This window comes from Paraburkholderia elongata (genome assembly GCF_013177735.1).
Taxonomy (GTDB): domain Bacteria; phylum Pseudomonadota; class Gammaproteobacteria; order Burkholderiales; family Burkholderiaceae; genus Paraburkholderia; species Paraburkholderia elongata.
This window is the reverse complement of sequence record NZ_WOEZ01000192.1, coordinates 57,672-98,842: the sequence shown is the minus strand read 5'-3', so window position 1 is coordinate 98,842 and position 41,171 is coordinate 57,672. Positions and strand designations below refer to the sequence as shown.

The following is a 41,171-nucleotide window of genomic DNA, read 5'->3' as shown; positions in this document are numbered from 1 at the left end:
GATCTCCACGCCGCTCAGGTAGCCCATGCCGAGCGCCTCAGCGGCGTGGAGATCTCGGTGACATGGGCTTCGCGCACGGTGCACATCGTCGGGCTCGGCATTGATCCAACGAGCGCGACGCTGATCGACGGCCTTGCGCGCACCCGCAACGGCCGCGCAGCGCGCGCCGAGGCAATTGGCGAACAGTTGGCCACGCTCGGTATTCCCGACGCCTATCAAGGCGCGCTCAAATACGTCTCGAACCCGGACATGATTTCGCGCACGCACTTCGCGCGCTTCATGGTCGAAAACGGCTACGCCAGCTCGACGCAGGACGTCTTCAACCGCTATCTCGGCGACGGCAAGCCCGGCTACGTGTCGCATCGCTGGGCGAAACTGGCGGACGCAGTCGGCTGGATTCAGGCTGCGGGCGGCGAGGCGATCATCGCGCACCCGGGTCGCTATGCGTACTCGCCGGTCGAATTCGATGCGTTTTTCGCTGAATTTATCGACCTCGGCGGCAAGGCGATCGAAGTGGTGACGGGTAGCCACACGCCGGATCAGTATCGCGAATACGCGGACGTCGCGCGCCGCTTCGGCTTCGAAGCCTCGCGTGGTTCCGACTTCCATGCACCCGGCGAGGGCCGCGTCGATCTCGGCACGCTGCCGCCGCTACCTTCCGATCTCAAGCCCGTCTGGGAACGCTGGTTGTGATCGCGCGCCGTGCCACGGCGGCACGATATGCGCGAACGTCCTTGTCCGAGAGGCTAGCGTTCGCGCGATCTTCCGCCCGACTTTCCATCTGGGTTTTCGTGCACCATCACCCGTAGCCACCGTTAGTCAAAATGTCCCAATACTTTCGGCTTCATCCGGATAACCCGCAGCCGCGCCTCGTCAAACAGGCTGTGCAGATCATCAAAGATGGCGGCGTCGTCGCGTTGCCGACGGATTCCAGCTACGCGCTCGCCTGTCATCTCGACGACAAGGACGCGGTCGAGCGCTTGCGGCGAATTCGCGGGCTCGACGAGAAGGCACTGCTGTCGCTGCTGGTGCGCGATCTGTCGGAGCTGGCGAACTTCGCGATGGTCGATAACCGGCAGTACCGTCTGATCAAGTCGGTCACGCCGGGCCCTTACGTTTTTGTATTGCAGGCGACCAAGGAGGTGCCACGGCGCCTGTCGCACCCGTCGCGCAAGACCATCGGCCTGCGGGTGCCGGAGCACGCCATCACGCTGGCGATTCTCGAAGAACTCGGCCAGCCGCTGCTCGGCTCCACGCTGATCATGCCGGGCGAAACCCAGCCGCTGAACGATCCGGAAGAAATCCGCGAGCGCCTCGAGAAGCAGCTGGATCTGGTGATCGACAGTGGCCCGTGCGTGTGCGAACCGTCCACCGTGATCGATTTGACCGGCGCCGAGCCGGTGCTGGTGCGGGCAGGGCGCGGTTCTCTCGCGCCATTCGGTCTCGAAGAGACGGCATGATCGAAAGCGGACAGACGCACGCAATCGCGTTGTTACAATAGCGAGTTATGGATTCTTCCTTGATACAGACCATTGCGGTTTACGCGTTGCCGGTGATTTTCGCCATCACGCTGCATGAAGCCGCGCATGGCTACGTCGCGCGCTGGCTCGGCGACAATACCGCGTACGTGCTGGGCCGCGTCTCCCTCAATCCGATGCGGCATATCGATCCGCTCGGCACGATCGCGATTCCCTTGCTGTTGTACTTCGCCACCAGTGGCGCGTTCATGTTCGGTTACGCGAAGCCCGTGCCGGTCGCCTTCGGCAATCTGCGCAATCCGCGTTGGGGTAGCCTGTGGGTCGCGGCCGCCGGGCCGGGCTGCAATTTCGTGCAGGCGCTGGTGTGGGGCCTGATCGGTGTCGCACTTGCCGTGGGGGGTGTTGACGAACCTTTCTTCACGCGCATGGCGGCAGCCGGCGTCGGCGTGAACCTCGTGCTCGGCGTGCTCAACCTGTTTCCGCTGCCCCCGCTCGACGGCGGCCGCGTGCTGATGGCGCTGTTGCCGCCGCGGCAATCGATTGCGCTGTCGCGCCTCGAGCCGTACGGTTTTTTCATCGTGATGGCGCTGGTCATGACGGGTACGCTCACGCGTTATTGGCTCAGCCCGCTCGTGACGCTCGGCTACGGTGCGATTACCGCAATTCTGACTCCACTTGTTTCGCTTTTCTAAATAATCATGTTCCCAGACCGTATCTTCTCCGGCATGCGGCCCACCGGGTCGCTGCACCTCGGCCACTATCACGGTGTGCTGAAAAACTGGGTGCGGCTGCAGTCCGAATACCCGTGTTTCTTCTGTGTGGTCGACTGGCACGCGCTGACGACGCACTACGAAACGCCCGAAGTGATCGAAAAGAACGTGTGGGACGTGCTGATCGACTGGCTCGCCTCGGGCATCGATCCGGCGCAGGCTACGCTCTTCATCCAGAGCAAGGTGCCCGAGCATGCGGAAATGGCGTTGCTGCTGGGCATGAGCACGCCGCTCGGCTGGCTCGAACGCGTGCCGACCTACAAGGAGCAGCAGGAGAAGCTGAAGGACAAGGACCTGTCCACCTACGGCTTCCTCGGCTATCCGGTGCTGATGGCGGCAGACATTCTGCTGTACCGCGGCTCGCTCGTGCCGGTCGGCGAAGACCAGGTGCCGCACGTTGAAATGACGCGTGAAATCGCGCGCCGCTTCAACTACCTGTACGGCCGCGAACCGGGCTTCGAAGAGAAGGCCAACGAAGCCGCGAAGAAGCTGGGCGGCAAGCGCGCCAAGCTTTATCACGAGCTGCGCAACGCCTATCAGCAGGAAGGCGACGACGAAGCGCTCGAGCAGGCGCGGGCGATGTTGCAGGAATCGCAGAGCCTGTCGATGAGCGATCGCGAGCGTCTGTTCGGCTACCTCGAAGGTTCGCGCAAGATCATTCTGGTCGAACCGCAGGCCATGCTGACCGAAGCGTCGCGCATGCCGGGTCTGGACGGCCAGAAGATGTCGAAGTCGTACGGCAACACGATCGGCCTGCGCGAAGACGCGGAAACGATTACGAAGAAGGTCCGCACCATGCCGACCGATCCGGCACGCGTGCGCCGCACCGATCCGGGCGATCCGGACAAGTGCCCGGTGTGGCAGCTGCACCAAGTCTACACGGACGAAGCCACGCATGAGTGGGTGCAGAAGGGCTGCCGAACCGCGGGAATCGGCTGCCTCGAGTGCAAGCAGCCGGTGATCGAAGGCATTCTGCGCGAGCAGCAGCCGATGCTCGAGCGCGCGCAGAAGTACATGGACGATCCGTCGCTGTTGCGCGCGATCGTCGCCGACGGCTGCGACAAGGCCCGCAAGTACGCCACGGAAACGATGCGTGACGTGCGCGAGGCGATGGGCCTCTCGTACAACTGATCGCGGCGCTGAGGTGATGAGCACTCCCGTTGCCATGCCGGACGGTCCCTTGCACGGAAACGGCGAGCCGTCGCGCTGGGTGTGCCACTGGGCGCATCTGGTCGCGGCGGGCGGCGCGGTGCTCGACGTCGCGTCGGGGGCAGGGCGGCATGCGCGGTTCTTTGCGTCGCTGGGCCATCCGGTGACCGCGCTCGACCGCAACGCGGCTGCGTTGGACGCCATGCGCGACGAGCCGCTCATTACCACGCTCGCGGCCGACATCGAAGGCGCCGCATGGCCCTTGCCCGCCGAAGCGAAATTTGCCGCGATCGTGGTCACGAACTACCTGCACCGGCCGCTGTTTCCTCAGTTGTTACGCTCGCTCGCGCCCGGCGGCGTACTGGTTTACGAGACCTTTGCGCGAGGCAACGAAAGCGTCGGCAAGCCGTCTAACCCGGCGTTTTTGCTCGCGCCCGGCGAGTTGCTCGACGTGGTGCGAGGCCACCTCCGTGTGGTCGCATTTCAAGACGGATTTCTCGCGCAGCCGCGCCCGGCTTACGTCCAGCGGATATGCGCAATTATGGAGGCGGATCGCTCAGCCGAGCGCGCAGAGGCGGCACCCCCGCCTTGTTACGAGTTGGCTGGCTAATCCGCTACAATCGCGGTTTACCTGATCAAATTCATGGCGTTTCATGACTAACGGACATCAAAGCAGCACTGGCGGCGTTCAGATTCGCGGCAGCATTCCTGCCATCATTACTCCGATGCTCGAAGACGGCAGCCTCGATCTGCCGGCGTTTCGCAAACTGATCGACTGGCACATCGCAGAGGGCACAAACGCACTGGTCGTGGTTGGCACGAGCGGCGAATCGGCCACGCTGTCGGTCGAAGAACACGTGTTGATGGTCAAAACCGCAGTCGAGCACACGGCGGGCCGGATTCCGGTGATCGCGGGCTCGGGCGGCAATTCCACCACTGAAGCCATCGAGCTCACGCAGCAGGCTAAGGAAGTCGGCGCGGACGCCACGCTGCAGGTCGTGCCGTACTACAACAAGCCGACCCAGGAAGGCATCTATCGCCACTTCGCGAAGATCGCCGAAACCGTCGATCTGCCTGTGATCCTGTACAACGTGCCGGGCCGTACGGTCGCGGACATGAGCAACGAAACGATTCTGCGTTGCGCGCAGGTGCCGGGCATCATCGGTGTGAAGGAAGCGACGGGCAACATCGATCGCGCCGCGCACCTGATCAAGTCGGCGCCCGCACATTTCGGCATTTACAGCGGTGACGATCCCACGGCGATCGCGCTGATGCTGCTTGGCGGCCACGGTAATATTTCGGTCACCGCGAACGTCGCGCCGCGCGCAATGAGCGATCTGTGCAAAGCTGCGCTTGCCGCGGACGCGAAGACCGCCCGCGAGATTCATCTGAAACTCCTGTCGCTGCATAAGAACCTGTTCATCGAGTCGAATCCGATTCCGGCGAAATGGGCGTTGCAGCAACTGGGTCGTGTGCAGGGCGGAATCCGCCTGCCGCTCACGCCGCTCGACGCGCAATACCACGAGGTGGTGCGCGGCGCGCTGCGCGAAGCGGGTCTGCTGGGCTAAGCGGGCTCGACCCCGCACCCCCAGCGCTCAAGAAAGCCTGCCACCGGCATTCCCTTAACCGACGTCGATCCAGCCCACGTTCCCGGCACACAGAACCAGGCACCGCGTTCCAGCATCACGAAGGACCTCATGAAACGTTCCGCACTTTCCCTCCACGCAACCCGCATGGCGGCGCTGGCGCTTGCCCTGGTAACGCTCGCCGGCTGTGACACGCTGAACGACTGGTTCGCCTCCGACCGCGTCAACTACAAGGGCGCGGGCAGCGCACCGCCGCTCGCCGTTCCGGGCGATCTGAGCACCACGCCGACTGATCAGCGCTACGTGGCGCCGCCGGCCAATCTGGCGCTGGGCGGCTCGCAGCAACGCGCGGTCACGGCAGCGGGCAATTCCACCGAAGGCCAACCGAATGCGCAGGACCCGCTGGGCATGCACATCGAGCGTGACGGCGATCGTCGCTGGCTGGTAGTCGACGGCCGCACGCCGGAACAACTGTGGCCGCAGTTGCAGGAGTTCTGGCAGGAGAACGGCTTCGTACTGAAAACCGATGCGCCCGCCACCGGCATCATGAACACCGACTGGGCTGAAAACCGCGCCAATATTCCGGATGACTGGTTCCGTCGCACGGTCGGCAAGGTGATCGACTTCGCCTACTCGTCTGGCACCCGTGACAGCTTCCGCACACTCGTGTCGCGCGGCCCGGCTAACACCACGGACATCTCGATCACGCATAGCGCGATGGAAGAAATGCTGACCGGCCAGGACAAGACGTCGTCGCGCTGGGAAGAGCGTCCGCGCGATCCGGCACTGGAAGCACTGTTCCTGACCAAGCTGATGCAGAAGTTCGGTCTGACCGAAACGCAGTCAAAGCAACTCCTGACCGATGCCCGCTCGGCCACCGCGCCGGCCACGATCGACCAGAGCGCGGGTGCATCGACGCTCGACCTGCAGGAATCGTTCGACCGCGCGTGGCTGCGCGTGGGCCTCGCGCTCGACCGCACCAACTTTACCGTCGACAACCGCGATCGCTCGAAAGGCATCTACTACGTGCGTTACGCGGACTCGATGCAGGAACTGAAGAAGGAAGGGCTCTTCGGCAAGCTGTTCTACAGCGGCAATTCGTCGAAGAAGCCGGGTCAGGAATTCCTCATCAATGTGCGCTCGAAGGGCGATACCGTGACGCAGGTGGCGGTGGTGGACGCGAACGGGCAGGTGGATAACTCGTCCGACGCGCAGCGCATCGTGACGTTGCTGCACGCGCAACTGAACTAAGCGGGCTGTGCGCTTCGCCAGTCTCGGCAGCGGCAGTGAAGGCAATGCCTTGCTGGTGGAAACGCAAAGCGGCGCGACCACCACGCGCGTTCTGCTTGATTGCGGCTTTTCGGCCAAGGAAGTCGAGCGGCGTCTGACGCGGCTCGGCGCGAGCGTCGAAGGTCTCGACGCCATTCTGATTACACATGAACACAGCGACCACATTGGCAGCGCGCTGACGCTGGCGCGCAAGTGGTCGATTCCGTTATACATGAGCTGGGGCACCGCCCGCGCGGTGGGTGCCGCCGACGCCGACGTCGACCTGCAGGTGCTGTGGGGCGACGAGGCGGTGGCGATCGGCGACCTCAGCATCCTCCCTTACACCGTTCCTCACGACGCGCGCGAGCCGCTGCAATACGTGCTCTCGAATGGCGCGAGCCGGCTTGGCGTGCTGACCGACGTCGGCACCTCCACGCCACACATCAGCGCGGTGCTGAGCGGCTGCGATGCGCTGGTGCTCGAATGCAATCACGATGTGCGGATGCTGGCGGGCAGCCGGTATCCCCAATCGCTGAAGGCGCGCATTGGCGGCAATCATGGGCATCTGAACAACGAAGCGGCGGCTGAAATCCTGGCCTCGCTCGACCGCTCGCGCTTGCGTCATCTGGTGGCCGCGCATCTTAGCAAGCAGAACAACTCGCCGGAGCTGGCGCAGGCTGCCATGGCGGGTGTGCTGGGTGCCGCGCCGACCGAAGTGGTGGTCGCTTCTCAGGATGAAGGCTTCGCCTGGCTGAGTTTGTGATCCGTCTCTGATGACCTGGCATCGCCATGCTCAGCGATTCACCGCTGACGCGCCGGCAGTGCAATGAAAAAAGCCCATGACGATTGCTCGCCATGGGCTTTTTCTTCAAGGCTGGCGTTTCGGGCGCCGGCCTTGCGTCAGATCACATCAGACTTAGTTGCGGTTGCCGCCGAAGATGCCGAGCAGCGCGAGCAGGTTGACGAACACGTTATACAGGTCCAGATAGATCGCGAGCGTGGCGGTGATGTAATTCGTTTCGCCGCCGTTCACGACGCGCTGGACGTCGAACAGCATGTAGGCCGAGAAGATCACGATCGCCATCACCGACACTGTCAGCATCAACGCCGGCAGGTGCAGGAACACGTTCGCGACCGAAGCCAGCAGCAGCACGACCACGCCCATGAACAGCCACTTGCCGAGACCCGAGAAGTCACGCTTGCTGACCGTGGCGATCGTTGCCATGGACGCGAAGATCACACCAGTGCCACCAAAGGCGAGCATGATCAACGACGGGCCGTTCGAAAAACCGAGCACGAAGCTCAGGATGCGCGACAGCATCAGGCCCATGAAGAACGTGAAGCCGAGCAGCACGACGACGCCGATGGCGCTGTCTTTGGTTTTCTGGATGGCAAACATGAAGCCGAAGGCGATCGCGAAGAACGCCAGCATGCTCATGCCGGGGCTGGTGGCGGCGAACAGCGAGAAACCGGTTGCCACGCCCACCCAAGCGCCGAGCACTGTCGGGATCATGGACAGCGCTAGCAGCCAGTAGGTGTTCCGTAGTACGCGGTTACGCGTTTCGACCGTGCTGACCGCGCCATTGCGGCCAAAGCTATACGGATGATCGTTCATGGTCTCTCCTTACCTCAGAAGCGTGTTGCGTAATGGTTGTGTAGCGGGTTGCGCACTGGGTTTTACTGCGCGCCGGTCGGAATTTTTGCCGCCAGTCGCAGAGTGCTCATCCCTAAGATTGGCGCGGTGGCCGGGAGTTTCAATGCCCAGAAAATGTTCGCACGGCCTACGCTACCAGCATTCAGAAACTCCCGCTTGGAGTCTTTCAATGCTGTAAGGGTTCAATCGCAATCATACACGGGAACATGCTACAATAGCGGATTCATTTGAATCTGTAACCTCTTAATTTTTTGGAGTTTTTATGGCGATCGAACGCACCCTGTCGATTATCAAGCCGGACGCAGTGGCCAAGAACGTGATCGGTCAGATCTACAGCCGTTTCGAAAACGCTGGCCTGAAGATCATTGCATCGCGCATGGTTCACCTGTCGCGTGCTGACGCAGAGAAGTTCTACGCCGTGCACGCCGCACGTCCGTTCTTCAAGGATCTGGTCGAATTCATGATCTCGGGCCCGGTGGTCGTTCAAGCGCTGGAAGGCGAAAACGCGATCCTGAAGCACCGCGACCTGATGGGCGCAACGGATCCGAAGAAGGCAGAAAAGGGCACGATCCGCGCCGACTTCGCCGACAGCATCGACGCTAACGCGGTGCACGGTTCGGACGCCGCTGAAACGGCTGCAGTTGAAATCGCGTTCTTCTTCCCGCAAGTGAACGTTTACTCGCGTTAAGCGGGTTTGAGTAGTCAGTGCTATCCGTGCGTAGCCGTTGGATTTGTCGCACGAATCCGCACGAACAGCCCGGCAAAGTAGTAAGGTAAAGCAGCAGGAATGGGCGCGAACGGCATGGCGTTCATGCAGCTTGTTGCATGAACGTAGTCTCGCACTGAAATGGCAGGATTCGATATGACGAGCAGTTCCACCGTCAACCTTCTCGACCTCGACGCCCAAGGGCTTGTCGCCTACTGCGACAGCCTGGGCGAGAAGCCGTTTCGCGCCAAGCAATTGCAGCGCTGGATCCATCAGTACAACGCTGCCGACTTCGACGGCATGACTGATCTGGCGAAGTCCTTGCGCGAAAAGCTCAAAGGGCGCGCAACGATCACGATGCCCGGCATCGTCAGCGACAATATTTCGACCGACGGCACACGCAAGTGGCTGATCGACGTCGGCAACAGCAACGCGGTTGAAACCGTTTATATCCCCGAAGAAACGCGTGGCACGCTGTGCGTGTCGTCGCAGGCCGGGTGTGCGGTCAACTGCCGTTTCTGTTCGACCGGCAAACAGGGTTTCTCCCGTAATCTCACCACTGGCGAAATCATCGGCCAGCTGCGCATGGCCGAGTTCGCGCTGCGTGCGACGCGCGGCACAGACGGCGGGCGCGCCACGGGTGGTGACGGAAAAGGCGAGCGTGTCGTCACGAACGTGGTGATGATGGGCATGGGCGAGCCGCTGCTCAATTACGACGCGGTGGTGCCCGCCATGCGCCTGATGCTGGACGACAACGCGTACGGCCTGTCGCGCCGGCGCGTCACGTTGTCCACTTCGGGCGTGGTGCCGATGATGGACCGGCTCGGCGCCGATCTTCCGGTGGCGCTCGCGGTATCGTTGCATGCGCCGAGCGACCCGCTGCGCGACATGCTGGTGCCGCTGAACAAGAAGTATCCGCTGCGCGAATTGATGGCCGCTTGTCAGCGCTATCTGAAGGTTGCGCCGCGCGATTTCATTACGTTCGAATATTGCATGCTCGACGGCGTGAACGACAGCGAAGCGCAAGCGCGCGAATTGCTGGCCGTTACGCGCGACGTACCGTGCAAGTTCAACCTGATTCCGTTTAATCCGTTCCCCGAGTCGGGCCTCATCCGCTCGAAGCCGGAACAGATCAAGCGGTTTGCACAGGTGTTGATGGACGCGGGCGTCGTCACCACAGTGCGTAAAACACGCGGCGATGATATCGACGCTGCCTGCGGTCAGTTGGCCGGTGCGGTGAAAGACCGCACGCGCCTTGCTGAGCGCACCGGGAAGGCGGCGAAGGTGATCGAGGTTCGCGCCGTGTAATCGCGTGCGGCGGCAGGGCGCGGCGTTCGGAGGAAAGCTATCCGGGCGCGCAAAAACCCTCCACGCCATCCGCGATTGAAAAGAAAGTTTGCAGAAGCGATCGGAAGCGGCACACAAGGCCGCGCATTTTGTTATAAACGGTCTGCGATTCGGGCGTGAGGCTTTGGCCCGTCCGGGTTGCACAAGTGAAAAAGAATCGACGCGAAAGGATTTGGGATGAGTGAGCCGCAGCACCCGCAGCCGCAGCCGCAGGACGGAGACGCAAACGAAGGCCATCCGGCGCCAGTCGCCCGGGCGGTGGTGCAGCCTGTTGTGCAGCCGGGCTCGGCGGGCCTGGCGGGTTTGGATTCCCTGGCAGCGGTTGGCGCGCGCCTGACCCAATTGCGTGAATCGAAGGGCTGGACGATCGAAGACGTGTCGGCGCGCCTGAAGGTATCCGTCACCAAGTTGCGTGCGCTCGAATCGGGTGACATCAGCCATTTGCCGGACACGACCTTCGCGCTCGGCGTGGTGCGCAGCTACGCGAAGATGCTCGGCGCCGATCCCGCGCCGTTCACGCAGGCTTTGCGTCGCGAGAAGGGCGTGCCCGCGCCGGATCTATCGATGCCGGCTTCGTCCGGCAAGGATTTGCCGCGCGGGCGCGTATCGTTGTCGCTTGGCGGCAGCGGGCAAAAGAGCCGCTCGTGGCTGTGGGGCATTGCGGCGGTGATCGTCGCGGTGATCGCGCTCGGCATGTGGCATACCAACGGCGGTGATTCGTCGGCGTGGCTCGCACGGTTGAAGGCGAGCGCTAACGGCGCCGCGGGTGGCGCGACCGGAGCATCGGGCGCAGTGGCGCAGGGTCAGGCAGCAGGTTCCGAGGCAACGGCGGAAGACGCTGCTTCAGCGCCGGAAACGCAGGCCGCGGCGGATAACGCAGCGTCGGCTATACCGATGCCCGCGCCGCTGGCGACCGGTACGGCGCCGTCTTCCGCGCCGGCTGTCACAGCAGCAGCGGTTGCGCCGAAGGCCGGTTCGCAGGTCCAGGCTGCGGCGCAAGGCGCAAGCGCGCCGGTGGTCGCCGCGATAGGCGCATCGGCCGCGGCGGATATGGCAACTACGGCAACGGCGCCACCGCCAGCGGGTGAGGCGATCATCGCATTGCGTGTAACGCAAGACAGTTGGTTCAGTGTGCGTGGCAAAGATGGCAAGGAGGTGTTCTCCGGCCTCGTACACGCGGGCGATACGAAGGAAGTGACGGGCGCAGCGCCGTTCAAGGTCACGATCGGCAACAAGGCGGGTCTCGAGTCTCTTACGCTCGATGGCCAGCCAGTCGATCCGTCGAAATATTCGGCAGCCAAGGGTAATGTGGCGCGCTTCGCGTTGCCTTGATAGATACGGTATGCGTCGCGGCCAACCGGGTCGCGACGCTTTTTCAATTCAGGCGCCACGTCTTTTGTGTGGCGCATGCGGCGTAAATGGGTTTTTCGATGCAATCCGAAGCTCAATCCCAATCCAGTAGCAAGATCGTTTCAAACGAGCCGGTGTTTGGCGGCCACGCTGCGCGGCGCAAGTCGCACGCGGTCGATGTCCGTTGGGGCGGCCAGCTCGTCACCATCGGTGGCGACGCGCCCGTGCGCGTCCAGTCGATGACCAACACCGACACCGCGGACGCGATCGGCACGGCGATCCAGATCAAGGAACTTGCGCAAGCCGGTTCGGAACTGGTGCGTATCACGGTCAACACGCCGGAAGCGGCGGCGGCCGTGCCGGCTGTTCGCGAGCAGCTCGACCGCATGGGCGTGTCGGTGCCGTTGGTCGGTGATTTTCATTACAACGGCCATTTGCTGCTGCGCGATTACCCCGCGTGCGCGGAGTCGTTGTCGAAGTACCGGATCAATCCGGGCAATGTCGGCCATGGCGCGAAGCGCGACACGCAGTTCGCGCAAATGATCGAAGCGGCGGTGAAGTACGACAAGCCGGTGCGGATCGGCGTCAACTGGGGCAGCCTCGACCAGGATCTGCTCGCGAAGATGATGGACGAAAACGCCGCGCGTTCCACGCCGTGGGAAGCGCAGAGCGTGATGTACGAAGCGCTGATCCAGTCGGCGATCGGCTCGGCGGAGCGCGCGGTCGAAATCGGCCTCCCGCGCAACAAGATCATTCTGTCGTGCAAGGTCAGCGGCGTGCAGGATCTGATCGCGGTGTATCGTGAACTCGCGCGCCGTTGCGAATTCGCGTTGCATCTGGGTCTGACTGAAGCGGGCATGGGGTCGAAGGGCATCGTGGCGTCGACCGCTGCGCTGTCGGTATTGCTGCAGCAAGGCATCGGCGACACGATCCGTATCTCGCTGACGCCGGAACCGGGTGGCCCGCGTACCGGCGAAGTGATCGTCGGTCAGGAAATTCTGCAGACCATGGGTCTGCGCTCGTTCACGCCGATGGTGATCGCATGCCCGGGTTGCGGCCGCACCACCAGCACGCTGTTCCAGGAACTGGCGTCGCAAATCCAGACCTATCTGCGTACGCAGATGCCGGTGTGGCGCGATCAATTTCCTGGCGTCGAGAAGATGCACGTGGCGGTGATGGGCTGTATCGTCAACGGTCCGGGCGAATCGAAGCAGGCGAATATCGGCATCAGCTTGCCGGGTTCAGGCGAAAATCCGGCTGCGCCGGTGTTCGTCGACGGTGAGAAGGTTAAGACGCTGCGTGGCGATAACATCGCGCAAGAATTCCAGCAAATCGTGAGTGACTACGTCGAGCGCCGCTATGGCCGCGCCTAAGCCGGCCGCGCCGAAGCACTTAACTAAATACCGTCAATCGAAGACAGATGACTGAACAGAAGACTGAACAGAAGAAAAAGCTCGAAAAGTTGTCCGGCGTGAAGGGGATGAACGACATCCTTCCGCAGGAAGCCGGGCTGTGGGAATTTTTTGAGGTGACCGTCAAGTCGATGCTGCGTTCGTACGGATACCAGAATATTCGTACGCCGATCGTCGAGCATACGCAGTTGTTCAAGCGCGGTATCGGTGAGGTGACCGATATCGTCGAGAAAGAAATGTACAGCTTCACCGACGCGTTGAACGGCGAAAACCTGACGATGCGCCCGGAAAACACGGCGGCTGTCGTGCGTGCGGCGATTGAGCACAACATGCTGTACGACGGTCCGAAGCGTCTGTGGTACATCGGCCCGATGTTCCGTCACGAGCGTCCGCAGCGCGGCCGTTATCGGCAGTTTCATCAGGTTGGCGTGGAAGCATTGGGCTTCGCCGGCCCGGACGCCGACGCTGAAATCATCATGATGTGCCAGCGTCTGTGGGACGACCTCGGCTTGATGGGTATCAAGCTCGAACTCAATTCGCTGGGTCTCGTGGAAGAGCGCGCGGCACATCGCGTCGAGTTGATCGCGTACCTCGAAAAGCACATGGACGTGCTCGACGAAGAGGCGAAGCGCCGTCTTTACACGAACCCGCTGCGCGTGCTCGACACGAAAAATCCGGCGATGCAGGAAGTCGCGCAGAACGCGCCCAAGCTGATCGATTTTCTCGGCGAAGAATCGCGCGCGCACTTCGAAGGCCTGCAACGCATCCTGAAGGCGAACAACATTCCGTTCACGATCAATCCGCGTCTCGTGCGCGGTCTCGATTATTACAATCTGACCGTGTTCGAATGGGTGACCGACAAGCTTGGCGCGCAAGGCACTGTCGCGGCTGGCGGCCGTTACGATCCGCTGATCGAACAGCTTGGCGGCAAGCCGACGGGCGCGTGCGGCTGGGCAATGGGTGTCGAACGTATCCTCGAGTTGCTGAAAGAAGATCAGCTCGTGCCGGAAGACGAAGGTTGCGACGTGTACGTGGTCCATCAGGGCGACGCGGCACGTGAACAGGCCTTTATCATCGCCGAGCGTTTGCGCGATACGGGCCTCGACGTGATCCTGCATTGCAGCGCGGACGGTCAGACGGCGAGCTTCAAGTCGCAGATGAAGCGTGCTGACGCGAGCGGCGCGGCATTCGCGGTGGTGCTCGGCGAAGACGAGATTGCGAACGGCACGGTCGGCGTCAAACCGCTCCGTGATACAAGTTCTAACGGCGGTAAAAACGAGCAACATAACGTGCCCGCCGAAGACTTGACCGAATTTCTAATCAATGCGATGGTTGCAACCGCCGAAGACGGCGACGACTGATCGCGATGTCGTCGAGCCCCTTGGCTCGACACGCACACGTATCAAGAAAGAGGAAATCGCCGGGCGATGAGTTACCACGACGAACAAGAATCGATTGAAAGTCTGAAGGCATGGTGGACGCAGTGGGGCAATGCAGCCACATGGATCGTGCTGGTGGCATTGGTCGCCGCCGCCAGCTGGAACGGCTGGAACTTCTGGCAGCGGCGCCAGGCGGCGGAAGCCGCGGTGCTGTATGACCAGGTGCAGCAAGCCGTTGCATCGGGCGACAAGGCGAAGATCACGCGCGTCGCCACCGATATGGAAGACAAGTTCAGCCGCACCGCGTATGCGCAGATGACCGCGCTGGGCGCGGCCAAGGCGCTGTACGCCACGGGTGACGAAGCTGCCGCGAAGACCCAGTTGCAATGGACCATCGATCACGCAAAAGACGACGAGTTCAAGCAGATCGCCAAGCTGCGTCTGGCTTCGCTGCTGCTCGACGACAAAGCTTACGACCAGGGTCTCGCACTGCTCTCCGAACCGCAGTCCGATGCGTTCAAGGGCGTTGTGGCGAACGGCCGCGGTGACCTGCTCGCTGCTCAAGGCAAACGTGACGATGCGCGCGCGGCTTACAAGCTCGCGCTCGACTCGCTGTCGAAAAACGATAGCTCGGCTCGCCAATTGATTCAGTTCAAGCTGGACGCGCTGGGCGGCTAATCGCCGCATGCAGCGCGCCGCATGTAACGACCAACCGGTCTCCTTTAATTAATTTCCTGAATGCTTCGTCCACCGATGAATCTGCTGAAACGTTACGCTGTGCCCGTTGCCTGTGCGATGACCGTGCTCACCATGGCGGCTTGCTCATCCACGAAAGACGAGCGCCGCGTGCCGACGCCGCTCACCGAGTTCAAACCCGTGCTCGACGTGCAGCAGGCGTGGAAGACTAGCGTGGGCAAGGCGGGTCGTTACCTGTTCTCGCCGGTTGCGGTCGGCAACGCGGTGTACGCGGCTGGCGCGAATGGCTCGGTTGCGAAGATCGACGCGCAAACCGGCAAGGACATCTGGCGCGTCAAGTTGCATGACGATCTGTCGGCGGGTGTCGGCAGCGACGGCACGCTCGCGGCGGGCGGCGGTCTGAAGGGCGACGTCTACGTGCTCGGCGCGGACGGCAAGCAATTGTGGACCGCCAAGGCGCCTGGCGAAATCATCTCGCCGCCGCTGGTCGGCAACGGCCTCGTGGTGGTACGCACGGTCGACGGTCAGATCGTTGCGTTCAATGCGCAAACCGGCGAGCAGAAGTGGAACTACCGCAACCGCGCGGTGCCGCTCAATCTGCGTGTCTCGTCGGGCATGACGTTCGCGGGTGACGCGGCTGTGCTGGCAGGCTTCCCGGGTGGCGCGTTTGCCGCGATCAACCTGCAGACCGGCGACAACTACTGGCAGACGCCGGTGTCGTATCCGAAGGGCGTGACGGAGGTGGAGCGCATCAATGACGTGACGGGTCCGCCCACGCTGATCGGTTCGGAAACCTGCGCGGTGACGTTCCAGGGCCAGATTGGCTGCTTCGATGCGAACTCGGGCCGCGCGCTGTGGGAAAAGGCGTTCTCGAGCACGAGCGGCCTGGCGCAGGACGACCGCGCCGTGGTGGCGGCCGACGACTGGTCCGTGGTGTCGGCGTTCGATGTCAGCAACGGCGCGCCGCTCTGGAAGAGCGACAAACTGAAGAACCGCGAGCTCAGCGTCCCCTTCATCCTGGGTCACGCTGCCGTGCTGGGCGACTATCAGGGTTACGTGCACTTCCTGTCGCGCGAAGACGGCACGCTCGTGGCCCGTGTGAAAACCGACGGCAGCCCGATTACCGCGGCGCCGGTGCTGGCCGGCGAAACGCTGGTCGTGCAGACGCACGACGGCGACCTGTACGGCTACCGCCCGCGCTAATCGCGCAGACGATGGGTAGTCAGGCGTGCAGGCCGGCTTCGCCGGCCGCACGCATTTTTGTTGTGCAGCAGAGCAACTAGAAAAATTCTGCCGGACTGGCTGGTCTGGCAAGTCGGATCAGAAACGGCCCATGTGGCCACCGGTGGCTGCTTGCGGCGCCACCTTCGACGCCGTCCTGGTAGATACGTAGAGAATCGTACCGAACTGGGCTGCGAGCCGTTGAACAAGAAAGACTGAACCTGGCGGCCCATTGGCGCCGCCCCATACAGCCAAACTCTCGTCCGCCCGGGTGCGCATATTGACAGCACATCCGGGGCTGGCCGAATTCGTGATAATTTTCGTCAAACGCTGCCGTGTAGCGGCCGCATGGCGTCGCTACGCGGGCGGTCGATTTCGATCCCGCGTTTCACCGTGAACAACATCTGATGAAACCCGTTATTGCCCTGGTTGGGCGCCCCAATGTGGGGAAATCCACGCTATTCAACCGTCTTACGCGCACGCGTGATGCGCTGGTTGCCGACCTGCCCGGTCTCACCCGCGATCGCCATTACGGCGAGGGGCGCGCCGGCGACCGGCCGTATCTGGTCGTCGATACCGGCGGCTTCGAGCCGGTCGCGAAAGACGGCATCATGCACGAAATGGCGCGTCAAACCCGCCAGGCGGTCGAGGAATCGGACGTCGTCGTGTTCATCGTCGACGGCCGCAACGGTCTCGCGCCGCAGGACAAGACGATTGCCGACTACCTGCGCAAGACCGGCCGGCCGATCTTCCTCGTCGTCAACAAGGCGGAGGGGATGAAATACACCACGGTGGCCGCCGACTTCTACGAACTCGGTCTCGGCGACCCGCGCGCAATTTCGGCGGCACACGGCGACGGTGTCACCGAAATGATCAATGAGGCGCTTGGTGTCGCGTACGCCGGGCAGCCGGAAGAGAGCGACGAAGAAAAACAGGCGCACGGCGTGAAGATCGCGATCGTCGGCCGGCCGAACGTCGGCAAGTCGACCTTGATCAATGCGCTGGTGGGCGAAGAGCGCGTGATTGCGTTCGACATGCCCGGCACCACGCGCGATTCGATCTACGTCGACTTCGAGCGTCAGGGCAAGCCATACACACTGATCGACACGGCCGGTTTGCGCCGCCGCGGCAAGGTGTTCGAAGCGATCGAGAAGTTCTCGGTGGTGAAGACACTGCAGTCGATTTCGGACGCAAACGTCGTGATCCTGCTGCTTGACGCACAACAGGATATTTCCGAACAGGACGCGCATATTGCCGGTTTCGTGGTGGAGCAGGGCCGCGCGCTGGTAGTGGGCGTGAACAAGTGGGACGGGCTCGATTCGCATGTGCGCGAGCGCACTAAGGCAGACATCGAGCGCAAATTAAAATTTCTCGATTTCGCCAAATTTCACTTCATTTCCGCTGCGGAAAAAACCGGAATCGGCCCGCTGATGCGCTCGGTCGACGACGCCTACGCCGCCGCGATGGCCAAGCTGCCGACGCCGAAGTTGACGCGCGCGCTGATCGAGGCGGTGGAATTCCAGCAGCCGCGCCGGCGCGGTCCGGTGCGCCCGAAACTGCGTTACGCGCACCAGGGCGGACAGAATCCGCCGATCATCGTGATTCACGGAAATGCGCTTGATGCGATCACCGAAACGTACAAACGCTACCTCGAAAACCGCTTCAGGGAAACTTTCAAGCTGACTGGGACTCCATTGCGCATAGAGTTCAGATCGTCGACGAACCCTTACGCGGACAAAGGCTGAAATCCAGGCTGAAACCCGCGTGTGTGCTGGGTTTGGCCGCCAGGCCAGGCCTCTCGCGCAAAAATGAAAATCGGCTATAGTGTAGCGGTTGGCGGCGGATCTCTTTTTCCTTCGTCGTCAATTCAGTCAACCTGCAAAAAAATACGGAGTTTGCTATGAGCAACAAAGGGCAATTGTTACAAGACCCGTTTTTGAACGCACTGCGTAAAGAGCATGTGCCGGTGTCGATCTACTTGGTCAACGGCATCAAGCTTCAAGGGAACATCGAATCGTTCGACCAGTACGTCGTGTTGCTCAGGAATACGGTCACCCAGATGGTCTACAAGCACGCAATTTCGACTGTCGTGCCTGCCCGTCCGGTGAATTTCCACCCGGATTCCGAACAGTCCTAACCCCCGTCGCGGCCGGCGTAGCGTCGCCCGTTGGCGATTACTCCCGGCCGCCTCATTTTGATACCCTCCAATTTGATCAATGCAGCGCTTGTCGGCATCGACTTCGGTAAAATCGATTTCGAAGCCAGTCTAGAAGAACTTAGCCTGCTCGCGCAAAGCGCGGGCGCGAATCCCTTAGTCACCCTCACGGGGCGCCGGTCCAGTCCCGATGCCAAGATGTTCGTCGGCAGCGGCAAGGCCGAAGAACTGCGTCTTGCGTGTGAGGCGAACGACATCGAACTCGTCATTTTCAATCACGCTCTGGCCCCTGCGCAGCAGCGCAATCTGGAGCAGGCGCTTAACCGCCGCGTGATTGATCGCACCAGCCTGATCCTCGATATTTTTGCGCAACGCGCCCGCAGCCACGAAGGCAAGCTGCAGGTGGAGCTCGCGCAGTTGCAGTACCTATCGACACGGCTGATCCGCGCATGGACTCACCTTGAACGCCAGAAAGGCGGTATCGGTTTGCGCGGCCCTGGCGAAACGCAGCTCGAAACCGACCGCCGTTTGATCGGCGAGCGTATCAAGGCGCTCAAAACCCGCCTCGAAAAGCTGCGCCGTCAACACGGCACGCAGCGCCGCGCGCGCAGCCGTAACCAGACCATGTCCGTGTCGCTCGCCGGCTATACGAACGCGGGAAAATCCACGCTTTTCAATGCGCTGACGAAGGCCCAGGCGTACGCCGCCGACCAGCTGTTCGCCACGCTGGATACCACGTCCCGCCGTGTCTATCTCGGCGACGAAGCCGGCCAGGTGGTGGTGTCCGACACAGTCGGGTTCATCCGCGAATTGCCTCACCAACTGGTGGCGGCTTTCCGCGCCACGCTCGAGGAAACCATCCACGCCGACCTGCTGCTGCACGTGGTCGACGCGTCGAGCGCCGTGCGCCTCGATCAGATCGATCAGGTGGACGAGGTGTTGCACGCAATCGGTGCGGACACGATTCGCCAGGTGCTGGTGTTCAACAAGATCGACGCCGTGCCGGAGTTGGCGGCCCGTGGCGACGCGGTCGAGCGGGATGAGTATGGTAATATTTCGCGCGTCTTTTTGAGCGCGCGCACGGGGCAAGGGCTGGATACATTGCGCGCTGCCATCGCTGAAATCGCTACTGCCGAACATCTCTCCGATACGCTGGTCGATCTGTCGGAAGAAGACCGGTCGGCAGCACCACGCGAGGACCGCAAGGTCTCAGAACTCGGGCACTGACCCGCTCCAATTGCACTGACCCGCTGTCTACTCTGGTGAACGAACACAGGTGAACGATTACAACGAGCGGAGTATCTGGCTGCGCATGCGCGCCATGCTTTCACTGAACGATCCGCGCTGGGGCCGGGGCGACGGCAATGGCGATCGCCAACGACCCAACGAACCCAAGCGTCCGCCGACCAAGGACGATGAAGGCCCGCCCGATCTCGACGAGATGTGGCGCGATTTCAACCGCCGTTTGAGCCGGGTGTTCGGCCGCAAGGGCGGCGGTGCGGGTGGTGGCCGTCCGGACAACGGTCGCGGCGCGCGCATCGGCATGGGCATCGTGATCGGCGTGTTGATCGCGATCTATCTCGGCAGCGGCGTGTTCGTCGTGCAAGATGGCCAGGCCGGCGTCGTGATGCAGTTCGGCAAGTATCGCTACACAGCGGGGCAGGGTGTGCATTGGCGCCTGCCGTATCCGTTCGAAGCGCATGAGCTCGTCAATATCGGCCAGATCCGCCAGGTGGAGGTCGGCCGTAATAACGTGGTGCGTCTCGCCAACGTGAAGGACGCGTCGATGCTCACGCACGACGCCGATATCGTCGACGTGCGCTTTGCCGTGCAGTACCAGGTGAGCAAGCCGACTGATTATCTCTTCCGCAGCGTCGATCCCGATCAGAGCGTCATGCAGGCCGCGCAAGCGGCGGTGCGTGGTATCGTCGGCGCGCGCAGCACCAACGACATCCTCTATCAGGATCGCGAAGCAATTCGCCAGCAACTGATGGCGTCGATTCAGCAATCTCTGGATGAATACCAGTCCGGCCTTGCCGTGACCGGTGTAACGATCCAGGGCGTGCAGGTGCCCGACAAGGTGCAAGCCGCTTTCGACGATTCCGCCAAAGTGCGTCAGGACAACGAGCGCGCCAAACGTGAGGCGCAGGCCTATGCCGCTGAGCTGCTGCCGCGCGCGCAAGCCGACGTCACGCGCCAGATCGACGAAGCGAAAACGTATAGCGACAAGACCGTGGCCCAGGCGCAAGGCGACGCCGAGCGCTTCAAGCAGGTCTACGCGCAGTACTCGAAAGCGCCCGCTGTGATTCGCGAGCGCATGTACCTGGAAACCATGCAGCAGATCTATTCGAATACGACCAAGGTGTTTGTGGACAGCAAGAGCGGCAACAACGTGCTGTATCTGCCGCTCGACAAGCTGGTCGAGCAGACGCGCCAGCGCGTTGCTGACGCTGCTGCGGCCGCTTCCGGCGCTGCCGTTGCGTCGGGTGCTGCCGTGCCGCAAGCCGCTTCCGGCGCTGCCGCAACGTCTGGCGCTGCGCCTTCTGCCGCTGCTTCCGCACCCGCCGCGGTCTCGACGCCTGCCAGCCAGGCTGCAGCCAGCAGCGACGCACTCCGTTCACGCGACTCCTTCCGCAGCCGTATGCGTGAAGACGAAGTTCAATAAGGAGCGCACATCATGAACAAGATCATTGCGCTCGTCGTTGCCTTAGTCGTCGTGCTGTTTGCCGCGTCGTCGATGGTATTCGTGGTCGACCAGCGGCATATGGCTGTGCTGTCCTCGCATGGCGACACCGCGCCCGTATTGCTCGGCCCTGGCCTGCACGTGAAGCTGCCGCCGCCGTTGCAAACGGTCACGCTGGTCGATAACCGCATCCAGTCGCTCGACGCGCCGGATGAAGACCGCTATGTCACATCGGACAAAACCGATCTGCTGGCCAACCCGGTCATCAAATACCGGGTGACCGATCCGCTGAAGCTGCTCGCCGAAACCAAGGGCGACGTGCAAAGCCTGTCGGACCGCCTGGCACTGCTGTCGCGTAGCGCGCTCGGCGACGCGTTCGGCAAGGTCACGTTGACCGACGCGCTTGCGAAGCAACAAGCCGTTGCCGACGAAGCACGTGGCGCGATGGACAAAGCCGCGGCATCGCTGGGCGTTTCGGTGCTCGACGTACAACTCACGCGCGTCGACTTTCCGGCGGCGATGGCCGACTCGGTCTACAAGCGGATGATCGCCGCACGCCAGCAGGCCGCGGCCGACGAACGTGCGAAGGGTACGGCCGAGGCCGACCAGATCAAGGCAGACGCCGTCGGCCAGCAACAGGCGATTCTCGCGGACGGCTATCGTCAGGCACAGACCATCAAGGGCGAGGGCGATGCCAAGGCAGCGGAAATCGCGGCCGCGGCATACGGCAGTGACCCGCAGTTCTACCAGTTTTATCAAAGCATGCAGGCGTACAAGAACACCTTCAAGCCAGGCGACGTGATCGTGGTCGACCCGAGCAGCGAGTTCTTCCGCTTCATGCGTAGCCCGACCGGCGGCGCCGCCCCGGACGCTTCCGCGGCACCGCGCAAACACTGATAACCGGAACGCCGCGGCATCCGCATCGCGGCCCCTTCATTCGCATGGACATAGCCGGCTCGTTACTGCTCGCGATCGCATTGATGCTGATTATCGAAGGGATGTTTCCCTTCGTTTTTCCGAGCGCCTGGAGCGACACGTTCCGTAAAATAGCGGAACGGCCCCCGCATCAGATTCGCGTCGGCGGGCTGGTCGTGATGGTGCTCGGGCTGATTCTGCTGTTTATCGTGACCTGAAGGGGCGCTGCACAGCGCCCGTCGCTGCGCGCCGTTGCGTTGGCGATTTGCGTGGCAACAGCGGCGTGGCAACAGCGGCGTGGCACGAGCGAGCGTTCCGGCACGGGCCAAGGTCGGCTGAGGGACTGTGAAGGGCAGTCCCGACGCCTGCGACAGCCGCCAAAATAAAGCCGTCGCCCGCCATTCACACTCACTTACCGGCGCATCTAGCCGCCGTGTTCAACGTCGTAGGACTGCATCGATGTCGACCTGGTTACTTCCCGAGAATATCGCCGACGTGCTGCCGTCGGAAGCCCGCAAGATCGAAGAGTTGCGGCGCCATTTGCTGGACCGTTTCCGCTCGTACGGCTACGAGATGGTGATGCCGCCGCTGCTCGAGTACCTCGAGTCGCTGCTCAGCGGCGGCGGGCACGATCTGAATCTGCGCACTTTCAAGCTCGTCGATCAGATGTCCGGGCGCACGCTCGGTCTGCGCGCCGACATTACGCCGCAGGTCGCGCGTATCGACGCGCATCTGCTGAATCGTCAGGGTGTGACGCGGCTTTGCTATGCCGGCAATGTGGCGCACACGCGTCCGCGCGGCCTGCACGCCACGCGTGAACAGATCCAGATCGGCGCGGAAATCTACGGTCACGCCGGTCTCGAAGCGGATCTGGAAATCCAGCAGTTGATGCTTGATGCGCTGCGTCTGGCCGGCCTCGCGAAAGTGCGGCTCGATTTGTGTCATGCCGGCGTGCTCGCCGCGCTGATCGAAGCGGAGCCTGCTGCGGCCGACTTGGGTCAATCGCTCTACGACGCATTGGCGGGCAAGGATGTGCCGCGCCTCGTCGAGCTGACCGCCGATCTCACGCCGGTCACGCGCGACGCCTTGCGCTCGCTTCCCACGCTCTACGGCGACGCCTCGGTGCTCGATGAAGCCCGTGCACGCTTGCCGAACGCACCGGCCATCGCACGCGCGCTCGACGACCTCGCGTTCCTAGCGAACCAGGTAGAAGGCGCCGAAGTCATGATCGATCTGGCCGATTTGCGCGGCTACGCGTACCACAGCGGCGTGATGTTCTCGGCGTATGTCGACGGCGTGCCGAATGCGGTTGCGCGCGGCGGCCGTTATGACCACGTCGGCCAGGCCTACGGGCGCGCGCGCGCGGCAACCGGCTTCTCGCTCGATCTGCGCGAGGTCGCTCGCATTTCGCCCGTCGAGGCCCGCAGCAGTGCAATTCTCGCGCCGTGGCGGCACGACGAAGCGTTGCGCGTGAGCGTCGCCGCACTGCGCGATGCGGGCGAAGTCGTGATCCAGGCGCTTCCTGGTCACGAGCACGATCTGGATGAGTTCGCCTGCGACCGCGTGTTGGTCGAGCGCAACGGCGCGTGGGTGGTCGAACCCCGTTCCTGAGCACGAATAGATAGACCGCTCGCGGGGCGACCCGAGGGCATTTCAGAAGGCGTCCAAAGCGTCGCCGGACCCGGCGCGGCCACTCCGCCGCGCTATTTTCGATATACCCACCATAACGTGCACACCGTTGAGCGGAAACGGAAAAATTCGGAAGGTTCCGCGAACATAGGTAGAATACGTTTTTAACCAGCTTACGAAACAACATGTCTGCCAGCGCAGTGAATGTGAACCCCGGGCGTAACGTCGTCGTCGTGGGGACCCAGTGGGGTGATGAAGGCAAGGGCAAGATCGTCGACTGGCTGACGGACCACGCTCAAGGCGTCGTTCGCTTCCAGGGCGGTCACAATGCCGGTCACACGCTTATCATCGGCGGCAAGAAAACCATCTTGCGTCTGATTCCGTCGGGCATCATGCATCCCGGCGTCGCGTGCTACATCGGCAATGGCGTCGTGTTGTCGCCGGAAGCGCTGTTCAAGGAAATTGGCGAGCTCGAAGCCGCCGGGGTCGATGTTCAGAATCGCCTCTTCATTTCCGAAGCCGCCACGCTGATCCTGCCGTACCACATTGCCATCGACCAGGGCCGCGAAGCGCGCCGTGGTGCGAGCAAGATCGGCACCACCGGCCGCGGCATCGGCCCGGCCTACGAAGACAAGGTGGCACGCCGCGGTTTGCGCGTGCAAGACCTGTTCGAGCCGGAAAGCTTCGCCGAACGTCTGCGTGAAAACCTCGACTATCACAACTTCGTGTTGACGCAATACCTGGGTGTCGCCGCGGTCGACTTCCAGCAAACGCTCGACACGATGCTGAGCTATGCCGACCGTCTGAAGCCGATGGTGACCGACGTGTCGCGTCGTCTGTACGACGAAAACGCCGCCGGCAACAACCTGCTGTTCGAAGGTGCGCAAGGCACGCTGCTCGACATCGACCACGGCACCTATCCGTACGTCACGTCGAGCAACTGCGTGGCCGGTGCGGCTACCGCGGGCGCAGGCGTCGGTCCGCAAAAGCTGAATTACATTCTCGGCATCACCAAGGCGTATTGCACGCGTGTCGGTTCGGGCCCGTTCCCGAGCGAACTGTACGACGCGGATAACGCCGCGCGTCAGGAACCGATCGGCCTGGAACTCGCCAAGGTCGGCAAGGAATTCGGCTCGGTCACCGGCCGTCCGCGCCGCACGGGCTGGCTCGACGCCGCCGCGCTGCGCCGCTCGATCCAGATCAACGGTGTGTCGGGCCTGTGCATGACCAAGCTCGACGTGCTTGACGGCCTCGACGAAGTGAAGCTATGCATCGGCTACACGGTGGACGGCAAGCATGTCGACCTGCTGCCGCGTGGCGCATCGGAAGTCGCGCGTTGCGTGCCGGTGTACGAAACCTTCGCGGGCTGGAAGGAAAGCACCGTCGGCATCACGGAATGGGACAAACTGCCGGCCACCGCACGTGCGTATCTGACGCGTGTGCAGGAAGTCGCAGGTATTCCGATCGACATGGTGTCGACCGGTCCGGATCGCGACGAAACGATTCTGCTTCGTCATCCGTTCAAGGTTTAAGCCATGGTGCAAGGTGTACCCATGATTGCGATGAAAGATCCGCGCAACGATGACAAGAACCTGTGGGTCGGCTGGGACGAGTATCACCGGCTGATCGAACTGCTGGCGTTGCAAGTGCATGAGTCGGGCTGGAAGTTCGACAAGATCCTGTGTCTCGCGCGCGGCGGTTTGCGCGTCGGCGATCAGCTCTCGCGTATTTACGATCTGCCGCTGGCGATTCTCGCCACCAGTTCGTACCGCGAAGCGGCCGGCACGGAGCAGGGCGAACTCGACATCGCGCAATACATCACGATGACGCGCGGCGAGCTGCACGGCAACGTGCTGCTGGTCGACGACCTGGTCGATTCCGGTGTGACGCTGGCACGCGTGCAGCAGCATCTGAAGGAGCGCTATCCGGCGATCACCGCGGTGCGTTCGGCGGTGCTCTGGTACAAGGGTTGCTCGAAAGTGAAACCCGACTACCACGTGCAGTATCTGCCTACCAATCCGTGGATTCACCAGCCGTTCGAGGAGTGGGACACGGTTCGTCCGCATAACCTCGGCGCGTGGATCAAGCGCGGTATGCAGCAGGAGTCGTCGGGCACATGATGCGCGCTACGACGCCGTACTTATCGCGTCGTAGCCAGTGCAGTGCCTGCAGAACGGAGTCCGATTGGGCTCCGTTTTTTTATGTGCGCCGTATGCGTTGTTTGTGCATGCTGGGTGCTAAGCGCGTGCTTATTGTGGTTGGTGTGTGCGTCTTAGCACGGGCTGCGAACGGCGCTCCGCAGAATGCGCTTGCCGGCGCCGGCGAAACGCCTGATGCGGCAGACGTGCCCAAATCGCAGTGCTACACTTCGCGGACCATCCACGTGGTGTATCCACAACAAGCCGGGCGGCGCTAGGCGGGCAGTTTAGAATAGCGGTCGTTTTTTCCGCTCAGGGAACGGATTTCCTCGCGTTTATGACAGATAACAATCACGTGCACAAACAGCCTCTGCCTTCCCTTGCGATTGCCGCGATCGGAGTGGTGTTCGGCGATATCGGCACGAGCCCGTTGTACTCGCTGAAAGAGGCCTTCAGCCCGTCACATGGCATTCCGCTGACCGATCAATCGATTCTGGGCGTGATCTCGCTGCTGTTCTGGGCGATCGTGATCGTGGTCAGCGTCAAGTACGTATTGTTCGTGATGCGTGCCGACAACAACGGCGAAGGCGGTGTTCTTGCGCTGATGGCGCTGGCGCTGCGCTCTGTCGACCAGAAGTCGAAAGCGGCCGGCTTGCTGATGATGCTCGGCATCTTCGGTGCGTGCATGTTCTATGGCGACGCGGTGATTACGCCCGCCATTTCGGTGATCTCCGCGGTCGAGGGTCTGGAGATCGCGGCGCCCAATATGTCTCATCTGGTGTTGCCGCTCACCATGGTGATTCTCGTGTTGCTGTTCTGGATTCAGCGGCACGGCACGGCCACCGTCGGCCGCCTGTTCGGTCCGATCATGGTGCTGTGGTTCCTGGTGCTCGCCGCGCTGGGTCTGTGGCACATCATTCAGTCGCCGAACGTGATCCGCGCACTGAACCCGTATTACGCCTACACCTTCATGGCCGCGCATGTGTTGCAGGCCTACGTGGTGCTCGGCTCGGTTGTGCTGGTGCTGACCGGCGCCGAAGCGCTCTACGCCGACATGGGTCACTTCGGCGCCAAACCGATCCGGATGGCGTGGTACTGCCTGGTGATGCCGTCGCTGGTGCTCAACTACTTCGGCCAGGGCGCGCTGCTGATGCATGACCCGAAGGCGATCGAAAACCCGTTCTTCCTGCTCGCGCCGGATTGGGCGTTGCTGCCGCTCGTGGTGCTGTCGACGGTGGCGACCGTGATTGCGTCGCAGGCAGTGATTTCCGGTGCCTATTCGCTGACGAGCCAGGCGATCCAGCTCGGCTACGTGCCGCGCATGAAGATCCTGCACACGTCGGAACTGGCGATCGGTCAGATCTATGTGCCGGTGGTGAACTGGATGCTGCTGTTCATCATTCTGTGCATCGTGATCGCGTTCAAGAGCTCGGATAACCTCGCCGCCGCCTACGGTATCGCGGTGACGGCCACCATGGTGATCACCACGGTCCTCGCCTGCGTCGTGATGGTAAAGGTGTGGAACTGGAACAAGTTCCTCGTGGCGATGATCATCGGTGTGTTCATGGTCGTCGACTTAGGCTTTTTCGGCGCCAATCTGCTCAAGGTTGCGGAAGGCGGCTGGCTGCCGCTCGGCATCGGCGCGCTTCTGTTCTTTTTGCTGATGACCTGGTTCAAGGGCAGGATGATCGTCAAGGAGCGTACGGCGGCTGACGGCATTCCGCTCATGCCGTTCCTGCAGGGCCTGCTCGCGCATCCGCCGCATCGCGTGTCGGGTACCGCGATCTATCTGACGGGCAGCGATTCGCTCGTACCCGTGAGCTTGCTGCACAATCTTAAGCACAACAAGGTGCTGCATGAGCGCACCATTTTCCTGACCTTCGTGACGCGCGATATCCCGTATGTGAAAGACTCGGAACGCGTGACGGTAAAGGATCTCAACGGCGGCTTGTACCTCGTCAAGGCGGTGTACGGTTTCAACGAAACGCCTGACGTGAAGGCGGTGTTGCTCGAGGTCGGTCGCACGCACGACATGACGTTCGAGTTGATGGACACGTCGTTCTTCCTCGCCCGCGAAACGGTGGTGCCGACGCAGTTGCCGGGCATGTCGGTGTGGCGCGAACGTGTGTTCGCATGGATGCATCAGAACGCCGCTAAGCCGACCGATTTCTTCAGCATTCCGGCCAATCGAGTGGTGGAATTGGGGACGAAGATCGAGATCTGAGCGCCGCCTCAGGTTTGTCAGCGCATTGCATGTCGAGGCGCGGCAAGCGACAAGCGATAAAAAAACCCACGCAATTGCGTGGGTTTTTTTTTGCCGCTCAGCTCAGTCTCGTGAACGTCAGCGCGTGATTCAGTCACGCACTGACACTGACGAACCCGCTTACTTCTGCTTGAGCTTGGCGAATGCAGCGGCCATTGCGCCGCCCGCTTCCGGCTCACGCGAGCGCGGTTGCTGCGCGCCGCGTCCCCCGCCGCCGGAGCGGCCGCGATCCTGCTGGGCGCCGCCACCGCTGCGCGGCGCTGCGGCCGCGCCGAACTCGTCGTCCAGACGCATGGTCAGCGCGATACGCTGGCGCTTCACGTCGACTTCCAGCACCTTCACCTTGACGATCTGACCAGCCTTGACCACTTCGTGCGGGTCTTTGATGAACTTCGTCGACATGGCCGACACATGCACGAGACCGTCCTGATGTACGCCGATGTCGATGAACGCACCGAAGGCCGCCACGTTCGTCACGACACCTTCGAGCACCATGCCCGGCGTCAGGTCGCTAACCTTCTCGACGCCTTCGCGGAAGGTCGCGGTCTTGAACTCGGGGCGCGGGTCGCGGCCCGGCTTTTCGAGTTCCAGCAGAATATCGCGCACGGTCGGCAGGCCGAAACGTTCGTCGACGAATTCCGCCGGCGACAGGCCGCGCAGTGCGTCGCGATTGCCGAGCACTGCGCCGACATGCTTGCTGATCTTCGCGAGCATGCGTTCCACGACCGGATAGGCTTCCGGGTGAACCGACGAGCGGTCGAGCGGATTCTCGCCGTTGTTGATGCGCAGGAAACCGGCGGCCTGTTCGAAGGTCTTGTCGCCCAGACGCGGCACCTTGCGCAGATGTTCGCGCGACGGGAACGGGCCGTTTGCATCGCGATAGTCGACAATGTTGCGAGCCAGCGTTGCGTTCAGACCCGACACGCGCGCCAGCAAAGCAACCGACGCCGTATTCGCGTCCACGCCGACCGCGTTCACGCAATCCTCGACCACCGCGTCGAGCGAGCGGGCCAGTTCGCGCTGATTCACGTCGTGCTGATATTGGCCGACGCCGATCGCCTTCGGGTCGATCTTCACCAGTTCCGCGAGGGGATCCTGCAGACGGCGCGCAATCGACACGGCGCCGCGCAGCGACACGTCCATGTCCGGGAATTCCTTCGCCGCGAGTTCGGAGGCCGAGTACACCGACGCACCGGCTTCCGACACGACGATCTTCTGCATCTTGAACTCCGGATGACGCGTGATCAGTTCGCTCGCGAGTTTGTCCGTTTCGCGCGACGCGGTGCCGTTGCCGATACTGATCAACTCAGCTTGCGTCTGTGCGCAGATGCGCGCCAGTTTTGCGATCGAGCCGTCCCAGTCGCGGCGCGGCTCGTGCGGATAAATCACGTCGGTGGCAAGCACCTTCCCGGTCCGATCGACCACCGCAACTTTCACCCCGGTGCGCATACCCGGATCGAGGCCGATCACGGCCTTCGGGCCCGCCGGCGCGGCCAGCAGCAGGTCCTTCAGGTTGCGCGCGAATACGCGAATCGCTTCGTGTTCGGCTTCGTCGCGCAGATTGGTCAGCAGCTCGTTTTCGATGTGCGGCTGCACCTTCACGCGCCAGCACCAGCGGCACACGTCGGAGAGCCATTTGTCAGCCGGGCGGTTCTGATTGGCGATGCCGAAGTGGCGGGCGATCAGCGCTTCGCCCGGATGCGGCACCTGCGCGTCGAGTTCTTCGCCAAGCCCCAGCTTGACCATCAGCACGCCCGCATTGCGGCCGCGGAACAGGGCCAGCGCGCGATGCGACGGCACGGTTTTGATGGTTTCCGCGTAGTCGTAGTAGTCGCGGAATTTCTCTTCTTCCGCGTTTTCCTTGCCTTCGACCACTTTCGACGACACCACGCCCTGATTGAACAGGTAATCGCGCAGCTTGCCGAGCAGTTCCGCGGTTTCGCCGAACTGTTCGGAGAGGATGTCGCGCGCGCCATCGAGTGCGGCCTTGACGTCGGCGACGCCTTTCTCCGCGTCCACGTAGGCGGCGGCCTCGGATTGCGGGTCGAGCAACGGATTGGCCAGCAGCGCGTCAGCAAGCGGCTGCAGGCCGGCTTCGCGGGCGATCTGCGCGCGCGTGCGGCGTTTCGGCTTATACGGGAGATACAGGTCTTCCAGCACCTGCTTGCTATCGGCGCCTTCGATCGCGGTGCGCAGCTCGTCGGTGAGCTTGCCCTGTTCGTCGATGCTGGCGATGATCGTGGCGCGCCGGTCTTCCAGCTCGCGCAAATACAGCAGGCGCTCCTCGAGATTACGCAGTTGCGTGTCGTCGAGATTGTCGGTCACTTCCTTCCGGTAGCGGGCGATGAACGGAACAGTCGCTCCTTCGTCGAGAAGTTGCACCGCGGCCGCGACCTGGCGCGGCTGGACGGACAGTTCGGCGGCGATGCGCTGTACGATCTTGAGTGCTACGGTTTCCGTCATAAGGTCTTGGTGTTCCTGCTACTCAATCAAAGGTCGCGCGGCAATGGCACACGCCGGGCCCACGTCGGGCACGCCGGTGCACGCTGGGCGTGCGCGCTGCGACCAGGTTGCTGGAGCGGGGCATTTTGCCATAAATGCCAAAGGGCTCAACCGCAGGGTGATAGAATTTCGGGCATGTTCCGTTGACCATTTACGACGTTGCCAACCTCCTTGTCCCTCAACCGCCTGGGCTCCCGCTTGGTCTCTCGCTTGTCACAATTGCCGCATTTTTCGTCGCGTTTGGCGCGCTCGCCGCTTACATCGCTCATATCGCTCATGTGGGCGTCGCGGTCCGTGTTCAAGTCTACGCTCCCGTCCAACGGGATATTTTTTGCTTCGTGCGCCTCGTGCGTCATGGCCGCAACGCTAGCCATGTCCGCGCCGGCCGTTGCACAGCAATCCGCAGCGCCGCTTGGAGCCGCCGGCAGTCTCGCGCCGGCAGCCGCTTCGGGCGCGCGGGCAGCGAGCGCGGCGGACGCAACGAACACCACGACCGGCACGGGCGCGGGTAATGCGGGTAATGCGGGTAGTGCGGATAATGCTGGTCAAGTCGGCAACGCTGGGGATGCCGATAACGCGGCATCGCCTGACAGCGCGTTCGACGCGCGGCAGAAAGTCCTGGATCAGCGCACCGAGGAAAACAACTACCGTTACGCGGTTGCCGAACACGATTGCTACAGTAAGTTCTTCGTCAACCACTGTCTGAACAAGGCGCGCGACAGCATGCGCTCGGTGCAGGCCGACATTCGCAAGGAACAGCTCGCGCTCGACGGCGAACAGCGTGTCCAGCGTGCCCGCGAGCGTGACGAGCAGGCAGCGCTCAAACGCGCACAAGACGAAGCTAGCGCGCCGCAACGCGCCGCGGACGACGCGCGTAACGCGCAGGCCTACGAAGACAAGCAGCGCCAGCACCAGCTCGATCAGGCGCAGCGCGCAGCCGAGGCGCCGCAGCGCAGCGCCAACGCGCAAGCCTATCAGCAGAAGCAACAACAGCATGCGCTGGATCAGGCGCAGCGCGGCATCAGTCCGTCGCAAGCCGCGGCCAACAGCCAGGCATACGATCAGAAGCAGGGCGATTTCCAGCGCAAGCTCGAGGAAGCGCGTCAGCAGGGCGCGCAAAAGGCTCAGGAGCGGGTGACGAAGCAGCAGAGCTTCGAGAAGAAGCAGGCCGATGCAGCGCAGCACAAAGCCGACGTCGAATCCCGTCAGAAGCAGGCGGCCGAGAAAGCCGAGCAGAAACGTCAGGACCAGTTGAAACAGCAGCAGCAACTTGAAGAACAGCAAAAGCAGCAACAGCAACAACAGTAGGTGTGCTGTAGCGGGTTCTGGTAGGGTAGCAGCCAGGCAGTCGTCGTCGTACGCGTTTTAAGCCGGACAGCAACCTCAGGCATCGGGCTGCACCACGCAGCCTGTGCCGCTTACGAGAGGAGGCGAGCATGCGCGATCATCATCACGTCATCACCGTGGACACACTTCGCGACCGTATTCTGCAGCTGGAATCGGAGCATAGTGGGCTCGATCGTTTGATCGACCGAATGTCGGATGAGCCCGGCATCGACGACTTCGAGTTGCAGCGCCTGAAAAAGCGCAAACTCAAAGTCAAGGACACCATCATCTTGCTGCAATTGCAGCTCGAACCGGACGCGCGCGCCGGACTTTGCAGGAAACGCTTGCCTTGAATTCACCGCTTGAAACTTCACCACGCGCCATGGCGGCCGACGACGCTCCGGCGGCCGGCGCTCCGGGAGCCGGCACGCTGGCGCCGCGTCCTCCCGCGTCTGCGCTCTCCGCATCATTGAATCCACGCCGCGTCGCCGAACTGGACGATATCTTCGCCGACAACGGCCTGCTCGCCCGTCAGATCGACGGCTATCGCTCGCGTGCGTCGCAGATCGAGATGTCGCGCGCCGTCGCGGCCGCGATGGAAGCGTCGGGCCGCGCAACGCCCGAACCTGCGATGTTCGAAGCGCAAAAGCGTCCGGCGCGGCGTCTGCAATCGCCGGGCACGGATGCTGCGGCACAGGCCCCCGATAACGACGAATCGAACGGTCTCGACGGCAGCGAAAACACACTGATCGTGGAAGCGGGGACAGGCACCGGCAAGACCTATGCGTATCTCGTGCCGGCCATGTTGTGGGGCGGCAAGGTCATCGTCTCCACCGGCACCAAGCATTTGCAGGATCAGCTCTTTCAGCGCGACATTCCCACCGTGCGCGATGCGCTCGCCGTGCCGGTCTCGGTGGCGATGCTCAAGGGCCGCGCGAACTACCTGTGCCATTACTATCTGCAGCGCACAGCGGATAACGGCCGTCTGCCTTCGCGCCAGGAAACCTCGTATCTTCAGGACATCATTCGCTTCGCCAAGATCACGCGCACCGGCGACAAGGCCGAACTCGCGAGCGTGCCGGAAACGGCGGCGGTGTGGTCGATGGTCACGTCCACGCGTGAAAACTGTCTAGGCCAGGAGTGCCCGCACTACAAGGAGTGCTTCGTGATGCAGGCGCGCCGCGAGGCGCAGCAGGCCGACATCGTGGTGGTCAATCACCATCTGTTTTTCGCCGACATCATGTTGCGCGATACGGGCATGGCTGAATTGCTGCCTACGGCGAACACCATCATTTTCGACGAAGCGCATCAACTGCCGGAAACCGCGACGCTGTTTTTCGGCGAGACGCTTTCCACCACGCAATTTCTTGAGCTCGCGCGCGATTCCGTGGCGGAGGGCCTGGGTCATGCGCGCGAGTCGGTTGACTGGGTGAAGCTCGGCTCGACGCTCGAACGCGCGGCGCGTGACGTGCGGCTCGCTTTCAAGGAAGACTCGGTGCGGTTATCGATTGGCCAGTTGCCTGACGATCATCCGTTATTCCCCGCGCTCGAGACGCTTGAAGCGGAGTTCGACGCACTAACTTCCGCGTTGGCCGGCCAAGCCGAGCGCGCCGAATCGATCGGCGCCTGTTTGCGCCGCGCACGCGAGTTGCAAGGCGTGCTTGCGGGCTGGACGACACCGCCCACCGAGACCGAACGCGCAGCCGCTGACGCCGCCTCGGCGGACGCCAAGGCCGAACGTGCCGATCCGAATGAAAAGGTGCGCTGGATCGAAGTCTTCGCGCATACGGTGCAGTTGCACGAAACGCCGCTGTCGGTCGCGCCGATCTTCGCGAAGCAGCGCGCCGGCGTGCCGCGCGCGTGGATCTTCACGTCGGCGACATTGTCGGTGCGGGGCGACTTCACGCACTATGCGGCGCAGATGGGCCTGAACGCAAAACGCTCGATGACGCTGCCGAGTCCCTTCGACTATCCGACGCAAGGGCTTCTGTACGTGCCGCGCAATTTGCCGCAGCCTTCGTCGCCGATGTTTACCGACGCCGTGTTCGACGCTGCATTGCCGGCGATCGAGGCATCGGGTGGTGGCGTATTCATGTTGTGCACGACGTTGCGCGCGGTGGACCGCATCTCGGCCAAGTTGCGCGACACCATCGAAGCGCGCGGCTGGAACTATCCGCTGCTCGTGCAGGGTGACGCGAGCCGCACCGAATTGCTCGACCGCTTCCGTGCGTACGGCAATGCGATTCTGGTGGGCAGTCAGAGTTTCTGGGAAGGCGTGGACGTGCGTGGTGATGCGCTCTCGCTGGTCGTGATCGACAAGCTGCCGTTTGCGCCGCCCGATGACCCCGTGTTGTCGGCGCGTCTGGATGCGTTGACGAAGAAGGGATTGAGCCCGTTTGCGGTCCATCAGTTGCCGCAGGCCGTGATCACGCTCAAGCAGGGCGCGGGCCGTCTGATCCGCGCTGAGACCGATCGCGGCGTGCTGATGATTTGCGACACGCGTCTTGTCGACAAGCCGTATGGGCGCCGCATATGGCAGAGCCTGCCGCCGTTCAAGCGCACACGTGAGATCGAAGTCGTGCGCGAGTTCTTCGAAGAGAACGCGACGCCGGCTCGATAGGCGATTAGGTGAATGTCGCTGTGAAAAGCGGCTCCTGAATGACAAAACGCCACGGATGTGAATCCGTGGCGTTTTGCTTTACTGCCCGGGAAATCGAGGTGATTTCCCGATGCAGTTTTCGCCCAGAGGCGAACCCTATGCGACAGCTTACTGGCTTGCGCCCGAAGCCGGAGCAGCAGCCGAAGCTGCAGCGCCTGCGTCCGAAGCAGCGGTCGTAGCCGAAGCGGCAGCATCGCTCGCAGCAGCAGCCGCACCCGAAGCAGCAGCTGCTGCGTCCGAAGCTGCAGCAGCCGGTGCCGAGGCAGCAGCCGTTGCGTCGCTAGCTGCAGTCGTAGCTGCCTGATCGCTGCTCTTGTTGCATGCAGCCAGTGCCACAGCTGCCAACAGGGATGCTACGAGGAGGGATTTCTTCATGATCACGTCCTTTTATGGTTAAAGGTAAGCAACAGCGCAAAATAATACCGGTAATGTGCTCCAACACCGACCTGGGCCGCTGGTGGAGACGCTCTTTTGACGAGCTAGAATCTTCCCTACGGCTTGGGCGGAAATTATATGCACTTTCGTACTGACAATCCATAAATCCGGGGTCAATACGTTGTCTTTCTCATACAAAATTTCACAGTACGGTATAACAGGCAGGCAGAGTTACGCAAGCTCGCCCACTTGTATCCAGCCCGCACAATACCACTCGTGAAGCAGTGCTGTCACCGACGAATCGTGTGAGAGTGTTACAAAGCGTTTCGCACTCATACACCGGTGATTAGCGAGGTCAATCAACCACTTTTTTGCGCCATCAAATGGCATTTCCTCTCCATTTAGGAAGAAAAAACGGCGGTTGTACAACAAATTAGTCTTGCGGTCCAGCCGAATGCCGGACTTCGATGCCTGACTGATGAAACGGGCTTCATTGAGCGGTCGTTGCGGCGGATCAAAGACGACGCTCGGCTTCGGTTCGCTGAGGTACGTGCCAAGGAACGACGCAATGTCCTGCTCATTCCATTTCACTCCTGCAAGAATCGCGCCAACTCGTTCGATCAATGCGGCGGGCAGTTCTGCCGGACGGTCAACGGCGGGTTGTTGCGGGTCGCGATAGAGCGCATCGGGGCGCGCAGCCGAGTCGCCGCGCTCGGCCAAATGGTAGAGGAACTGCGCGGTCAACTCGCCCCCTGACGGCGCGCGAAAACCGATCGAGCAGGTCATGCATTCGCCTTCGGCGAGCCCGTCATGCGCGATATGCGGCGGCAGGTACAACATATCGCCCGGCTCGAGCAGCCATTCCTGTTCCGGATCGAAATGCTGTAAAACTTTCAAAGGCAAACCCGGTTGGAGCGTCAGATCTTTCTGCGCGCTGATCCGCCACCGGCGCTTGCCTTTTACTTGCAAAAGAAACACATCGTAAGAATCGAAGTGGGGGCCGACGCCGCCGCCATCGCTCGCATACGAAATCATCAGGTCGTCCAGACGCGCGTCCGGCACGAAGCGGAAGCGGTCGAGCAAGGCACGCGCGCGATCGTCGTAGAGGTCCACGCCTTGCACGAGCAACGTCCAGGCGCGCTGCTTCACCGACGGCAGTTCATCGGGCGCGAACGGGCCGTGCTCCAGTTGCCATTTGTTGCGAAAGTGCGTGATCAGACGCGCTTCGACTTCGTCCTGATCGGCCAGCTCGAAAAACTCGTCGCGCGACAGCGGCGCCTCCACGTTCGGAATCGCCTGGCGAATCAGCAGCGGCTTCTTCTGCCAGTACCGGCGCATGAATTGCGACGGTGTCAGATTGCCGAGCAAAGGCGTGGGCGTGTCGGGCGAGGGCGGGAGGCCAGGGAGCGCCGGCTTCGAAGCTGGCGAAGATTTCCGTGCCGAAGCTGCATCGGCCGGGTGGTCAGTGGGCCGCTTGGGCATCGTATAATGTGAGTTGTATTCTGGAGAATCGAATGAAAATCGCAAAGAACACCGTCGTGTCGGTCGCTTACAAGCTGTCGGATGCGCAGGGCAATCTGATTGAAGAAAGCGACGAGCCGATGGTCTATCTGCACGGCGGCTATGATGGCACGTTCCCCAAGATCGAGGAAGAGCTCGACGGCCACGAGGCCGGCTTCGAGACCCAGATCCAGCTCGAGCCGCAAGATGCGTTCGGCGAGTACGACCCTGATCTCGTGAAGATCGAGCCGCGTGATCGCTTCCCGGAACCGCTCGAAGTCGGCATGCAATTCGAAGGCACGCCGGAAGAAGGCGATGAGGATCTCGATTCGCTCGTCTACGTGGTGACCGACGTGGCAGGAGACAAAGTCGTGCTCGACGGCAACCATCCGCTCGCCGGCATGGCGCTGCGTTTCGCGCTGACCGTCAAGGACGTGCGTCCGGCAACTGAAGACGAAATCCAGCACGAACACGCGCATGGCGCCGACGGCCTCGAAGTCCTCGATGAAGATGACGACGAAGCCGAAGACGACAAGTCAGGGCCCACGCTGCACTGAGCTTGCGGGCGTGCCGGGAGCGCTTGAAGGTGCACCCGGCGCGCGCGGCGAAACGACCGGGGGGGCCGAGGCGGGCGGAGCGGACATGGCGGGCCCATACTCGCCGCTGCCGTCGTCCGCTGGTCTGTGCTGCTGGGAGTCGGGTTGCTGCTGGAGCGGTTGTGGCTGCCCGGGCGTTTGCAACAACGGCGGCAACTCGGAAGCGGGGCCTAACGCAGGCACGGCCGGCATTGAAGCTGACGGCTCTTCGCGCTGCTGCACGGGCGGTGTCGTGGGCATTGGCATTTGCCTCGGCACGTCGCGCACACTCACGCGGAACGGCGGTTTCCTGCCGAGATCCGCTTCAATCTGAATCCACTGGTTAAGACGATCATGCGGCGCAAACGCGATACGTGTGAGATTCGTCACCAGCATCCCCTTGTCATTGCGTAGCGGCTGATCGATCACGAAGCCGGCACTCGCGCGTTCATCGTCGCAATGAATCACCAGGACGGGTCCGCGGAAAATCTGCGCGAGTTTGACAAGGCTGCGTTTGAATTCCAGAAAACCGTCGCGGCGCGTATTGCGAGCAAAGCGCAGCCACGCAAAACGATCGGGCCGTTCGTAACGCTCCGGTTCGGGGTCCCCCTGAATGAACACGACAATCGCGCGCGCGTCGCGGCGTTTCGCGTATTCGGCGGCGTGCTCGAGCCAGAATGCATTGGCGATCACGCGATCTTCGAACTCGCCGTTGCGACCGCCCGCAGTCAGGTAGTGATTGTTCGGACCCGGCGCGTTCAGGCCGACAAACACGGTATCGCCGACCTGCCAGCGCACGTTCTCCCGGAACGGACGAAAGCGTGACACTTCGCTTTCGCGCGTCAATGCGATCGGGTTTTGACCCATCGACGTGGAGTCGGTGAACAGGGTCTGGCGTAGTTGATCGAGCCGCTCGACCGGGTCGAAGCCGCCGGCCTCAGCCGTGCCGCAGTCGGCCCAATCGTGCTGACCCGGAATGAAGAAGAGGGCGGGCCGCGACGTTTCGAGCAGCGCGTGACGCCGTTCGTATAACGCATCGCGGCAGGCTTCTTTCGCGCCCTTCAGATTGCCGTCGTAGACGATGAACGATACCGCGCGGTCGCGGCTGATCGCATCGATCAGGCGTTGCGTGGGTGCTTCGTCGGCGGGGCTTTGCATCGCGTTGGCGATGACCGCGAAGGCATAGCGCGGCGCTTCGGCATGCGCGAGCGGAGCAAACGCCACGAGCCCCACAAGTGACACAAGCGGCGACACGACCGACACAAGTGACGCAGGCCCGCCCGTGAGCGTGAGGGCAACGGTCAGCGTCGCGCAAAGTTTGCGCGGACGCTGCAAGGGCCTGTGTGCGTCAATGATCTGCATCTGGCGCGGCGGCCAGCTCGTGCAGTTCGTACAGCAGATCGAGCGCTTCGCGCGGCCGCAGATCGTTCGGATCGATTGCGCGCAGACGCTCGACGAGCGCCTGCATGGCTGGCGATGCTGCCGCTGATTCCGGCTTGGCGTCGCGTTCATCGTCGGCGTCTTCGACCAGCATGGGCATGGGTGCCGCGAACAGATCGAGTTGCGGTGCGGGTTGCGCCGCCGATTGCTGTTCGAGATGGGCAAGATGCTTGCGGGCCGCGCGAATCACTGCGTTCGGCACACCGGCCAGTTGCGCGACCTGCAAACCGTAGCTCTGATTCGCAGGGCCTTCGCTGACCGCATGCAGGAACACGATGCCGTGCCCGTGCTCGACTGCCGACAGATGCACATTGGCCGCGTGTGGAAACTCGGCGGGCAATTGCGTCAATTCGAAATAGTGCGTGGCGAACAGCGTATGACAGCCGTTGTGCGAGAGCAGGTGCCGCGCGATGGCCCACGCTAACGCCAAGCCGTCGAACGTCGAGGTGCCGCGCCCGATCTCGTCCATCAGCACGAGACTTTGCGGTGTCGCGTCGTTCAGGATCGCCGCCGCTTCCGTCATCTCCACCATGAAGGTGGAACGGCCGCCGGCCAGATCGTCCGCCGCGCCGATTCGCGTGAAGATGCGATCGATCGGACCGAATGCCGCGCGCCGTGCTGGCACATAGCTGCCGACGTACGCCAGCAGGGCGATCAGCGCGGTCTGCCGCATGAAGGTCGACTTACCGCCCATGTTCGGGCCGGTGATCAGCAGCAGTTTGCGCTCCGGCGTGAGCGTGCAGTCGTTAGCGATGAACTGCTCGACCTGCGCCTCGACAACCGGATGCCGGCCCTGTTCGATTTCGATGCCGGTATCCGGCGAAAACGTCGGCGCGACCCAATCGAGTGCGCGGGCGCGTTCGGCGAAGGCAGCCAGCAGATCGAGTTCGGCGAGTGCTGAGGCGACCCGCTGGCAGTCCGGGATAAAAGGCAGCAGCGCTTGCAGCAGCGCGTCGTAGAGCGAGCGTTCGCGAGCCAGCGCGCGTTCCTGCGCGGACAGCGCCTTGTCTTCGAACGTTTTCAGTTCCGGCGTGATGTAACGCTCGGCGTTTTTCAGCGTCTGACGGCGGCGGTAATCGTCCGGCACCTTGTCGGTCTGGCCGCGCGTGACTTCGATATAGAAGCCGTGCACCTTGTTATATTCGACGCGCAGATTGCCGATGCCGGTGCGCGCCCGTTCGCGCGTTTCGAGGTCGATCAGGAACTGCCCGCAGTTCTCCGAAATATCTCGTAACTCATCGAGTTCCGCATCGTAACCGCGGGCGATCACGCCGCCGTCGCGCACCATGGCGGATGGCTCTTGCGCGACCGCGCGCTGGAGCAGTTCGACGCACGCTTGCGGTGGTTCCAGCGACGCATCGATACGCGCCAGCGAATCCGCATTGGACGAAACGGCCGCGAGTTGCGTGCGCAGCTCGGGCAAGGCGATGAACGTATCGCGCAGGCTCGACAGATCGCGGGGTCGCGCGGACAGCAGCGCGAGACGCCCGGTAATCCGCTCGATGTCGGAGATCTGCCGCAACGCGCCGCGGAGCGTTTCGACGCTCGCGCCCGGCGGCGCGTCGAGCAATGCGCCGATGGCCTGCTGACGTGCTTGCGCCACGGCGGCTTCGCGCGGCGGATGGTGCAGCCAGTGACGCAGCAGGCGGCTGCCCATCGTCGTGCAGCAGGTGTCGAGCAGTGAACACAGCGTGGGTGATTCGGTGCCGCGCAGCGTTTCCGTGAGTTCGAGATTGCGGCGCGTAGCGGGGTCGAGCCCGATATATTCAGACTCGTACTCGACCTTCAGGCTGCGTACGTGACGCAATTGCTGGCCTTGCGTGGCTGCCGCATACAGCAGCAGTGCACCCGCCGCGCCGCATGCGGCTGTCAGCGAATGCGCGCCGAAGCCGTCGAGGCCGGCCACTTCCAGTTGATCGCACAGACGCTGCGTGCCCGAAGTGATGTCGAAGTGCCAGACCGGCACGCGGGTGAGGGCGCCGGCGTTGACGGGCGGCGTCCAGCTCGCGGAGTCGGCCAGTGTATCGGCCACGAGAATTTCCGCGGGACGAATCCGTTCGAGCGCAGCGGCCACCTGGTCGGGCGCAACTTCGGCGAGGCGCAATGCGCCGCTCGCCAGATTCAGCCACGCGAGCCCGACGCTCGTTGCGACGCCACGGCGGTTATGCGCGACGCACAGCGCCATCAGGTAGACGTCGCTCTTGTCGGACAGGAGTGCTGCGTCCGTCAGCGTGCCCGGCGTGACCACGCGCACGACCTTGCGCTCGACGGGCCCTTTCGATGTAGCCGGATCGCCAATCTGCTCGCAAATCGCGACGGATTCGCCGAGCTTCACCAGTTTGGCCAGATACTGCTCGACCGCGTGATGCGGCACGCCCGCCATCTTGATCGGATTGCCCGCCGACGCGCCGCGCTGCGTAAGTGTTAAATCGAGCAGACGCGCAGCCTTTTCCGCATCTTCGAAAAAGAGCTCGTAGAAGTCACCCATCCGATAGAACACTAGCGTGCCCGGATGATCCGCCTTGATGCGGAGGTACTGCTGCATCATCGGCGTGTGTTGTGCGACGTCATTGGCCGCTGCGGTTTGAATGCCCATCCTTGGTGTCTTCTTGCGTTAGCTGTTCAGGGCGTGAGTTTAACCTGCCGACGCGGCGAGCGGACCCTGGCCGGACGGCTAATCCGCAACGCAGCTCAGGCAGCAATGCGGATTCTCGCGCGAGCCGGGCGACGCTCGCCGTGCCATTACTCTTCCACCAGCGCCCGCATATCCACCGTGCGCTCATTCACGGCACTGCGCCGTTTTGCGAGCCACATCATGAACGTGACGAAGCTGCCGAACACCACGATGATCCATTGCGCCGGCATCTTTGCGATGAGCAGCAGTGCGTAGGCGCCGAGCATCAGCAGCACGGCCAGATTCTGGTTGAAATTCTGTACCGCGATCGAATGGCCCGCGGAGAGCAGCGTCGCGCCGCGATGCTGGAGTATCGCGTT

The 41,171-nt window shown here is 62.5% G+C and carries 36 protein-coding genes (1 of these 36 only partly in view); 29 read left to right on the top strand and 7 right to left on the bottom strand.

What is annotated here, in order from left to right:
* The 8 genes from GNZ13_RS34255 to GNZ13_RS34220 form a co-directional block, all read left to right on the top strand.
* Positions 1–693, top strand: a 693-nt coding sequence (locus GNZ13_RS34255) for a PHP domain-containing protein (protein WP_172172792.1), incomplete at its 5' end; no start/stop codon positions are given.
* 131 nt (positions 694–824) lie between these two features.
* The gene (locus GNZ13_RS34250; protein WP_172172790.1) at positions 825–1,460 is read left to right on the top strand and encodes an L-threonylcarbamoyladenylate synthase; all 636 of its coding nucleotides are present in this window, start codon (positions 825–827) and stop codon (positions 1,458–1,460) included.
* Between the two features lie 47 nt (positions 1,461–1,507).
* Entirely contained in the window at positions 1,508–2,170 is a 663-nt protein-coding gene (locus GNZ13_RS34245; RefSeq protein WP_172172788.1) for a site-2 protease family protein, read from the top strand.
* A 6-nt stretch (positions 2,171–2,176) separates the two neighbouring features.
* On the top strand, positions 2,177–3,379 hold the full coding sequence (locus GNZ13_RS34240) for a tryptophan--tRNA ligase (RefSeq protein ID WP_172172786.1): 1,203 nt from the start codon (positions 2,177–2,179) through the stop codon (positions 3,377–3,379).
* A 16-nt stretch (positions 3,380–3,395) separates the two neighbouring features.
* Entirely contained in the window at positions 3,396–4,007 is a 612-nt protein-coding gene (locus GNZ13_RS34235) for a class I SAM-dependent methyltransferase (RefSeq protein WP_172172784.1), read from the top strand.
* A 43-nt stretch (positions 4,008–4,050) separates the two neighbouring features.
* Positions 4,051–4,965, top strand: a complete 915-nt coding sequence (gene dapA / locus GNZ13_RS34230; protein WP_172172782.1) for a 4-hydroxy-tetrahydrodipicolinate synthase — start codon at positions 4,051–4,053, stop codon at positions 4,963–4,965.
* A gap of 129 nt (positions 4,966–5,094) precedes the next feature.
* The gene (gene bamC / locus GNZ13_RS34225; RefSeq protein ID WP_172172780.1) at positions 5,095–6,234 is read left to right on the top strand and encodes an outer membrane protein assembly factor BamC; all 1,140 of its coding nucleotides are present in this window, start codon (positions 5,095–5,097) and stop codon (positions 6,232–6,234) included.
* Positions 6,235–6,241: 7 nt separating this feature from the next.
* The gene (locus tag GNZ13_RS34220; protein ID WP_172172778.1) at positions 6,242–7,015 is read left to right on the top strand and encodes an MBL fold metallo-hydrolase; all 774 of its coding nucleotides are present in this window, start codon (positions 6,242–6,244) and stop codon (positions 7,013–7,015) included.
* Positions 7,016–7,168: 153 nt separating this feature from the next.
* On the opposite strand, the gene GNZ13_RS34215 is transcribed toward GNZ13_RS34220, so the two are convergent.
* Positions 7,169–7,867, bottom strand: a complete 699-nt coding sequence (locus GNZ13_RS34215; protein ID WP_172172776.1) for a Bax inhibitor-1/YccA family protein — start codon at positions 7,865–7,867, stop codon at positions 7,169–7,171.
* 301 nt (positions 7,868–8,168) lie between these two features.
* Here GNZ13_RS34215 and ndk point away from each other — a divergent pair, with 301 nt between their 5' ends.
* From ndk to GNZ13_RS34130, 17 genes are all read left to right on the top strand, one after another.
* Positions 8,169–8,594: a nucleoside-diphosphate kinase gene (ndk, locus tag GNZ13_RS34210; protein WP_172172774.1), complete on the top strand. Its 426-nt coding sequence runs from the start codon at positions 8,169–8,171 to the stop codon at positions 8,592–8,594.
* Positions 8,595–8,768: 174 nt separating this feature from the next.
* Positions 8,769–9,920 (top strand): 23S rRNA (adenine(2503)-C(2))-methyltransferase RlmN, encoded by a 1,152-nt coding sequence (gene rlmN, locus GNZ13_RS34205; protein ID WP_121112351.1) that lies wholly within the window; start codon positions 8,769–8,771, stop codon positions 9,918–9,920.
* Positions 9,921–10,136: 216 nt separating this feature from the next.
* Positions 10,137–11,291 carry a helix-turn-helix domain-containing protein gene (locus tag GNZ13_RS34200; protein ID WP_172172772.1) on the top strand — a complete coding sequence of 385 codons (1,155 nt, stop codon included), beginning with the start codon at positions 10,137–10,139 and terminating at the stop codon, positions 11,289–11,291.
* Between the two features lie 86 nt (positions 11,292–11,377).
* Positions 11,378–12,682, top strand: coding sequence for a flavodoxin-dependent (E)-4-hydroxy-3-methylbut-2-enyl-diphosphate synthase (gene ispG, locus GNZ13_RS34195; protein ID WP_172172770.1), 1,305 nt, complete (start codon positions 11,378–11,380; stop codon positions 12,680–12,682).
* A 47-nt stretch (positions 12,683–12,729) separates the two neighbouring features.
* Positions 12,730–14,082 carry a histidine--tRNA ligase gene (hisS, locus tag GNZ13_RS34190; protein WP_172172768.1) on the top strand — a complete coding sequence of 451 codons (1,353 nt, stop codon included), beginning with the start codon at positions 12,730–12,732 and terminating at the stop codon, positions 14,080–14,082.
* Positions 14,083–14,148: 66 nt separating this feature from the next.
* Positions 14,149–14,778 (top strand): YfgM family protein, encoded by a 630-nt coding sequence (locus tag GNZ13_RS34185; RefSeq protein ID WP_172172766.1) that lies wholly within the window; start codon positions 14,149–14,151, stop codon positions 14,776–14,778.
* A gap of 75 nt (positions 14,779–14,853) precedes the next feature.
* Positions 14,854–15,999 carry an outer membrane protein assembly factor BamB gene (gene bamB, locus GNZ13_RS34180; protein WP_172172764.1) on the top strand — a complete coding sequence of 382 codons (1,146 nt, stop codon included), beginning with the start codon at positions 14,854–14,856 and terminating at the stop codon, positions 15,997–15,999.
* Positions 16,000–16,424: 425 nt separating this feature from the next.
* Positions 16,425–17,762, top strand: a complete 1,338-nt coding sequence (gene der, locus GNZ13_RS34175; RefSeq protein ID WP_172172762.1) for a ribosome biogenesis GTPase Der — start codon at positions 16,425–16,427, stop codon at positions 17,760–17,762.
* A gap of 155 nt (positions 17,763–17,917) precedes the next feature.
* On the top strand, positions 17,918–18,154 hold the full coding sequence (gene hfq / locus GNZ13_RS34170) for an RNA chaperone Hfq (protein ID WP_006051315.1): 237 nt from the start codon (positions 17,918–17,920) through the stop codon (positions 18,152–18,154).
* Positions 18,155–18,211: 57 nt separating this feature from the next.
* A complete protein-coding gene (gene hflX / locus GNZ13_RS34165; RefSeq protein ID WP_172172760.1) occupies positions 18,212–19,399 on the top strand; it encodes a GTPase HflX in 1,188 nt (395 codons plus the stop codon).
* A 49-nt stretch (positions 19,400–19,448) separates the two neighbouring features.
* Positions 19,449–20,837: an FtsH protease activity modulator HflK gene (gene hflK / locus GNZ13_RS34160; protein WP_172172758.1), complete on the top strand. Its 1,389-nt coding sequence runs from the start codon at positions 19,449–19,451 to the stop codon at positions 20,835–20,837.
* 12 nt (positions 20,838–20,849) lie between these two features.
* Complete coding sequence (hflC, locus tag GNZ13_RS34155) at positions 20,850–21,752, top strand: protease modulator HflC (protein ID WP_172172756.1); 903 nt, start codon at positions 20,850–20,852, stop codon at positions 21,750–21,752.
* A gap of 44 nt (positions 21,753–21,796) precedes the next feature.
* Positions 21,797–21,988: a DUF2065 domain-containing protein gene (locus GNZ13_RS34150; RefSeq protein ID WP_172172754.1), complete on the top strand. Its 192-nt coding sequence runs from the start codon at positions 21,797–21,799 to the stop codon at positions 21,986–21,988.
* A 241-nt stretch (positions 21,989–22,229) separates the two neighbouring features.
* A complete protein-coding gene (locus GNZ13_RS34145) occupies positions 22,230–23,381 on the top strand; it encodes an ATP phosphoribosyltransferase regulatory subunit (protein WP_172172752.1) in 1,152 nt (383 codons plus the stop codon).
* Between the two features lie 203 nt (positions 23,382–23,584).
* Entirely contained in the window at positions 23,585–24,931 is a 1,347-nt protein-coding gene (locus GNZ13_RS34140) for an adenylosuccinate synthase (RefSeq protein ID WP_172172750.1), read from the top strand.
* 3 nt (positions 24,932–24,934) lie between these two features.
* The gene (locus GNZ13_RS34135; RefSeq protein WP_028199541.1) at positions 24,935–25,519 is read left to right on the top strand and encodes a phosphoribosyltransferase; all 585 of its coding nucleotides are present in this window, start codon (positions 24,935–24,937) and stop codon (positions 25,517–25,519) included.
* Between the two features lie 355 nt (positions 25,520–25,874).
* The gene (locus tag GNZ13_RS34130) at positions 25,875–27,761 is read left to right on the top strand and encodes a potassium transporter Kup (RefSeq protein WP_172172748.1); all 1,887 of its coding nucleotides are present in this window, start codon (positions 25,875–25,877) and stop codon (positions 27,759–27,761) included.
* Between the two features lie 159 nt (positions 27,762–27,920).
* Here the strand turns inward: GNZ13_RS34130 and GNZ13_RS34125 are convergent, their stop codons facing one another.
* The gene (locus GNZ13_RS34125; protein ID WP_172172746.1) at positions 27,921–30,263 is read right to left on the bottom strand and encodes a Tex family protein; all 2,343 of its coding nucleotides are present in this window, start codon (positions 30,261–30,263) and stop codon (positions 27,921–27,923) included.
* A gap of 393 nt (positions 30,264–30,656) precedes the next feature.
* Between GNZ13_RS34125 and GNZ13_RS34120 the strand changes: the two genes are divergently transcribed.
* The 3 genes from GNZ13_RS34120 to GNZ13_RS34110 all read left to right on the top strand — a co-directional run bounded on the left by GNZ13_RS34120 (position 30,657) and on the right by GNZ13_RS34110 (position 34,248).
* Positions 30,657–31,610: a hypothetical protein gene (locus GNZ13_RS34120; protein WP_236002316.1), complete on the top strand. Its 954-nt coding sequence runs from the start codon at positions 30,657–30,659 to the stop codon at positions 31,608–31,610.
* A 128-nt stretch (positions 31,611–31,738) separates the two neighbouring features.
* The gene (locus tag GNZ13_RS34115; protein WP_172172744.1) at positions 31,739–31,981 is read left to right on the top strand and encodes a DUF465 domain-containing protein; all 243 of its coding nucleotides are present in this window, start codon (positions 31,739–31,741) and stop codon (positions 31,979–31,981) included.
* A complete protein-coding gene (locus GNZ13_RS34110; RefSeq protein ID WP_172172742.1) occupies positions 31,978–34,248 on the top strand; it encodes an ATP-dependent DNA helicase in 2,271 nt (756 codons plus the stop codon). The genes GNZ13_RS34115 and GNZ13_RS34110 overlap by 4 nt, the downstream gene beginning before the upstream one ends.
* 147 nt (positions 34,249–34,395) lie before the next feature.
* On the opposite strand, the gene GNZ13_RS34105 is transcribed toward GNZ13_RS34110, so the two are convergent.
* Together GNZ13_RS34105 and GNZ13_RS34100 are read right to left on the bottom strand one after the other, a co-directional pair.
* Entirely contained in the window at positions 34,396–34,662 is a 267-nt protein-coding gene (locus tag GNZ13_RS34105; protein ID WP_172172740.1) for a hypothetical protein, read from the bottom strand.
* Positions 34,663–34,893: 231 nt separating this feature from the next.
* Complete coding sequence (locus tag GNZ13_RS34100; RefSeq protein ID WP_172172738.1) at positions 34,894–36,144, bottom strand: cupin domain-containing protein; 1,251 nt, start codon at positions 36,142–36,144, stop codon at positions 34,894–34,896.
* A 32-nt stretch (positions 36,145–36,176) separates the two neighbouring features.
* Here GNZ13_RS34100 and GNZ13_RS34095 point away from each other — a divergent pair, with 32 nt between their 5' ends.
* Positions 36,177–36,719, top strand: a complete 543-nt coding sequence (locus GNZ13_RS34095) for an FKBP-type peptidyl-prolyl cis-trans isomerase (protein ID WP_172172736.1) — start codon at positions 36,177–36,179, stop codon at positions 36,717–36,719.
* Here the strand turns inward: GNZ13_RS34095 and GNZ13_RS34090 are convergent.
* From GNZ13_RS34090 to lplT, 3 genes are all read right to left on the bottom strand, one after another.
* The gene (locus GNZ13_RS34090; protein WP_172172734.1) at positions 36,699–38,099 is read right to left on the bottom strand and encodes a hypothetical protein; all 1,401 of its coding nucleotides are present in this window, start codon (positions 38,097–38,099) and stop codon (positions 36,699–36,701) included. The genes GNZ13_RS34095 and GNZ13_RS34090 overlap by 21 nt on opposite strands.
* Positions 38,086–40,773 carry a DNA mismatch repair protein MutS gene (gene mutS / locus GNZ13_RS34085; RefSeq protein ID WP_172172732.1) on the bottom strand — a complete coding sequence of 896 codons (2,688 nt, stop codon included), beginning with the start codon at positions 40,771–40,773 and terminating at the stop codon, positions 38,086–38,088. The genes GNZ13_RS34090 and mutS overlap by 14 nt, the downstream gene beginning before the upstream one ends.
* Before the next feature lie 146 nt (positions 40,774–40,919).
* A protein-coding gene (gene lplT, locus GNZ13_RS34080; protein ID WP_172172804.1) for a lysophospholipid transporter LplT crosses the window boundary here: on the bottom strand, positions 40,920–41,171 show its final stretch. It continues 1,047 nt past the right edge of the window; 252 of the gene's 1,299 nt are visible here — the last part of the coding sequence; its start codon lies off the right edge, out of view; its stop codon occupies positions 40,920–40,922.

Bases quoted from the DNA above. Each gene is read 5' to 3' on its own strand.
- GNZ13_RS34250 (WP_172172790.1), top strand. From the start codon at position 825: ATGTCCCAATACTTTCGGCTTCATCCGGATAACCCGCAGCCGCGCCTC.
- GNZ13_RS34245 (WP_172172788.1), top strand. From the start codon at position 1,508: ATGGATTCTTCCTTGATACAGACCATTGCGGTTTACGCGTTGCCGGTG.
- GNZ13_RS34240 (WP_172172786.1), top strand. From the start codon at position 2,177: ATGTTCCCAGACCGTATCTTCTCCGGCATGCGGCCCACCGGGTCGCTG.
- GNZ13_RS34235 (WP_172172784.1), top strand. From the start codon at position 3,396: ATGAGCACTCCCGTTGCCATGCCGGACGGTCCCTTGCACGGAAACGGC.
- dapA (WP_172172782.1), top strand. From the start codon at position 4,051: ATGACTAACGGACATCAAAGCAGCACTGGCGGCGTTCAGATTCGCGGC.
- bamC (WP_172172780.1), top strand. From the start codon at position 5,095: ATGAAACGTTCCGCACTTTCCCTCCACGCAACCCGCATGGCGGCGCTG.
- GNZ13_RS34215 (WP_172172776.1), bottom strand. From the start codon at position 7,867: ATGAACGATCATCCGTATAGCTTTGGCCGCAATGGCGCGGTCAGCACG.
- ndk (WP_172172774.1), top strand. From the start codon at position 8,169: ATGGCGATCGAACGCACCCTGTCGATTATCAAGCCGGACGCAGTGGCC.
- rlmN (WP_121112351.1), top strand. From the start codon at position 8,769: ATGACGAGCAGTTCCACCGTCAACCTTCTCGACCTCGACGCCCAAGGG.
- GNZ13_RS34200 (WP_172172772.1), top strand. From the start codon at position 10,137: ATGAGTGAGCCGCAGCACCCGCAGCCGCAGCCGCAGGACGGAGACGCA.
- ispG (WP_172172770.1), top strand. From the start codon at position 11,378: ATGGGTTTTTCGATGCAATCCGAAGCTCAATCCCAATCCAGTAGCAAG.
- hisS (WP_172172768.1), top strand. From the start codon at position 12,730: ATGACTGAACAGAAGACTGAACAGAAGAAAAAGCTCGAAAAGTTGTCC.
- GNZ13_RS34185 (WP_172172766.1), top strand. From the start codon at position 14,149: ATGAGTTACCACGACGAACAAGAATCGATTGAAAGTCTGAAGGCATGG.
- bamB (WP_172172764.1), top strand. From the start codon at position 14,854: ATGAATCTGCTGAAACGTTACGCTGTGCCCGTTGCCTGTGCGATGACC.
- der (WP_172172762.1), top strand. From the start codon at position 16,425: ATGAAACCCGTTATTGCCCTGGTTGGGCGCCCCAATGTGGGGAAATCC.
- hfq (WP_006051315.1), top strand. From the start codon at position 17,918: ATGAGCAACAAAGGGCAATTGTTACAAGACCCGTTTTTGAACGCACTG.
- hflC (WP_172172756.1), top strand. From the start codon at position 20,850: ATGAACAAGATCATTGCGCTCGTCGTTGCCTTAGTCGTCGTGCTGTTT.
- GNZ13_RS34150 (WP_172172754.1), top strand. From the start codon at position 21,797: ATGGACATAGCCGGCTCGTTACTGCTCGCGATCGCATTGATGCTGATT.
- GNZ13_RS34145 (WP_172172752.1), top strand. From the start codon at position 22,230: ATGTCGACCTGGTTACTTCCCGAGAATATCGCCGACGTGCTGCCGTCG.
- GNZ13_RS34140 (WP_172172750.1), top strand. From the start codon at position 23,585: ATGTCTGCCAGCGCAGTGAATGTGAACCCCGGGCGTAACGTCGTCGTC.
- GNZ13_RS34135 (WP_028199541.1), top strand. From the start codon at position 24,935: ATGGTGCAAGGTGTACCCATGATTGCGATGAAAGATCCGCGCAACGAT.
- GNZ13_RS34130 (WP_172172748.1), top strand. From the start codon at position 25,875: ATGACAGATAACAATCACGTGCACAAACAGCCTCTGCCTTCCCTTGCG.
- GNZ13_RS34125 (WP_172172746.1), bottom strand. From the start codon at position 30,263: ATGACGGAAACCGTAGCACTCAAGATCGTACAGCGCATCGCCGCCGAA.
- GNZ13_RS34120 (WP_236002316.1), top strand. From the start codon at position 30,657: ATGGCCGCAACGCTAGCCATGTCCGCGCCGGCCGTTGCACAGCAATCC.
- GNZ13_RS34115 (WP_172172744.1), top strand. From the start codon at position 31,739: ATGCGCGATCATCATCACGTCATCACCGTGGACACACTTCGCGACCGT.
- GNZ13_RS34105 (WP_172172740.1), bottom strand. From the start codon at position 34,662: ATGAAGAAATCCCTCCTCGTAGCATCCCTGTTGGCAGCTGTGGCACTG.
- GNZ13_RS34100 (WP_172172738.1), bottom strand. From the start codon at position 36,144: ATGCCCAAGCGGCCCACTGACCACCCGGCCGATGCAGCTTCGGCACGG.
- GNZ13_RS34095 (WP_172172736.1), top strand. From the start codon at position 36,177: ATGAAAATCGCAAAGAACACCGTCGTGTCGGTCGCTTACAAGCTGTCG.
- GNZ13_RS34090 (WP_172172734.1), bottom strand. From the start codon at position 38,099: ATGCAGATCATTGACGCACACAGGCCCTTGCAGCGTCCGCGCAAACTT.
- mutS (WP_172172732.1), bottom strand. From the start codon at position 40,773: ATGGGCATTCAAACCGCAGCGGCCAATGACGTCGCACAACACACGCCG.